This is a genomic window from Roseovarius azorensis (assembly GCF_900109455.1).
Taxonomy (GTDB): domain Bacteria; phylum Pseudomonadota; class Alphaproteobacteria; order Rhodobacterales; family Rhodobacteraceae; genus Roseovarius; species Roseovarius azorensis.
The window spans coordinates 218,214-273,317 of record NZ_FOAG01000002.1 but is presented as its reverse complement, the minus strand read 5'-3'; the positions used below and the strand labels follow the sequence as shown (position 1 = coordinate 273,317).

At 63.7% G+C, this 55,104-nt stretch carries 59 protein-coding genes and 1 pseudogene (2 of these 60 running past the window's edge); 25 read left to right on the top strand and 35 right to left on the bottom strand.

Annotated features, from left to right (window positions below):
- Positions 1–687 carry the 3' portion of a GntR family transcriptional regulator gene (locus BSG08_RS04630; RefSeq protein ID WP_093032780.1) on the top strand. Its footprint begins 9 nt before the window's first position, so the window shows 687 of its 696 coding nt (coding positions 10–696); its start codon lies beyond the left edge, outside the window; it ends in the stop codon at positions 685–687.
- Between the two features lie 85 nt (positions 688–772).
- Positions 773–2,170: an aspartate aminotransferase family protein gene (locus BSG08_RS04625; protein ID WP_093032777.1), complete on the top strand. Its 1,398-nt coding sequence runs from the start codon at positions 773–775 to the stop codon at positions 2,168–2,170.
- 81 nt (positions 2,171–2,251) lie between these two features.
- Here the strand turns inward: BSG08_RS04625 and doeA are convergent, their stop codons facing one another.
- Positions 2,252–3,436, bottom strand: coding sequence for an ectoine hydrolase DoeA (gene doeA, locus BSG08_RS04620; RefSeq protein ID WP_093032774.1), 1,185 nt, complete (start codon positions 3,434–3,436; stop codon positions 2,252–2,254).
- A gap of 165 nt (positions 3,437–3,601) precedes the next feature.
- Between doeA and eutB the strand changes: the two genes are divergently transcribed.
- The 11 genes from eutB to BSG08_RS04565 all read left to right on the top strand — a co-directional run bounded on the left by eutB (position 3,602) and on the right by BSG08_RS04565 (position 15,438).
- The gene (gene eutB, locus BSG08_RS04615; protein WP_093032771.1) at positions 3,602–4,603 is read left to right on the top strand and encodes a hydroxyectoine utilization dehydratase EutB; all 1,002 of its coding nucleotides are present in this window, start codon (positions 3,602–3,604) and stop codon (positions 4,601–4,603) included.
- Entirely contained in the window at positions 4,593–5,582 is a 990-nt protein-coding gene (locus BSG08_RS04610; RefSeq protein ID WP_093032768.1) for a cyclodeaminase, read from the top strand. Before eutB ends, BSG08_RS04610 begins: the two co-directional genes overlap by 11 nt.
- Positions 5,579–6,052, top strand: coding sequence for an Lrp/AsnC family transcriptional regulator (locus BSG08_RS04605; protein ID WP_093032765.1), 474 nt, complete (start codon positions 5,579–5,581; stop codon positions 6,050–6,052). Before BSG08_RS04610 ends, BSG08_RS04605 begins: the two co-directional genes overlap by 4 nt.
- A 109-nt stretch (positions 6,053–6,161) precedes the next feature.
- Complete coding sequence (locus BSG08_RS04600; protein WP_093032762.1) at positions 6,162–7,637, top strand: NAD-dependent succinate-semialdehyde dehydrogenase; 1,476 nt, start codon at positions 6,162–6,164, stop codon at positions 7,635–7,637.
- A gap of 83 nt (positions 7,638–7,720) precedes the next feature.
- Positions 7,721–9,091, top strand: a complete 1,371-nt coding sequence (locus tag BSG08_RS04595; protein ID WP_093032759.1) for an aspartate aminotransferase family protein — start codon at positions 7,721–7,723, stop codon at positions 9,089–9,091.
- A 225-nt stretch (positions 9,092–9,316) separates the two neighbouring features.
- Positions 9,317–10,420: an ABC transporter ATP-binding protein gene (locus tag BSG08_RS04590; protein WP_093032756.1), complete on the top strand. Its 1,104-nt coding sequence runs from the start codon at positions 9,317–9,319 to the stop codon at positions 10,418–10,420.
- Positions 10,421–10,537: 117 nt separating this feature from the next.
- On the top strand, positions 10,538–11,653 hold the full coding sequence (locus tag BSG08_RS04585) for an extracellular solute-binding protein (RefSeq protein WP_093032753.1): 1,116 nt from the start codon (positions 10,538–10,540) through the stop codon (positions 11,651–11,653).
- A gap of 101 nt (positions 11,654–11,754) precedes the next feature.
- Positions 11,755–13,422: an ABC transporter permease gene (locus BSG08_RS04580; protein ID WP_175544687.1), complete on the top strand. Its 1,668-nt coding sequence runs from the start codon at positions 11,755–11,757 to the stop codon at positions 13,420–13,422.
- Between the two features lie 6 nt (positions 13,423–13,428).
- Positions 13,429–14,619, top strand: coding sequence for an ABC transporter permease (locus BSG08_RS04575; RefSeq protein WP_093032747.1), 1,191 nt, complete (start codon positions 13,429–13,431; stop codon positions 14,617–14,619).
- An 89-nt stretch (positions 14,620–14,708) separates the two neighbouring features.
- Positions 14,709–14,975 carry a hypothetical protein gene (locus BSG08_RS04570; RefSeq protein WP_093032744.1) on the top strand — a complete coding sequence of 89 codons (267 nt, stop codon included), beginning with the start codon at positions 14,709–14,711 and terminating at the stop codon, positions 14,973–14,975.
- A complete protein-coding gene (locus tag BSG08_RS04565; RefSeq protein WP_093032741.1) occupies positions 14,950–15,438 on the top strand; it encodes a hypothetical protein in 489 nt (162 codons plus the stop codon). The genes BSG08_RS04570 and BSG08_RS04565 overlap by 26 nt, the downstream gene beginning before the upstream one ends.
- A gap of 19 nt (positions 15,439–15,457) precedes the next feature.
- Here BSG08_RS04565 and fdhF read toward each other — a convergent pair whose 3' ends face one another.
- On the bottom strand, positions 15,458–18,232 hold the full coding sequence (gene fdhF, locus BSG08_RS04560; RefSeq protein ID WP_093032738.1) for a formate dehydrogenase subunit alpha: 2,775 nt from the start codon (positions 18,230–18,232) through the stop codon (positions 15,458–15,460).
- A 323-nt stretch (positions 18,233–18,555) separates the two neighbouring features.
- Between fdhF and BSG08_RS04555 the strand changes: the two genes are divergently transcribed.
- Genes BSG08_RS04555 through BSG08_RS04535 form a run of 5 tightly spaced genes read left to right on the top strand, consistent with a single transcriptional unit; the run spans position 18,556 to position 22,307 of the window.
- Positions 18,556–19,206, top strand: coding sequence for a histidine phosphatase family protein (locus BSG08_RS04555; RefSeq protein WP_093032735.1), 651 nt, complete (start codon positions 18,556–18,558; stop codon positions 19,204–19,206).
- Positions 19,207–19,224: 18 nt separating this feature from the next.
- A complete protein-coding gene (locus BSG08_RS04550; protein WP_093032732.1) occupies positions 19,225–19,839 on the top strand; it encodes a glutathione S-transferase family protein in 615 nt (204 codons plus the stop codon).
- A gap of 9 nt (positions 19,840–19,848) precedes the next feature.
- Positions 19,849–20,904 carry a saccharopine dehydrogenase gene (locus BSG08_RS04545; protein ID WP_093032729.1) on the top strand — a complete coding sequence of 352 codons (1,056 nt, stop codon included), beginning with the start codon at positions 19,849–19,851 and terminating at the stop codon, positions 20,902–20,904.
- Positions 20,905–21,153 (top strand): SemiSWEET family sugar transporter, encoded by a 249-nt coding sequence (locus BSG08_RS04540; protein ID WP_093032725.1) that lies wholly within the window; start codon positions 20,905–20,907, stop codon positions 21,151–21,153.
- Between the two features lie 14 nt (positions 21,154–21,167).
- Positions 21,168–22,307, top strand: coding sequence for a saccharopine dehydrogenase family protein (locus BSG08_RS04535; protein ID WP_093033316.1), 1,140 nt, complete (start codon positions 21,168–21,170; stop codon positions 22,305–22,307).
- 22 nt (positions 22,308–22,329) lie between these two features.
- Here BSG08_RS04535 and BSG08_RS04530 read toward each other — a convergent pair whose 3' ends face one another.
- The 7 genes from BSG08_RS04530 to BSG08_RS04500 form a co-directional block, all read right to left on the bottom strand.
- Positions 22,330–22,776 carry a GlcG/HbpS family heme-binding protein gene (locus tag BSG08_RS04530; protein ID WP_175544686.1) on the bottom strand — a complete coding sequence of 149 codons (447 nt, stop codon included), beginning with the start codon at positions 22,774–22,776 and terminating at the stop codon, positions 22,330–22,332.
- The gene (locus BSG08_RS04525) at positions 22,769–23,095 is read right to left on the bottom strand and encodes a DUF3775 domain-containing protein (protein WP_093032719.1); all 327 of its coding nucleotides are present in this window, start codon (positions 23,093–23,095) and stop codon (positions 22,769–22,771) included. The genes BSG08_RS04530 and BSG08_RS04525 overlap by 8 nt, the downstream gene beginning before the upstream one ends.
- Before the next feature lie 66 nt (positions 23,096–23,161).
- A complete protein-coding gene (locus BSG08_RS04520) occupies positions 23,162–23,896 on the bottom strand; it encodes an SDR family NAD(P)-dependent oxidoreductase (protein WP_093032716.1) in 735 nt (244 codons plus the stop codon).
- A complete protein-coding gene (locus BSG08_RS04515; protein ID WP_093032713.1) occupies positions 23,893–24,453 on the bottom strand; it encodes a DUF3833 family protein in 561 nt (186 codons plus the stop codon). The genes BSG08_RS04520 and BSG08_RS04515 overlap by 4 nt, the downstream gene beginning before the upstream one ends.
- Before the next feature lie 4 nt (positions 24,454–24,457).
- A complete protein-coding gene (locus tag BSG08_RS04510; protein WP_245770592.1) occupies positions 24,458–25,699 on the bottom strand; it encodes an MFS transporter in 1,242 nt (413 codons plus the stop codon).
- Positions 25,696–26,451, bottom strand: a complete 756-nt coding sequence (locus BSG08_RS04505) for a DUF1365 domain-containing protein (protein ID WP_093032710.1) — start codon at positions 26,449–26,451, stop codon at positions 25,696–25,698. Before BSG08_RS04505 ends, BSG08_RS04510 begins: the two co-directional genes overlap by 4 nt.
- Entirely contained in the window at positions 26,448–27,746 is a 1,299-nt protein-coding gene (locus BSG08_RS04500; RefSeq protein ID WP_093032707.1) for an NAD(P)/FAD-dependent oxidoreductase, read from the bottom strand. Before BSG08_RS04500 ends, BSG08_RS04505 begins: the two co-directional genes overlap by 4 nt.
- A gap of 183 nt (positions 27,747–27,929) precedes the next feature.
- Here BSG08_RS04500 and BSG08_RS04495 point away from each other — a divergent pair, with 183 nt between their 5' ends.
- On the top strand, positions 27,930–28,523 hold the full coding sequence (locus BSG08_RS04495) for a sigma-70 family RNA polymerase sigma factor (RefSeq protein WP_217649876.1): 594 nt from the start codon (positions 27,930–27,932) through the stop codon (positions 28,521–28,523).
- 5 nt (positions 28,524–28,528) lie between these two features.
- Positions 28,529–29,176, top strand: a complete 648-nt coding sequence (locus BSG08_RS04490) for a ChrR family anti-sigma-E factor (protein ID WP_093032701.1) — start codon at positions 28,529–28,531, stop codon at positions 29,174–29,176.
- A 10-nt stretch (positions 29,177–29,186) separates the two neighbouring features.
- On the opposite strand, the gene BSG08_RS04485 is transcribed toward BSG08_RS04490, so the two are convergent.
- The gene (locus tag BSG08_RS04485; protein WP_093032698.1) at positions 29,187–29,567 is read right to left on the bottom strand and encodes a MerR family transcriptional regulator; all 381 of its coding nucleotides are present in this window, start codon (positions 29,565–29,567) and stop codon (positions 29,187–29,189) included.
- Between the two features lie 77 nt (positions 29,568–29,644).
- On the opposite strand from BSG08_RS04485, the gene merF reads away from it, so the two are divergent.
- On the top strand, positions 29,645–29,854 hold the full coding sequence (gene merF, locus BSG08_RS04480; protein ID WP_175544685.1) for a mercury resistance system transport protein MerF: 210 nt from the start codon (positions 29,645–29,647) through the stop codon (positions 29,852–29,854).
- On the top strand, positions 29,851–30,054 hold the full coding sequence (locus tag BSG08_RS04475) for a GDCCVxC domain-containing (seleno)protein (protein ID WP_483880125.1): 204 nt from the start codon (positions 29,851–29,853) through the stop codon (positions 30,052–30,054). Before merF ends, BSG08_RS04475 begins: the two co-directional genes overlap by 4 nt.
- Here the strand turns inward: BSG08_RS04475 and BSG08_RS04470 are convergent.
- The 12 genes and pseudogenes from BSG08_RS04470 to BSG08_RS04415 form a co-directional block, all read right to left on the bottom strand.
- Positions 30,051–30,344 (bottom strand): SCP2 sterol-binding domain-containing protein, encoded by a 294-nt coding sequence (locus BSG08_RS04470; RefSeq protein ID WP_093032689.1) that lies wholly within the window; start codon positions 30,342–30,344, stop codon positions 30,051–30,053. The two genes, BSG08_RS04475 and BSG08_RS04470, sit on opposite strands and share 4 nt — an antisense overlap.
- 127 nt (positions 30,345–30,471) lie before the next feature.
- Positions 30,472–30,915 carry a molybdenum cofactor biosynthesis protein MoaE gene (locus tag BSG08_RS04465; protein WP_093032687.1) on the bottom strand — a complete coding sequence of 148 codons (444 nt, stop codon included), beginning with the start codon at positions 30,913–30,915 and terminating at the stop codon, positions 30,472–30,474.
- Positions 30,916–30,918: 3 nt separating this feature from the next.
- Entirely contained in the window at positions 30,919–31,164 is a 246-nt protein-coding gene (gene moaD / locus BSG08_RS04460) for a molybdopterin converting factor subunit 1 (protein ID WP_093032684.1), read from the bottom strand.
- Positions 31,164–31,829, bottom strand: coding sequence for a CDP-diacylglycerol--glycerol-3-phosphate 3-phosphatidyltransferase (gene pgsA / locus BSG08_RS04455; RefSeq protein WP_093032681.1), 666 nt, complete (start codon positions 31,827–31,829; stop codon positions 31,164–31,166). The genes moaD and pgsA overlap by 1 nt, the downstream gene beginning before the upstream one ends.
- Positions 31,830–31,916: 87 nt before the next feature.
- On the bottom strand, positions 31,917–33,785 hold the full coding sequence (gene uvrC, locus BSG08_RS04450) for an excinuclease ABC subunit UvrC (protein ID WP_093032678.1): 1,869 nt from the start codon (positions 33,783–33,785) through the stop codon (positions 31,917–31,919).
- 291 nt (positions 33,786–34,076) lie between these two features.
- Positions 34,077–34,859 (bottom strand): annotated as a pseudogene (locus BSG08_RS04445) (SDR family oxidoreductase); the annotation flags it as partial.
- A gap of 13 nt (positions 34,860–34,872) precedes the next feature.
- Positions 34,873–35,838, bottom strand: coding sequence for a calcium/sodium antiporter (locus tag BSG08_RS04440; RefSeq protein ID WP_093032671.1), 966 nt, complete (start codon positions 35,836–35,838; stop codon positions 34,873–34,875).
- Complete coding sequence (locus tag BSG08_RS19635) at positions 35,835–36,026, bottom strand: hypothetical protein (RefSeq protein WP_093032668.1); 192 nt, start codon at positions 36,024–36,026, stop codon at positions 35,835–35,837. The genes BSG08_RS04440 and BSG08_RS19635 overlap by 4 nt, the downstream gene beginning before the upstream one ends.
- Complete coding sequence (locus tag BSG08_RS04430) at positions 36,007–36,804, bottom strand: S49 family peptidase (RefSeq protein ID WP_093032665.1); 798 nt, start codon at positions 36,802–36,804, stop codon at positions 36,007–36,009. The genes BSG08_RS19635 and BSG08_RS04430 overlap by 20 nt, the downstream gene beginning before the upstream one ends.
- 108 nt (positions 36,805–36,912) lie before the next feature.
- Entirely contained in the window at positions 36,913–37,674 is a 762-nt protein-coding gene (locus BSG08_RS04425) for an ABC transporter permease (RefSeq protein ID WP_093032662.1), read from the bottom strand.
- Positions 37,671–38,600, bottom strand: coding sequence for an ABC transporter ATP-binding protein (locus tag BSG08_RS04420; protein ID WP_093032658.1), 930 nt, complete (start codon positions 38,598–38,600; stop codon positions 37,671–37,673). The genes BSG08_RS04425 and BSG08_RS04420 overlap by 4 nt, the downstream gene beginning before the upstream one ends.
- A gap of 123 nt (positions 38,601–38,723) precedes the next feature.
- Entirely contained in the window at positions 38,724–39,233 is a 510-nt protein-coding gene (locus tag BSG08_RS04415) for an SRPBCC family protein (RefSeq protein WP_093032655.1), read from the bottom strand.
- A 149-nt stretch (positions 39,234–39,382) separates the two neighbouring features.
- On the opposite strand from BSG08_RS04415, the gene BSG08_RS04410 reads away from it, so the two are divergent.
- Entirely contained in the window at positions 39,383–40,486 is a 1,104-nt protein-coding gene (locus BSG08_RS04410) for a CaiB/BaiF CoA transferase family protein (RefSeq protein WP_093032652.1), read from the top strand.
- On the opposite strand, the gene BSG08_RS04405 is transcribed toward BSG08_RS04410, so the two are convergent.
- The 3 genes from BSG08_RS04405 to BSG08_RS04395 all read right to left on the bottom strand — a co-directional run bounded on the left by BSG08_RS04405 (position 40,459) and on the right by BSG08_RS04395 (position 43,343).
- Positions 40,459–41,178: an NYN domain-containing protein gene (locus BSG08_RS04405; RefSeq protein WP_093032644.1), complete on the bottom strand. Its 720-nt coding sequence runs from the start codon at positions 41,176–41,178 to the stop codon at positions 40,459–40,461. The two genes, BSG08_RS04410 and BSG08_RS04405, sit on opposite strands and share 28 nt — an antisense overlap.
- Positions 41,179–41,243: 65 nt before the next feature.
- Positions 41,244–42,116: a glutathione-dependent disulfide-bond oxidoreductase gene (gene yghU / locus BSG08_RS04400; RefSeq protein ID WP_093032642.1), complete on the bottom strand. Its 873-nt coding sequence runs from the start codon at positions 42,114–42,116 to the stop codon at positions 41,244–41,246.
- A gap of 114 nt (positions 42,117–42,230) precedes the next feature.
- Positions 42,231–43,343 carry an S-(hydroxymethyl)glutathione dehydrogenase/class III alcohol dehydrogenase gene (locus tag BSG08_RS04395; RefSeq protein WP_093032640.1) on the bottom strand — a complete coding sequence of 371 codons (1,113 nt, stop codon included), beginning with the start codon at positions 43,341–43,343 and terminating at the stop codon, positions 42,231–42,233.
- A 202-nt stretch (positions 43,344–43,545) separates the two neighbouring features.
- On the opposite strand from BSG08_RS04395, the gene BSG08_RS04390 reads away from it, so the two are divergent.
- A complete protein-coding gene (locus BSG08_RS04390; protein ID WP_093033310.1) occupies positions 43,546–43,893 on the top strand; it encodes a DUF2794 domain-containing protein in 348 nt (115 codons plus the stop codon).
- On the opposite strand, the gene speB is transcribed toward BSG08_RS04390, so the two are convergent.
- From speB to BSG08_RS04370, 4 genes are all read right to left on the bottom strand, one after another.
- Positions 43,874–44,845 (bottom strand): agmatinase, encoded by a 972-nt coding sequence (gene speB, locus BSG08_RS04385; protein ID WP_093032638.1) that lies wholly within the window; start codon positions 44,843–44,845, stop codon positions 43,874–43,876. The genes BSG08_RS04390 and speB overlap by 20 nt on opposite strands.
- On the bottom strand, positions 44,842–45,591 hold the full coding sequence (locus BSG08_RS04380) for a C40 family peptidase (protein ID WP_093032635.1): 750 nt from the start codon (positions 45,589–45,591) through the stop codon (positions 44,842–44,844). Before BSG08_RS04380 ends, speB begins: the two co-directional genes overlap by 4 nt.
- Complete coding sequence (locus BSG08_RS04375) at positions 45,588–46,967, bottom strand: leucyl aminopeptidase family protein (RefSeq protein WP_093033307.1); 1,380 nt, start codon at positions 46,965–46,967, stop codon at positions 45,588–45,590. Before BSG08_RS04375 ends, BSG08_RS04380 begins: the two co-directional genes overlap by 4 nt.
- A gap of 80 nt (positions 46,968–47,047) precedes the next feature.
- Positions 47,048–47,428: a hypothetical protein gene (locus tag BSG08_RS04370; RefSeq protein ID WP_093033304.1), complete on the bottom strand. Its 381-nt coding sequence runs from the start codon at positions 47,426–47,428 to the stop codon at positions 47,048–47,050.
- Positions 47,429–47,587: 159 nt separating this feature from the next.
- On the opposite strand from BSG08_RS04370, the gene BSG08_RS04365 reads away from it, so the two are divergent.
- The gene (locus BSG08_RS04365) at positions 47,588–48,238 is read left to right on the top strand and encodes a carbonic anhydrase (protein ID WP_093032632.1); all 651 of its coding nucleotides are present in this window, start codon (positions 47,588–47,590) and stop codon (positions 48,236–48,238) included.
- A 98-nt stretch (positions 48,239–48,336) separates the two neighbouring features.
- On the opposite strand, the gene BSG08_RS04360 is transcribed toward BSG08_RS04365, so the two are convergent.
- The 6 genes from BSG08_RS04360 to BSG08_RS04335 form a co-directional block, all read right to left on the bottom strand.
- Positions 48,337–50,535 carry a 3-hydroxyacyl-CoA dehydrogenase NAD-binding domain-containing protein gene (locus BSG08_RS04360; RefSeq protein WP_093032630.1) on the bottom strand — a complete coding sequence of 733 codons (2,199 nt, stop codon included), beginning with the start codon at positions 50,533–50,535 and terminating at the stop codon, positions 48,337–48,339.
- A gap of 15 nt (positions 50,536–50,550) precedes the next feature.
- Positions 50,551–51,762 (bottom strand): acetyl-CoA C-acetyltransferase, encoded by a 1,212-nt coding sequence (locus BSG08_RS04355; RefSeq protein ID WP_093032628.1) that lies wholly within the window; start codon positions 51,760–51,762, stop codon positions 50,551–50,553.
- Between the two features lie 15 nt (positions 51,763–51,777).
- Positions 51,778–52,413, bottom strand: a complete 636-nt coding sequence (locus tag BSG08_RS04350; protein WP_093032625.1) for a glutathione S-transferase family protein — start codon at positions 52,411–52,413, stop codon at positions 51,778–51,780.
- Between the two features lie 199 nt (positions 52,414–52,612).
- On the bottom strand, positions 52,613–53,749 hold the full coding sequence (locus BSG08_RS04345; RefSeq protein ID WP_093032623.1) for an acyl-CoA dehydrogenase family protein: 1,137 nt from the start codon (positions 53,747–53,749) through the stop codon (positions 52,613–52,615).
- Between the two features lie 11 nt (positions 53,750–53,760).
- Positions 53,761–53,973: a hypothetical protein gene (locus BSG08_RS04340; protein ID WP_093032621.1), complete on the bottom strand. Its 213-nt coding sequence runs from the start codon at positions 53,971–53,973 to the stop codon at positions 53,761–53,763.
- Positions 53,974–53,999: 26 nt separating this feature from the next.
- On the bottom strand, positions 54,000–55,104 hold the 3' portion of the coding sequence (locus BSG08_RS04335; protein ID WP_093032619.1) for an acyl-CoA dehydrogenase C-terminal domain-containing protein. 674 nt of this gene lie beyond the right edge of the window; 1,105 of the gene's 1,779 nt are visible here — the last part of the coding sequence; its start codon lies beyond the right edge, outside the window; its stop codon occupies positions 54,000–54,002.

Below are 55,104 nucleotides of genomic sequence, written 5' to 3'. Positions count from 1 at the left end.
GCCGCACAGAAATTGAGCACCCCAGGGGTGGATGCCGCCGGGTTGCCGGCGCATGAGGTGATCTATCGCCAGCTGCGGGATCAGGTGCTGTTCGGCGATCTGGCGCCGGGGCAGGCGGTGACCATCCAGGGCCTGTCAGAGCGGCTGGGTGCGGGCATGACCCCGGTGCGCGAGGCGATCCGGCGGCTGATCGCCGAGGGGGCGCTGGAATTCCAGGGCAACAGACGGGTTAGCGTGCCGCTGTTGACGGCGGATAACATAAGCGAATTAATATATGCACGCCAATGGCTTGACCCATACCTGACGCTGCGCGCGACAGAGCGTGCGAGCCTTGGGGATCTAGACTGCCTGGCGGCGCTGGATGACGATCTGGACCGGGCGATCACGCGCGGCGATCTGCGGGCCTATCTGGAACTCAACTATCGCTTTCACAAACGCCTCTACGAGATCGCCGATGCGCCGATTCTGGCGGATCTCGCCGATGGGCTGTGGTTGCGGTTCGGGCCATCGCTCCGGGTGGTCTGCGGACGGATGGGCACGCAGAGCCTGCCGGACAAGCACAAGGCGATGCTGGAGGCGATGCACGCCCGTGATGCAGAAGCCGCCGCGCGCGCCATTCGGGAGGATGTGATCCAGGGAATGGAGCAGGTGCGTCACTCTCTGGAACAATCGCGCGTCTTGCGCTGATTCGATTGACAGCATATGATTTGATCATATTCTGGGGGAAACACGGCGGCTGTGCCGCCCGGTCTGTCTGTCGAAAGGTATTCCCATGACCATGATCACCAACCACATGCCCACCGCGGAATTGCAGGCGCTCGATGCCGCGCATCACATGCACCCCTTTACCCACGGCAATCAGCTCGAGACCAAGGGCGCGCGGATCATCACCCGCGCGCAGGGCGTCACCCTGACCGACAGCGAGGGCAACGAGATCCTCGACGCCATGGGCGGGTTGTGGTGCGTGAATATCGGCTATGGCCGTGATGAGCTTGCCGAGGTCGCCGCGCGGCAGATGCGCGAACTGCCGTTCTACAACACGTTCTTCCAGACCAGCCATGTGCCCGCCATCGCGCTGGCCGCCAAACTGGCGGAACTGGCGCCGGGCGATCTGAACCATGTGTTCTATGCCGGGTCCGGGTCCGAGGCGAACGATACCAATATCCGAATGGTGCGCACCTACTGGGCGCAGATGGGTCAGCCCGAACGCAACATCATCATCAGCCGCAGGAATGCCTATCACGGGTCATCCGTGGGCAGCGGCAGCCTGGGCGGCATGTCGGGGATGCACGCGCAGGGCGGGATGCCTATTCCCGACATCCACCACATCGACCAGCCGCACTGGTATGCCGAGGGCGGCGACATGGACCCCGAGGCATTCGGTCTGGCGCGCGCCCGGCAGCTCGAGGAAAAGATCGAGGAACTGGGTCCGCACCGCGTGGCCGCCTTTATCGGCGAGCCGGTGCAGGGTGCGGGCGGCGTGATCATCCCGCCCGACAGCTACTGGCCGGAAATCCAGCGGATTTGTGACAAATACGGCATCCTGCTGATCGCCGACGAGGTGATCTGCGGCTTTGGCCGGACCGGCGAATGGTTCGGTTCCCAGACACTGAACATCCGCCCCGACATCATGACGGTGGCCAAGGGGCTGTCCTCGGGCTATGCGCCGATCGGCGGCTCTATCGTTTCGGATCGCGTGGCCGAGGTGATGAACGATTGCGAGTTCAACCACGGTTACACCTATTCGGGCCATCCGGTCAGTTGCGCCGTGGCGCTGGAAAACCTGCGCATCCTAGAAGAAGAGAAGATCGTCGAGCGCGTCGCGCAGGAAACCGCGCCCTATCTGAGGGAGAAATGGGAATCGCTGTTCGCGCATCCTCTGGTCGGCGAGACCCGGATCATCGGCATGATGGGATCGCTGGCGCTGACCCCGCACAAGGCCAGCCGCGCCAAATTCGCCGCCGATCCGGGCACGGCGGGCTATATCTGCCGCGAGCGGTGTTTTGCCAACAACCTGGTGATGCGGCATGTGGGCGATCGCATGATCATCTCGCCGCCGCTGGTCATCTCGAAATCCGAGATCGACACGCTGATCGAGCGGGCATGGCAATCGCTGGATCAGGCGGAAAAACAGATCCGCGACGAGGGGCTGATGAAGGCGGCGGCGTGAGGGGCGCTGCCCCTCACGCTCCACGGAGTATTTGCGGAACGATGAAGCAAGGTGTGGCGCCTGCCCTCTCGCGGGTCCGGTTCAGTCCTTGACGAACATCTTGCGTGGGCGGTTGCAGAAGGTTTCCGCCGGGCCGGTTTCCTTGATCAGGATCGATTCGGTGATTTCCAGCCCCCAGTCGGACATCCACAGGCCCGGCATGAAATGGAATGTCATGCCGGGTTCCAGCACGGTCTCATCCTCGGCGCGTAGTGAAATCGTGCGCTCGCCCCAGTCGGGCGGATAGCTGAGCCCGATGGGATAGCCGCAGCGCGCGCCGCGCTCGATCCCGGCGCGCTCCAGCGGGGCGGCCAGTGCGGCGGCGATATCGCAGGCGCGGTTGCCCGCCTGCGCGGCCTCCAGCCCCGCCTCCAACCCCTCGACCAGCGCCTTTTCGGCGTCGAGCAGGAATTGCGGCGGCTTGCCCAGGAACAGCGTCCGGCAGAACGGCGCGTGATAGCGGCGGTAGCAGCCGGAAATCTCGAAGAACGTGGCCTCGCCGGTGGCGAATTCGCGGCCGTTCCACGTCAGGTGCGGCGCGGCGGCGTCTGATCCTGACGGCAAGAGCGGCACGATGGCAGGGTAATCGCCCCAGGCGCCGTCAACGCCGCGGATCGCGTCGCGAAAGATCTCGGCCACGATCTCGTTCTTGGGGATGCCCGGCTCGACCCGTTCCATCAGCCCGTCGGTGATCTTTTCCGAGATCAGGGCGGCCTTGCGCATGAATCCGAGTTCCTCTTCGGATTTCACCGCGCGTTGCCAATTGACCAGTGCCGTGGCGTCGAGGAATGTCGCCTCGGGCAGTTCCTCTCGCAGCACCTGCATCGCCTTGGCGGAAAAGTAATAGTTGTCCATCTCCACGCCGATGCGCTTGTCGGCGAGGCCCATGCCGGTCAGGCGTTCGGCCAGATCCTGCATCGGGTGGCGTTCGGTGGATTGCACGTAGTTGTCGGCATAGCCGATCACCCGGTCATCGGTCATCCAGCAGGTGCGCACGCCGCCATTGGCGTCCTGATTGCGGCCCCACCAGATCGGATCGGCCTCTGGCAGCACGATCACGCCCTGGTGCACGTAGAACGACCAGCCGTCATAGCCGGTGATCCAGTGCTGGTTCGAGGGGTCGGTCACAAAGAGCGCGTCAAGGTCCAGTTTGGCCATCGCGGCGCGGGTCTTGTCCAGTCGGCGCTGGTATTCCTGTGCCGAAAAGGGCAGGTCTTTTTCGATCATGTCAGGGGTCCGTCGTTTGAAATTCCCGGCCATACTGGGGGTTTGTCGGGGGCCTGCCCCAAGAAATACGCCCCTTCATGTCGCTTTCAGACCATCCGGTGACGCGGAGTTGACGATAGGTTCACCGCGACGCAAGCTGCGCCCGACCTGAAAACGGAGAGAACGATGCGCCCTGTGCTGGCCGATGTCTACGCTGCTGCCAAGGTGATCGCGGGTGTGGCGGATCGCACGCCGCTGGTGCCCTCGCCCTATATGAGCGGGGTTTGCGGGCATGAATTCCTGCTCAAGCTGGAGAACATGCAACCCATCGGCGCGTTCAAGCTGAGGGGTGCGCTGAATGCGGTGGCAGGGGTGCAGGCGGCGGCGGGGGTGACCTGCTGTTCGACCGGCAATCACGGGCGCGGCGTGGCCTGGGCGGCGCGGGCGCGGGGTATCCGCGCCGTCATCTGCATGTCGGAACTGGTGCCGCAGGCCAAGGTCGATGGCATCCGCGCGCTGGGTGCCGAGGTGCGGATCGCGGGCCGCTCGCAAGACGCGGCACAGGCCGAGGCCGAGCGGTTGGTGGCCGAGGAGGGGCTGACCGAAATCTCGCCCTTCGACGATCCGCTGGTGATCGCCGGGCAGGGAACCATCGGGCTGGAGATCATGGCAAGTTGCCCCGAGTTAGAGACGATTCTGGTGCCCCTGTCGGGCGGCGGTCTGGCCGCTGGCGTGGCGATGGCCGCCAAGGCGATCAAGCCGTCGATCCGCGTCATCGGCATCAGCATGGACCGGGGGGCGGCGATGTATGAGAGCATTCGCGCCGGTCATCCCGTAGAAGTGGAAGAGGTGCCGAGCCTGGCCGATTCGCTGGGCGGCGGCATCGGCATGGCGAACCGGCTCAGCTATCCCATGTGCCGCGATCTGCTGGATGACGCGGTTCTGGTGAGTGAGGAAGAGATTTATCACGCGATGCAGGTGCTTTATTACGAGGATCGCATCGTGGCCGAGGGGGCCTGTGTCGTCGGCCTGGCGGCGGTGCTGAACGGCAAGGTGAACATAACCGGCCCGACCGCCACCATCGTCACCGGGCGCAACCTGGATATGGCGATGTTTACCCGTGTGGTGACCGGGCAGGATGTGGTTCTGGGCGACAAGGTGATCGAGGGCAAGCGATATGGCGCATGACATACGGATCGTGACAGAGGCGGAACTGCGCGCCGTGGTGGGGCTGGACCGCGACACGGTGGGTGTGATCGAACGGGCGTTCGGCGCGCTGTCGGATGGCGGCGTGGTGATGCCGCCGGTCCTGTCGATGGAACTGGCCGAGGCGCATGGCGAGGTGGATGTGAAAACCGCCTATATCCCCGGCTTTGACGGATTCGCGATCAAGGTCAGCCCCGGTTTCTTTGACAATCCCAAGCTGGGCCTGCCCAGTCTGAATGGCCTGATGATCCTGTTTTCGGCCAGAACCGGGCTGGTTCAGGCGGTGTTCCTCGACAATGGCTATCTGACCGATCTGCGGACCGCAGCCGCGGGGGCGGTCGCGGCGCAACATCTGGCGCCAGAAGTGATCCATACGGCGGGCATCATCGGCACCGGCGTGCAGGCGCGGTTGCAGGCGCGGGCGGCGCATCTGGTGCGGCCCTGTGAGCGGCTGCTGATCTGGGGCCGCGATGCCGACAAGGCGCAGGCCTGCGCACGCGACCTAGTGGATCTGGGCGGCGAGGTGCGGGTGACAGACGATGCCGCCGATCTGGTCCGCGACAGCCAGCTTGTCATCACCACGACGCCCGCGCGCCAGCCGGTGATCGAGGCCGCCTGGCTGCATCCCGGACTGCACATCACCGCCATGGGATCGGATCAGGCGGGCAAGAACGAAATTGATCCGCAGGCGCTGGTGCGTGCCGATCTTTATGTCGCCGACCGGGCGGCGCAGGTGGAAACGCTGGGCGAGTTGCGCAGCGCGATCGCGGCGGGGATCTGGGACAAGGGCACGCCAACCGAGTTGGGCGACGTGATCCGGGGCCGGGCGCAGGGGCGGCGTGACGATGCACAGATCACGATCTGCGACCTCACCGGGACGGGTTTGCAGGATACGGCGATTGCCACCCATGTGATGCAGCGTCTGGCGGGCGGCGACGTGGGCACGGTGATCACCGCATGAAACTCGACGCACGCGATCTGGATATCCTGCGGGTACTGGCCGATGAGGGGCGCATCACCAAGGCCGATCTGGCGGCGCGCGTCGGTCTGTCGGCCAGCCCCTGCTGGGAGCGGCTGCGGCGGCTGGAAGAGGCGGGGCTGATCGAGGGTTATCATGCGCGCATCAGCCTCAGGAAACTGGGGCCGCATGTGACGGTCTTTGTCGCCGTCGAACTGGCCGATCATACGCCCGCGAGTTTCCGCGCCTTCGAGGACAGCGTGCAGCGCTATGGTGAGGTCACGGCCTGTTGGGCGCTGGGCGGCGGGTTCGATTACCTGATGCAGATCGTGACCCGCGACATCGACGCCTATCAGCGGCTGATCGACGAGATGCTGGAGGCGCGGATCGGGTTGGCGCGCTATTTCACCTATATCGTCACCAAGCCTGTGAAATCCCCACGCCTGCCGCCGCTGGAGATGTTTTTCGGGTGAATCGTCTTTTGTATGATGCTTTTCAGACGAATAATCTGCAATCGATGACATCTTCAGCCTCGCTTTCTGGTCTGTGCAGTGCATTCTTCGGCGCGAAGGGAGCGCCACCATGTCTGACTCTGCAATCTGGACCCGCAACGGGATCACCGATGCGCGCCTCGTGCGCAGCTTTGCCTATGTGAACGGAAAATGGGTGGGCGGCGATGACAATGCGACGCTTGCCGTCACCGATCCGGCGGATGGCAGCGCGCTGGGCGATGTGGCAAGCCTCAGCGCCGGGCAGGCGCGCGCGGCGGTCGATGCGGCGCAGGCGGCGTTTGACGGCTGGTCGATGACCCTGCCGCAGGATCGCTCTGCCATCCTGCGCCGGTGGTTCGACCTGATGTTGGAGCACCGCGAGGATCTGGCGCGGATCATGGTGCTGGAACAGGGCAAGCCGCTGTCAGAGGCGCGCGGCGAGATCGACTATGCCGCGAGTTTCGTGGAATATTACGCCGAAGAGGCCAAGCGCCCCAATATCGAGGGCGTGACCAGTCATCTGCCCGATGCCGAGGTGGAATTATGGCTGGAACCGGTGGGCGTGGCCGCCCTCATCACACCGTGGAATTTCCCCTCGGCCATGCTCACGCGCAAGGCGGCGGCGGCGATGGCGGCGGGCTGCACCGTGGTCGCGCACCCCTCGGGCGAGACGCCTTATTCGGCGCTGGCGCTGGCGGAACTGGCCGAGCGCGCGGGCATTCCGGCGGGCGTGTTCAACGTGGTCACGGGCCGCGCGGCAACTGTGGTCGAACCCTGGACCGAGGATGCCCGCGTGCGTGTGCTGAGCTTTACCGGGTCCACGAAAATCGGGCAGCTTCTGTATCGTCAATGCGCCGGGACGGTCAAGAAACTGGTGATGGAACTGGGCGGGCACGCGCCGGTGATCGTGTTCCGCAATGCCGACATGGACACGGCGGTCGAAGAGTCTATCAAGGCCAAATTCGCCACCTCGGGGCAGGATTGCCTGGGTGCGAACCGGATTTACGTGGAGCGGCCGGTTTATGACGAATTCTGCCGCCGCTTTACCGAGGCGACGCAGAAGCTGAGCCTTGGACGTGGCATGGACGATCCCGACATCGGCCCGCTGATGAACGAGAGTGCGGTGCGCAAGCAGGAGGAACATGTGGCCGATGCGCTCAGACACGGCGCGAAACTTGCCTGCGGCGGCAAGCGCGACGCGCTCGGGCCGCTGTTCTATCAGCCCACGGTGCTGACCGATGTGCCGGATCAGGCGGCGATCATGTGCGACGAGACCTTTGGCCCGGTCGCCGCGATCACGCCGTTCGACACCGAGGAAGAGGTGGTGCGCCGCGCCAATGCCACCGAATATGGCCTTATCGCCTATCTGCACAGCCACGATCCGCGCCGCATCTACCGCATGACGCGGGCGCTGCAATTCGGCATGGTGGCCGTGAACCGCACCAAGGTCACGGGCGCGCCGATCCCCTTTGGCGGGGTCAAACAGTCGGGGCTGGGCCGCGAGGGGGCGCGCCGGGGCATGGAGGAATTCATGGAAATCAAATACGTCTGCCGCGACTGGGCGTGAACGTGGTGGGCGCGGATGCCTGCGGCGCGAGTATTTCAGGAACGATGAAACAGGGGGACGCACCCCGATGAGAGGATCAGACGATGCTGCGCAACGACCAACTTGATCAATGGGATCGCGAAAACTTTTTCCACCCTTCGACGCATCTGGCGCAGTTCGCGCGCGGCGAGGCGCCGAACCGGGTGATCACCGGCGGCAGCGGCAGCCATATCGAGGACCGCGACGGCAATCGCCTGCTCGACGCCTTCGCCGGGCTGTATTGCGTCAACGTGGGCTATGGCCGTCAGGACATCGCCGAGGCGATTGCCACGCAGGCGCGTGAACTGGCCTATTACCACGCCTATGTGGGGCATGGGACAGAGGCGTCCATCACCCTTGCCAAGATGATCATGGACCGCGCGCCCAAGGGCATGAGCAAGGTCTATTTCGGCCTGTCGGGTTCGGATGCCAACGAGACCAACATCAAGCTGATCTGGTATTACAACAACATCCTCGGGCGGCCCGAGAAGAAAAAGATCATCAGCCGGTGGCGCGGCTATCACGGATCGGGGCTGATGACCGGCTCGCTGACCGGGCTGGAGTTGTTTCACAAGAAATTCGACCTGCCGCTGGCGCAGGTGATCCATACCGAGGCGCCCTATTATTTCCGCCGCGCCAATCCGGACCAGACCGAGGCGCAGTTCGTCGCGCATTGCGTGGCAGAGCTTGAGGCGCTGATCGAACGCGAGGGCGCGGATACCATCGCCGCCTTCATCGGCGAGCCGGTGCTGGGCACAGGCGGCATCGTGCCGCCGCCTGCCGGATACTGGCCGGCGATCCAGGAAGTGCTGCAAAAGCATGACATCCTGCTCATTGCCGATGAGGTGGTCACCGGCTTTGGCCGTCTGGGCACGATGTTCGGCTCGGATCACTACGGGATGACGCCGGATCTGATCACCATCGCCAAGGGGCTGACCAGCGCCTATGCGCCGCTGTCGGGCAGCATCGTGAGCGACCGGATGTGGAAGGTGCTGGAGCAGGGGACGGACGAGAACGGCCCCATCGGCCACGGCTGGACCTATTCCGCGCATCCCATCGGGGCGGCGGCGGGCGTGGCCAATCTCAAGCTTCTGGACGAGCTGGATCTGATCGCCAACAACCGCAATGTCGGCGGCTATCTCAACCGGGGCATGGCCGAGGCGCTGGGCGATCATCCGCATGTCGGCGAGGTGCGCGGCGAGGGGATGCTTTGCGCCGTGGAATTCGTCAGGGATCGCGACAGCCGCACGTTCTTTGATGCCGCCGACAAGGTGGGGCCGCAGGTGGCGACCGCGCTGGGTGGGCTGGGTGTGATCGCGCGCGCCATGCCGCAGGGCGATATTCTGGGCTTTGCACCCCCGTTCTGTCTGACACAGGACGAGGCGGACGAGGTGATTCACAAGACTGCAAAGGCTGTGAAATCGGTGCTGGGATAGGATGGCGGACCGCAAGAATGCTGCCGATGCACACGTCATGAGTGCGCGTGCCCCGAGTTTTGGCAGGAAAATCGTCTTAAATCGCTTGACATGCAGGCGATTTGACCTGCGCGGGTCGGTTTCGGGAAAAAACTGCCGCAATCCGCTTGCATGATCGGGGGTTTGACGTTTTAGTTTTTACCGAACGCGGGGGACGCCGCGACAGAAATAAACAGGGAGCCGAACTTGGCCGATACCGGGAACAACGATGCGTTCGTTGCATTTGAGCGCGTGCAAAAGAGCTATGACGGCGAGACTCTGGTCGTCAAGGATCTGAACCTGACCATGCCCAAGGGCGAATTTCTGACCATGCTGGGGCCGTCCGGTTCGGGCAAGACAACCTGCCTGATGATGCTGGCCGGGTTCGAGACCGCGACACATGGCGAGATCAAGCTGGACGGTGTGAGCATCAACAACATTCCGCCGCACAAGCGCGGCATCGGCATGGTGTTCCAGAACTACGCGCTGTTTCCGCATATGACGATTGCCGAGAATCTCAGCTTTCCGCTGGAGGTGCGCAAGATCGGCAGATCGGACCGCGAGGCCAAGGTCAGGCGGGCGCTGGAGATGGTCGAGATGGGCGGCTTTGGCGGGCGGCGTCCGGCGCAGCTGTCGGGTGGCCAGCAGCAGCGCGTGGCGCTGGCCCGCGCGCTGGTGTTCGAGCCGGAGCTGGTTCTGATGGACGAGCCGCTGGGCGCGCTGGACAAGCAACTGCGCGAGAAGATGCAGTTCGAGATCACCCATCTGGCGCATGAGCTGGGCATCACCACGGTCTATGTGACCCATGACCAGACCGAGGCGCTGACCATGTCGGACCGCGTGGCGGTGTTCAATGATGGCAAGATCCAGCAGATCGCGCCGCCGGACGAGCTATACGAGAGCCCGCAGAACAGTTTTGTCGCGCAGTTCATCGGTGAGAACAACACGATGGAGGGCACGGTCAAGGAGATCAAGGACGGTCTCGCGGTGGTGCAGCTTGACGATGGCGGATTGATCGACGCCAAGCCGGTGAACGTGGAAAAGGCAGGCGACCGCACGCTGATCTCGATCCGTCCCGAGCGGGTGGAGTTCAACTGCGACCGGCTGAGACCGGGCGCGCATACGCTCAAGGCCGAGGTGGCCGAGTTCATCTACATGGGCGATATTTTCCGCACCCGGCTCAAGGTGGCGGGGCGCGACGATTTCATCATCAAGACCCGCAACGCGCCCGATCAGCGCCGCCTGCAACCGGGCGAACAGATCGAGATCGGCTGGCTGCCCGAAGATTGCCGTGCGCTGGACGCGCCATAGGTATAAGGTATTCGTGCGGCCCGGTGACGGGCAGCACGGGTTGAGCAAGGCCCCGGACGTTCTTCCCGTAGCGCGGGGCCCATCCACCCAAAACGGGACTAAACTGGGAGTACGCATATGAAACTCACGAAAACACTGTTCGCAACAACGGCGCTGACCGTGGTGGCGGGCACGGCTCTGACCGCTCAGGATATGGCCAACAGCATGACGCTGGTCAGCTGGGGTGGTGCCTATCAGGACAGTCAGGACAAGGCCTATGTCAAACCCTACCTGGCCGCGAATCCCGGCGTGACCGCGACATGGGACGAAAGCTCGGCCGAGGCTGTGGCCAAGCTGCGCGCCATGAACGAGGCAGGCAACGTGACCTGGGATCTGGTCGATGTGGTGGCGTCCGACGCGATGCGTCTGTGTGACGAAGGCCTGGCGATGGAGCTGGATCATGACGAGGTTCTGGCAGCGGCACCTGATGGCACCCCTGCCAGCGAAGACTTTGGCGATCTGATCGTCAGCGACTGCTTTGTGCCGCAGATCGTTTATTCCACCACCTTCGGCTATCGCACGGACATGGTGCCTGCCGGGGTCGAGCCGCCGACCAGTGTCTGCGACGTTTTCGACCTGGCCAAGTATCCCGGCAAGCGCTCGTTGCAGAAGCGCCCGATCGACAACATGGAATGGGCGCTCTATTGCGATGGCGTCGCCAAGGACGAGATCTATGACGTTCTGGGCACCGACGAGGGCGTCAATCGTGCGCTGGCCAAGCTGGACACGATCAAGGATCAGGTCGTCTGGTGGTCGGCTGGTGCGGAAACCCCGCAGCTTCTGGCGGATGGCGAGGTCTTTATGGGCTCGACCTACAACGGGCGTCTTTTCTCGGCGATCGCAGAGCAGAATCAGCCGATCGGCATGATGTGGGACATGCAGTCGTTCGATCTTGACGGCTGGATCGTTCCCGCCGGGCTTCCGGCGGACCGTCTGGCGCGGGTGATGGACTTCCTCAAGTTCGCCACCGATACGCAGCGTCTGGCCGATCAGGCGGCCTATATCTCCTACGGTCCGGCGCGCGCATCCTCGGCGCCGCTGGTGGGCAAACATGCCGATCTTGGCATCGAGATGGCGCCGCACATGCCGACCGATCCCGCCAACGCGTCCAACACGCATATCTATGACTATGAGTGGTGGGCCGACAACCGTGACGATCTGGACGCAAAATTCCAGGCATGGCTGGCGCAATAAGCGCGGCTGACGGAACCGGAGGGGGCCCGCATGGGCCCCCTCTGACCCAGACCGGGCGCAAGACCCGGCCATGATGAACAAAACTGTCCGACGGGGATGACATGAGCGATACCACCCAGACCGGCCCGGTTCTTGCGGCGGATGGCACGCCGCTGAAACGCAGCCTGCGCCGCGCGCTCAGGGCGCAGAAGATGCGCGCGCTGGCGCTGATCGCGCCGCTGCTGATTTTCGTCCTCGTGGCCTTTATCGCGCCGATCGCGGACATGCTGTTCAGGTCGGTCGAGAACCAGATCGTTGGCAACACCCTGCCGATGACGGTCGAGGAACTGCGCGACTGGGACGGGACCGAGGTGCCGGACGAACAGGTGTTCCGGGCGCTCTTTTTCGATCTCTTTCTGGCGGCGGAGGCCAAGGAACATACCAAGCTGGGCAGCCGCCTGAACTATGAGCAAAGCGGTATTTCCTCGTTGTTCCGCACCTCGGGGCGGGATGTGGGCGATATCGGCGAGGTGTTTCAGGACGCGCTGACAGAGATCGACCCGGCCTTCGACGAGGCGCGGTTCTGGTATGACATGATGTCGGGCGGCGCCGAAGCCGAAGGCAACGAGCGTCTGCTGTCCAATCAGATCGGCCGGCTGGAGGTGCTGGAAGCCACCAATTTCAGCGGCGACGTGGATTTTGTGCCCGGCGCCGCGATTTCCGACATCCTGCCCAACACCGCCCGCGCCTATGCCGTCTTTGCCGCTTTCACGCATTTCGTGGACGAGGATGTCGTTGCCGAGGAAGAGCCGTGGGAAGCGGTCTACGCGGCCCTTGCCATTGATCTGGAGGATCCAGCCACCAGGGCCGCGCTGGCCGGGTATGACGGTCCGGGCGCGGATGTTCTGCGCCGCGCCGCCGACGCGCCGCTGCCGCCGGTGGACATGAAGGCCGCTTTTATAGATTCGAACAAGGACTGGCAGCGCGTGGGCTTCTGGAAGGTGATCAAGACCTATTCGCCCCCCTACACCACCGGCTATTTCCTCAATGCCGTGGACATGGAGAAAACGGCCGAGGGCATCGCCCTGCGCAGCGCGGATCAGCGGATCTACGGTATTCTGTTTCAACGCACCATGTTCATGTCGCTGATGATCACGTTCAGCTGCATCCTGCTGGGCTATCCGGTGGCGTGGATCATGGCCAACCTGCCCGCACGCAAGGCGAACCTGTTGATGATCCTGGTGCTGCTGCCGTTCTGGACATCGCTGCTGGTGCGCACCAGCGCGTGGAAGGTGATGTTGCAGCAACAGGGCGTGATCAACGACACGCTGGTGTGGCTGGGCCTTGTGGCCAACGAGAGTCGTCTGGTGATGATCAACAACCAGTTCGGCACCATCGTGGCGATGACGCATATCCTGCTGCCCTTCATGATCCTGCCGATGTATTCGGTGATGCAGACCATTCCGCCCTCTTACCTGCGCGCCGCCAAGAGCCTTGGCGCGACCAACTGGACGGCATTCTGGCGGGTCTATTTCCCGCAATCGGTACCGGGTATCGGGGCGGGCTCGATCCTCGTCTTCATCCTCGCCATCGGCTATTACATCACGCCCGAGATCGTGGGTGGCACCACCGGCACGTTCATCTCGAACCGGATCGCCTATCACATCTCGACCTCGCTCAACTGGGGCCTGGCGGCGGCGCTTGGCTCGATCCTGCTGGCGGTGGTTCTGATCCTCTACTGGGCCTATGACAAGATCGTCGGCATCGACAATGTGAAGCTGGGGGGCTGACGTCTGATGAATGGATTCACTCTGACACCGGTTGAGAAAAAACCGCTCTCCTTCGCGCTTCCGGTGATCGGCGCGGCAGGGGGCGTGGCCGGGCTTTTCGTGGGCACGGCGCATGGTTCGGGCCTGATGGGCGTGATCGCCGGGGCGGTGCTGCTGATGGCGCTGGGATTTGTCGCGCTCAGGGTGCTGGGCCTCGGGATGGAAAAGGCCACCCGCTGGGGCATCATCGCACTGTTCGTGGCGGCGGGCGTTCTGCTTGCCGGTCTGCCCGGTTTCATTCTGGGCGGGCTTTTCGGCTGGTTCTTCTCGTGGTTCATCTTCTGGATCGGCGAGGGGCGCTATCGCGCCAGCCTGCCGCCCTATCTGACCGGCGGTCAGGTGCTGTGGCATTATGCGTTCTGGATCCTTTGTGGCGCGATCTTTGTCTTTCTGATCACGCCGATTCTGGTGGTGATACCGCTCAGCTTCAACGCGCAAAACTTCTTTACCTTCACGCCGGAAATGCTGCGGTTTGATCCCGCGGGCTACAGTCTCAAGCATTACCGGGATTTCTTCACCTCAAGCGGCTGGCAGCAGGCGCTGCGCAATTCGCTGGCCATCGCGCCGCTGGCGACGCTCTTGTCGGTCAGCTTTGGCACGCTGGCGGCGATCGGCCTGAGTTCGGAACATGTGCCGTTTCGCCGGGCGATCATGGCGATTCTGATTTCGCCGATGATCGTGCCGCTGATCATCTCGGCGGCGGGCATGTATTTCTTTTACAGCCGCATCGGCCTGCAGGGCACCTATTTCGGCGTCGTGCTCGCGCATGCGGCGCTGGGCATTCCGTTCGTCATCATCACGGTGACGGCGACGCTGGTGGGGTTCGACCGCTCGCTGACGCGCGCGGCGGCGAACATGGGGGCCGACCCGGTGACCACCTTCTTCCGCGTGCAGATGCCGCTCATCCTGCCGGGCGTGATCTCGGGCGGGCTTTTTGCCTTCATCACCTCGTTCGACGAGGTGGTCGTTGTGCTCTTTGTCGGCTCTGCCAATCAGCAGACCCTGCCCTGGCGGATGTTCACCGGCCTGCGCGAACAGATCAGCCCGACGATCCTGGCGGTGGCGACGATCCTGGTGGTGATCTCGATCGCCCTGCTGACAACGCTGGAACTGCTGCGGCGACGGTCCGAGCGGCTGCGGGGGATGAGTCCGGGTTGACATAAAATAAATCGCCATAAGTCCAATTGGGGATTCACGTGAGTCCAAAAATATGATTCACTGATGACCACCGGATTTGGAGAAGAGCCATGGAACGCGCAAAGACGTTGATCAGAACGCTTTTGGGCGAACATTTCGTGCGAGATGTCAAGATTGACGCCGATACAAACTTTGATGGCGAGCGAATTTTTCGTATTACCGTTGTTTATGACGAAGCGATGGGTTCACTGAGACCTCAGGACATCTCCGCGGTTACGGAGAAGCTCTGGGAACTGATGTCATCGGAGGAGGACAAGGCTTTTCCTGTCACGAGTTTCGTTTCTTCCGCAGATGCCGAGGAATACCGCGCTGCTTAGCACCGAGTTTCTTGAAACCGCAAAGAAACGTGTTTCCGCGATTCCGGGGCGGACGGAGTCGGATCTGCGACGCGCGACAAGTGATTTGTATTACGCGCTTTTCCACCGCGTCTGCGAGGCCCTGATCGAACCGATCGGCGTTGTATTTGATAGCAATCCTTTCAAGGAAATGTACAGGACCCTGTATCGTATCCCTGATCATGGGTTTCTGGAAAAGCGATGCAAAGAAGTTAAAGGTCACAGCTTTTCGGACGCGATAAGCGCCTTCGCAAACCAAATCGCCGTGATGAAGAACAAGCGGGAACTGGCGGATTATGATCCGCTGGCAACATTTGTGATCTCGGGGATTGAAAACGATGTTCAGGTTGTCACATCGGTTCTGGAGAACTTCAATCTTGCCGACCCGATTGAGCGTGTACGCTTCGCATACTTCGTTTCTCTGAAAGGAAGAAAGGCGGAATAGGTGCCCTGAACGGGCAAACCTACTCCGCCGCCATGTCCGCCGCCTCGACCCGCACCGCCGAGAACTTGAATTCGGGGATCTTGCCGTAGGGATCCAGCGCCGGGTTGGTCAGGATATTCGCCGCCGCCTCGACATAGGCGAAGGGCAGGAACACCATGTCAGGCGCAATCGCGCGATCCGCCCGCGCCATCACCCGGATCGAGCCGCGTTTGGTCGTCAATCGCACCATCCCGCCCGGTTCAACCCCCATCTTGCGCAGCGTCGAGGGATGCATGGAACAATTCGCCTCGGGTTCCACCGCGTCGAGCACGCGGCTGCGCCGTGTCATCGAGCCGGTATGCCAGTGCTCAAGCTGCCGACCCGTGGTCAGGATCATCGGATAATCGGCATCGGGCACATCGTCGGGCGGGACGATCGACGCAGGTGTGAACCGCGCGCGCCCCTCGGGGCGTGGGAATCCGTCGCCGAACACCACCGCCTCGCCCGGACCATCGGGCGTCTTGCAGGGATAGGTGACCGCATTCTCGCGCTCCAGCCGCTCCCAGGTGATATTGTCGAGCGAGCGCATGTTGATCTTCATCTCGGCAAAGACATCCGCCGGGCTGTCATAGCGCCATTGCAGGCCCATCCGGTTGGCCAGATCGACGGTGATGCGCCAGTCCTCGCGCGCCTCGCCCGGCGGGTTGACGGCGGGGCGGCCGATCTGCACCTGCCGGTTGGTGTTGGTGACGGTGCCGGACTTTTCATAGAACGCCGAGGCAGGCAGGATCACATCGGCATAGTTCGCCGTCTCGGTGATAAAGATGTCCTGCACCACCAGGTGCTCCAGCCTGGCCAGCGCGTCGCGCGCGTGTTCCACATCCGGGTCCGACATCGCCGGGTTCTCACCCAGGATATACATGCCCTTGATCTTGTCCTCATGCACCGCATCCATGATCTCGGTCACGGTCAGGCCCTTCTCGGCGGAGAAATCCCCCGACTGCCAGACCTCGGTAAAGGCGCGGCGCACGCCGTCGTCCGTCACCGTCTGGTAATCCGGCAGGAACATCGGGATGAGACCCGCATCGGACGCGCCTTGCACGTTGTTCTGCCCTCTGAGCGGATGCAGGCCCGTGCCCGGTCGCCCGACATGGCCGCACATCAGCGCAAGGGAAATCAGGCAGCGCGAGTTATCCGTGCCGTGGATATGCTGGGAAATCCCCATCCCCCAAAAGATCATGGCGGCCTTGGCGGTGGCAAACTCGCGTGCGACGGCGCGCAGCGTGTCGGCGGGGATGCCGCAGATTGCTTCCATCTTCTCGGGCGGGAATTGCGCCAGATGCTCCTTTTCCGCCTCCCAGTTTTCGGTGAAGGCCTCGATATACTGCCGGTCGTACAGCCCTTCCTCGACGATCACGTTCATGATCGCGTTCAGCATCGAGACATCCGCGCCGGGGCGGAACTGAAGCATGTGGGTGGCGAACCGCCGCATGCCCACGCCGCGCGGGTCCATGACGATCAGCTTGCCGCCGCGCTTGGTGAACTGCTTGAAATAGGTGGCCGCGACCGGGTGATTCTCGATCGGGTTGGCGCCGATAATGATCGCCACATCGGCATTCTCGATCTCGTTGAACGTGGCGGTCACCGCGCCAGAGCCGACATTCTCGATCAGCGCCGCCACGGACGAGGCATGGCAAAGCCGCGTGCAGTGATCGACATTGTTGTGGCCAAATCCCTGCCGGATGAATTTCTGAAACAGATAGGCCTCTTCATTGGTGCATTTGGCGCTGCCGAAACCCGCAACCGACGCGCCCCCATGCGTATCCTTGAGCCGCTTTAGCCCCCCGGCGGCGATATCCAGCGCCTCGTCCCAATCCGCCTCGCGGAAGAATTCGCGCCAGTTGCCGGGATCGACGTTCAGCCCCTTCTCTGGCGCATCCTCGCGCCGGACCAGCGGCTTGGTCAGGCGGTGCGGGTGGTGGATATAGTCAAAGCCAAAGCGCCCCTTGACGCATAGCCGCCCCTCATTGGCGGGGCCATTGATGCCCTCGACATACTTGACGCGGCCATCCTTGACCTTGAGGCTGACCTGACAGCCCACGCCGCAGAACGGGCAGATGCTCTTGACCTCATCGTCGTAATCGGCGCTGTCGCCGTGCTGCGCATCGTCCAGAACCGTGGCGGGCATCAGCGCGCCGGTGGGGCAGGCCTGCACGCATTCGCCGCAGGCGACGCAGGTGCTTGCCCCCATCGGATCATCGAAATCGAAAACCGGATAGGCATCATGCCCGCGTCCGGCCATGCCGATCACGTCATTGACCTGCACCTCACGGCAGGCGCGCACGCAAAGGCCGCAGGATATGCAGGCATCGAGATTGACCCGCATCGCCACATGGCTGTCATCCAGGAGCGGGATGCGCCCCTCTTCCAGCCCGGGAAAGCGGCTGCCGGTGACGCCCTGCATCTCGGCCATGTCCCACAGGTGGCTCGACTTGTCATGCGCGGCCTCGCGCTCGGGCTGATCGGCCAGCAGCATCTCGACCACCATCCTGCGCGCGGTTTCCGCACGGCTGGAATTGGTGGTGACGACCATGCCGTCCCTGGCCTCGCGGATGCAGGATGCCACCAGCGTGCGCTCGCCCTCGACCTCGACCATGCAGGCGCGGCAGTTGCCATCGGGGCGATATCCGGGCGCGGGCTTGTGGCACAGATGCGGGATCACCAGACCCCGGCCATTGGCCACCTCCCAGATGGTCTGCCCGGCCTCTGCCTCGACCTCGCGGCCATCGAGCGTGAACTTGATCGTATCAGACATGCGCGCGTCTCCTTGTCTCAGGCGATCTTAGACCATGCCCGCCAGAAGTGCAGTCCATCAATCCCGACACCTCACCGCATTTTTACGCCACGCAGACCCGCGCGTGTTTCGCATAGGCGTCGCGCAGCCGATCCGCAGAGTCACGCCCGCGGCTTCTTCTTGGCGGAAATACCCCCCGGGGGAGTCCCGGATTTCATCCGGGACGGGGGCAGCGCACCCTGTCGCGGCCCGCTGCCGGGCGTTGTCGCCAATATTTCTCGCGCGCCATCTTTAACCCCGTCGCAACCGGCGCTAACGTCGCGCCGCAAAGGGGGACACGCGATTTGGCAGAGCTCATTCTGGTGCGGCACGGGCAGGCCAACAGCCATGCCACGGACGAGGCGGGCTATGACCGCCTGTCGCCCCTTGGCGTGCAGCAGGCGCAATGGCTGGGCGCGCATCTGGCGCAGACCAATCCGCATTTCGACCATGTCATCACCGGCACGCTCAACCGTCAGACCGGCACCGCGCGGGCGATGGGATACGAAATAACCGAACAGGATGCGCGTCTGGACGAACTCAGCTATTTCGCCCTCGCCCAGGCGATCGAGGCGCAGCACGGCATCCCCGCACCCGCCGACGCCACCGAATTCGCCCGTTACCTGCCGCAGGTGATCGAACATTGGGCGCGCGGCGACCTCGCGGACGTGCCCGAGACGTTCGAGCATTTCACCACCCGGATCACCGGCCTGATCGACGACATCTGCCAGCAGCGCGGGCGCATCCTGATCGTCACCTCGGGCGGGGTGATCGGCATGGTGATGCGCCACGCGCTCGGGCTGGACATTCCGGGCATGTCGAGGGTCATGTTGCAGGTGATGAACTCTTCGCTGCACCGGCTTGAGCATGTCCATGACATGCTGATGGTGGGCACATTCAACGCCACGCCGCATCTCGACACACCCGACCGGGCGCATGCCCGCACCTTCATCTGACTGAAAGAGGACGCAGGAATGAAACTCTATTACGCCAAGGGCACGATCTCTATCGCGGTGGCCATCGCGCTGCACGAGGCAGGATTACAGTTCGAGCCGGTGCGCCTCGATTTCAGCGCGGGTGATCAGAACAGCCCCGACTATCAGGCGATCAACCCCAAGGGGCGGGTGCCCGCTCTGATCACCGATCAGGGCATCCTGACCGAGACCGGCGCATTGCTGGATTACATCGCCGATATCGCGCCGCAGGCCGGGCTGCGCCCATCCGATCCCTTTCAGGCGGCAAAGATGCGCGAGGCGATGTATTACCTCGCCTCCACCATGCATGTGAACCACGCCCACAAGATGCGCGGCCATCGCTGGGCGGATCAGGAAAGCTCTTTCGCCGACATGAAGGCCAAATCGGTGCAGACCATGACCGACAGCGCCGCCCATGTGGAAAACCATGTCCTGACAGGCCCCTACGTTCTGGGAGAGGCGTTTTCCCTGGCTGACGCCTATCTCTTTGTCGCCTGCAACTGGCTCAGGGGCGACGGGGTGCGGGTGAGCGAGTTTCCAAGGATCGCCGCCTTCCTCGAAACCATGCGCAACCGCGCCTCGGTGGCGCAGGTCATCGCCGACGACATGATCTGAAGGTAGAGCATGACACATCTCTGGGTCCGGGCCGAACAGCGGCCGAACGAGGAACGCACGGGGCTGACGCCCGAGGGGGCGGCGGCATTGATCGCCAGGGGTATTCGCGTCACGGTCGAGAAAAGCCGCAATCGCGCCATTCCGATTGACGGATACCGCGATGCGGGCTGCGCCATAGCGGCGGAAAATTCATGGCCCCAGGCCCCCGCCGATGCCATCATCTTTGGCCTCAAGGAACTGCCCGAGGACGGCACGCCGCTGCCGCATCGCCACATCATGTTCGGCCATGCCTTCAAGGGGCAGCACGCCGGGCGGCGGCTGCTCGCGCGGTTCGCGTCCGGGGGCGGCACGCTTTATGATCTCGAATATCTGGTGGACGAGGGCGGCCGCCGCGTCGCCGCCTTTGGCTATTGGGCGGGCTATGCGGGGGCGGCGGTGTCGCTGATGGCCTGGGCGGCGCAGCAACAGGGCAGGATCTGCCCGCCGGTGGGCACCTTCTCTGGCCGCGATGCGCTGCTGGCCGATCTGGGCGCACGCCTTGACGCCACCGGCGCGAACCGCCCCGACGCCATCGTCATCGGCGCGCTCGGGCGCGTGGGCACCGGCGCGGCGGATCTGTGCGAGGCGATGGGCGTGACCGTTACCCGCTGGGACATGGCCGAGACCGCATCGGGCGGGCCGTTCCCCGAAATCCTCGGGCATGACATTTTCCTCAACTGCATTTTCGCGCGTCCTGGCACGCCGGTTTTCGTGCCGCGCGCGGCGCTCGGCCAACCCCGCCGCCTGAGCGTGATCGGCGACGTGGCCTGCGACCCGGACAGCGATTACAACCCGGTCCCGGTCTATGACGCGGCAACGACATGGGCCGCGCCGGTCGTGCGGGTGCATGATGCGCCGCCACTCGATGTCATGGCCATCGACAACCTGCCCTCGCTGTTGCCGGTCGAATCCTCGCAGGATTACGCGGCGCAGCTCTTGCCGTCGCTGCTGACGCTGGGCGATCCGGACGCAGGCGTATGGGCGCGGGCGGCGGATACCTTTCGCAGCCATATGAAAGACATCTGAATGGCGCTCTACGTGGGGTATCTGGCGGCCTTTATCGGCACCGTCTGCTGGATTCCGCAGGCGTGGAAGGCCTGGGCCACGCGCGACACATCCGGCCTGTCACTGTCGTCGAACCTGATGTTCCTGACCACCGTTTCGCTGTGGCTGGCCTATGGGTTGATGATCGGCGACTGGCCTCTGATACTGGCCAATATCTGCGCCGTCGCCGCCATGCTCTGCATCGTCGCGGCAAAACTGCGCTATAAATGAAGGGAGACGACGACATGACAATCCACTGGTGCGGCACCGGCCTGTCGGCCATTCCGGGCCTGCGGCGGCTGATCGGGGCGGGGCATGACGTGACCGTCTGGAACCGCTCGACAGAGAAGGCGCAGGCGGCGGTCGGTGATTTGACCGACAAGATCAACGCCTTTGACAAGGACGCGCTTGGCGCGGTGCTCGCGCCCGGCGAAGTGGTGGTTTCCATGCTGCCCGGCGACTGGCATGTGCCGCTGGCGACGCTCTGCCTGGAGCGGGGCGCGCATTTCGTCTCTTCCTCCTATATCGCGCCCGAGATGCGTGCGCTGGACGGGGCGGCGCGCGACAAGGGCCTCTGTTTCGTCAACGAGATCGGCCTTGATCCCGGCATCGATCACCTGATGGCGCATCATCTGGTGGCGGATTACCGCGCCTCGGGGGCCTGCGACGCGGCCAATGACCTGTCGTTCCTGTCCTATTGCGGCGGCATCCCCAAACATCCCAACCCGTTCCGCTACAAGTTCAGCTGGTCGCCGCTGGGCGTGCTCAAGGCGCTGCGCTCGCCCTCGCGCTCGATCCGCGAATATTCGGAACTGAACGTCGCCCGGCCATGGGACGCGATTTCCAGCTACGCGGCCCCCCTGCCCACGCCCGAAACCTTCGAGGTCTATCCGAACCGAGACTCGATCCCCTTCATCGCCGATTACCGGTTCGACCCCGACTGGCGGGTGCGCGACTTCGTGCGCGGCACGCTGCGCCTCAATGGCTGGTCCGAGGCGTGGAAGGACGTGTTCGCCGAGATCGAGACGCTGACCGGACCTGCGGGCGAGGCACGACTCAAGGAAATGTCGGATCGGTTCTGGCAAGAGAACGCCTATGCCGAGGACGACCCGGACCGCGTCGTGCTCTGTGTCGATCTCAAGGCAGAGCGCGACGGCAAACCCGTCTGGCACAAGACCTGGGTGATGGACGCCTGGGGCGATGCGCGCGGCACGGCCATGGCGCGCCTCGTGTCGGTGCCGGTGTCACTGGCGGTTGAATCGGTGCTGAACCGCGAAATTCCCGCCGGCGTCACCGCAGCGCCCCACGACCCGAAACTGGTCGCGCGCTACCTGTCCGAGGTGGACCGGCTGGCGCAGCACATGCAGGTGGTGGATCGTTTGTGAGGGGGCGGCGGCAGGTGAATCCTCACCCCGCCTCCGCCACCAGCCTCGCCGCCTCGATGCCCTGCACGCCCAGCGCCTCGTCGTATTCCCCCGCCTCACCGGCAATGCCGCAGGCGCCCAGCAGCGCGCCGCCCGGCGCGCGGATGATCACGCCGCCAAGGCTGGCAATCAGCGGCAGGCCGGTGCGTGCGCTCGCCACGTCGCGCACGCCGTGAAACCAGTTGGGCGTGGCGTCGGCCCAGTCGCGCAGAACCCGTGTCGGTTTGCCATAGATCACGCAGGTCCGGGCCTTGGCCTCGGCGATATGGGCCAGAAGCGGCGCCGCCCCTTCCTCGCGCAGCATCGCCAGCGGATGCCCGCCCGCATCCACCACGCAGACCGCGATGAACCGTCCCGGTTCCGAGCGCGCCCCGGCCAGTGCCGCCGTGACGATCGCCTGCGCCTGCGCCAGTGTCAGCGCATCAGCCACCACGGATCAGTTCGTCCTCGTCATCCGCCGCCGAGAGGCCGAGCGCCTCAAGCCCGTTTTCCAGATGGTCCGACAGATGCGGCGTGCCCAGCAGGTAATCGGCGCAGGGCGTCGTCGCCTCTTCAAAGGCGGTGCGCGTCGCCTCTTCCAGCTCTTCGGGTTCGAAACTGCCGCGCCCGATCCACATCACGGCCACAAGGCTCGCCTGTTCATCCTCGCTCAGCCGGTCGATGAAGGCGCGCAGTTCGGCCTCGGCCCGATCCAGTTCGCGCGCCATCAGGACGACCTGCGCGATCTTGTGAACCGTGATGTCCAGCATGTTTTGCCCTCCTGCCAAACAAGTCTAGCATAGCAATGGGGGGCGCGTCCTCATAGGTCTTTGATCTTACGCAAACAACCGGTAATAGGCCCAGTCCGGCAAAAATCGGCTGAGCCGGAAGACATAGCTGAACAATCGCGGAAAATGCCGGGCGAATCTGCGCTCGTCGCACATCAGTTCGAACATCTCCTGCGCCGCCTGTTCCGGCGTCATGATGAACGGCATGTGAAAGCTGTTCTTGTCCGTGAGCCGCGTCCTGATGAAACCGGGATTGGCCAGTTGCACCCGCACCCCGGTGCGCCACAGATCGGCGCGCATCGATTCGGCAAGGCTCATCACCCCTGCCTTGGACGCGGCATAGCCGATGGCCCCCGGCAGCCCCCGAAACCCCGAGAGCGAGCCGGTCAGCACCACATGCCCCGCATCGCGCGCCACCATCTGCGGCAGCACCGCGCCGATGACCCGTACCGCGCCGGTGAAATTGATATCCGCCATGGCGGTGGCCTGCCCTGCATTCCATTCGGTTGCGGGCATCGGCCAGTAGACGCCCGCCAGCCAGATCATGCCGTCGATTTCGCCCACCGCCTCGGCCGCCTTGGTCACGCTGGCATCATTGCTCACATCCACCGGCACCGCGCGGGCGCGTCCCGGCAGGCCCGCTGCCACCTCGGCCAGCCGCGCCTCGTTGCGCGCCGATACGATCACCTCGGCCCCCGCCGCGCTGATCTTGTGCGCCAGCGCCGCGCCCAGCCCCTCGCTCGCGCCCACCAGCCAATAGCGTTTGCCGCGCCAGTCCATCATGCCCCCACCCGGTGCATGGTGGCGACCAACTCGGCCACCTTGATGCCGAACTTGCGGAACTGGCTGCGATTGACGATCACGCCGCCCGGGGTCAGATACATCCAGTCGGTCACGCTCAGGACATGCCCGCCCGCCTCTTTCGGCAGGCGGATGCGATAGCACAGCCGTGCCGCCGAGCCCATCTGCCGGCCATGACCCGGCCCAACCAGATCCGCCGCCTCGGCGCGGATGGACCCGTCATTGCCCAGCTCCAGCCGCCATTCGCGATCCTGGCTGTTGCCGCTGTCATAGTCGAAATGCTCGCTCATGACGCCCCGATTGCCGTGCCAGTGGGCCTCGAAATCGCCGGTAAAGCGCGAGACGACGCGCCCGAGCGGGCCGTAGATCACGCCCTCGCATCGAATCGGACCGTCGAGATGCTCGCGCAGGTCGAACTGCGGCGCGCCTGCGGCATAATCCTGCGGCCTCTGCGCGTCAAAGCCCGCCAGCCGTTGCCAGAGCCACGCCAGCGCCAGCATCGCCAGAGCGCCAGTCAGCATATATCCCAAGGCGTCCATCGGGTCAGATCCTTTCCTTGATCGGTGTCCGGGCCAGGAGCGCGATGGCGATGAGTTTCAGCGCGCAGGGCAGCCCGCCATAAAGCAGGCTCAGCAGGCGCAGCGCCTCTGCGTCATTGTCCTGCCCCGCCCTGAAACCACCCGCCTCAAGCAGCGGCAGGAGCGCCACCGCCGCCAGCGCCAGTGTCAGTTTCGACACAAAGGACCAGAGACCAAACCCCTCTGCCGCCCCCGGCGAGACCTGCGCCATGCGCCGCGCGAAAAGTGCGGGCAGCAGCGTCATGTCCGCCCCCAGCGCCGCGCCCGAGGCGACACAGATCACGCCAAAGGCCCAGAGATCGCCCGCGCCCAGCGTCACCGCCCCGGCAAAGGCCGCAATCGACAGCACCATGCCCGCCAGCAGCACCCGTTTGGCGCCATGGGTTTCGGCCAACTGCCCCCAGACCGGTGCCGCGACCGCCGCCGACAGGAAGAAGAGCAGCAGATAGGCCCCCTCCCATCCCGGCGCCTGCAGGCGGCTTTCGACAAAGAACAGGAACAGGGTCGAACTCACCGCAACCGGGGTCGCATTGAACAGCGCCACGATCAGCAGCCGTCGCGCCACCGCATCGCGCAGCACCGGGCCAAACCCGGTGCCCTCGGGCACATCCGCCGCCTGCCATTGCCCGGTCATGGCCAGCATCGCCGCCCCGGCCAGCAGAACGAAGGCCACCGCGAACCCGCCATGCCCGCCCAGAACGATAGGCGCCACCGCCGCCGCGCAGATCCCGATGAGCGCCCCGGTCTCGCGCCAGCGCGCCAGCCGCAGGTGGCCCTGTCCCGGCAGGCGACCGGCGCTTGCAACGCCCTGGGCATAGAAACAGATTGTCAGGTAGCTGAATGCCGAAAACACCAGCACCAGCATCACGGCGAACCACAGGAGCGGCGCAACCGGGGGCGTCACCGCAAAGAGGCCCAGCATCGCTGCCGCCATCACCGCCACGGCGACGCCGACGCTCGCCGCCCGATGCGCCTTTAGCCGCGCGCTCAGCCGCCCCAGCAGCGGATCCTGCACCACGTCGATCAGCCGCAGCGCAAAGAGCGCGCTGCCCAGCGCCGCCAGCGACACGCCGTATTCGTCCACGTAAAACTTGGGTGCGTGGATATAGAGCGGCAGCCCCGCCGCCGCCAGCAGCGCCGCAAAGAGCGCAAAGCCCGGCAGCCGCGGCGCGCTGTCCGCGCGCCCTATGGCCGGGGCCTCGCTCACCGGCTTACCTCCTCGGCGGGTGGCGCAGGGGGGCTGCGGAACTGCGCGCCCTTCCACCACAGTTTCAGCGCCTGCCAATGGATCAGCGCCAGCACCCGGCGCGATCCCAGCGGGCGGCGCAGCATGGCGGCGATCAGCCCCCCGGTGCGGAGCGGCCTGCGTGTGCCCACCAGCGTGGCGATCACGCCGCCATTGCCGCCGGTGAAATCAATCCATATCCCGATCCTGTCAGGGCGCAGGTCAAAGCGGAATTCATAGCCGCCCTCGATGCGCTGGAACGGTGAGACGTAGAATATCTTGGTCGCCCTGATCCGGTCTTCGGCCGTGATCGGCGCCAGGTCGTCGCGATGGCACAGATAGGAATGGCGTTCGCCATAGGTGTTGCTGACCTCGGCGATGATCACCCGCACCTCGCCGCCGTCGTCCCGGCAGATCCAGAACGCCACCGGGTTGAACACATGGCCCAACATGCGCGGCTGCGCCAGCAGTTCGATACGCGCCGGTGCGGGCAGGGCATTTGCCGCCAGCACCTCGCGCACCCATGCCGCGCCGCGCCCCTGACCCGGCGGTCCGCCGTGATCTCGGTCGCGGACCGAGGCGAGCCCCATCCGGTTACGACCAAAGATCCACGGGGCTTCGACCGCCGCCTCCGCGTCCAGCAGAACATAGTCGATGCCGTAGCGAAAGGCGTTCTCGACCGCGCCCTTGCGCCCGTGCCAGGTATGGCCCGCGATATGATCGACCGTTCTCATTCCGCCGCCACCGGCACCGCGTCGCGGGCAAGGATCGCCTCGGCCACCTCCAGCCCGCTGGCCAGCCCGTCCTCGTGAAACCCGTGCCGCATCCACGCCCCGCAAAACCATGTGTTGCGGCTGCCGTTCATCGCCCGCACCCTGTCCTGCGCCGCCAGCGCCGCCAGATCATAGACCGGATGGCGCAGGGTCACCTGATCATAGATCAATTCCTCGCGGATCGGGCGCGTGGTGTTGAGCGTGACGAAATGCGGGTCATCCTGCGGGATCGGTTGCAGGCTGTTCATCCAGTAGGTCAGGTCGATCTGCCCCGCCCGCCTGACCCGCGCCTCGGTATAGTTCCACGACGACCAGACCGCCCGCCGTTTGGGCATCAGGCTGGTATCGGCATGGAGCGTGATGTCGTTCGGCTGATAGCCTATCGCGCCCAGATTGCGGCGCTCGCCCGCATCCGCATCGCAGAGCAGCCGCAACGCATCGTCGGAATGGGTGGCGAATACCACCTCGTCAAAGAACTCCCATTCACCGCCAACGGCGCGAATCTCGACCCCGGCGGTCAGACGCCGCACCCCGGCCACCGGCGCGCCGGTCCTGACATCCACGCCCCGCGCCCGCATCGCGCGCTCAAGCCGGCTGACATAGGTGACCGAGCCGCCCTGAACCGTGAACCACTGATGCTGTTCGTCATAGGCCAGCAGGCCATGGTTCCTGAAGAACGTGACCAGCGCATGTGCCGGGAAATCGAGGATCCTTTCCACCGGCGTTGACCAGATCGCGCCGCAAAAGGGACGCAGGTAGTAATCGCGGAAATAGCGCCCCAGCCGCATCTTTTCCACCAGCCCGCCAATCGTCAGCCCCGGTTCGCCTGATGCCTCGACCGCGCCTGCGTTGAACCGGAAGATATCGCGCAGCATCCCCCAGAAGAACGGATTGACCACGTTGCGCCGCTGACCAAAGAATGCGCCCGCCCCCTGCAACCCGTATTCCAGCGCCCCGCCCCGGATCGACGCGCCGAAACTCATGGTGCTTCTGACCACCGGCACATCAAGCCGCGCGAACATCTCTGTGAGATGCGGATAGGTCGCATAATTGAACACGATGAACCCGGTATCGACCGGCTGATCGCCGCGCTTGCCCGCCATGACGGTGCGCGCATGTCCGCCCAGTCGCGGCTCTGCCTCGAACAGAACCACATCATGTGTGCCGGACAAACGCTCTGCCGCGCCCATGCCGGAAATTCCCGCGCCGATCACGGCTGTTCTCTTGCGCGCCGCGGCGCTTGTCTCGAAGGGCATGAATGTCCGGTCCCGCTTTCTTGTTGCCTTCAGGGCTTACGCACAGCGGGCATGAACGGATTACATTCACATCCTGCGACGCGAGGTGATCCAACCGCCTCCGGGATGCGTAACAGGTTCATGTATGACGATGCCACCCTGATTGACGCCCCCGCCCCCTCGCCGGTGCAGCGCACTCGTGGTATGAGGACGCAGATCGCGGGGAAATGGTCAGGACCGGCACAGGTGACGACGACGAAGGACAGGGAAAACAACGATTGGGTGGCCTGTATCGCGGCCATCCGCGACAGACAGGACGAGGCCGCCTTTGCCCGGTTGTTCGGGCATTTCGCCCCGCGGGTAAAGGCATTCCTGATACGCTCCGGCGCGGATGCCACGCTGGCCGAGGAATGTGCGCAGGAGGTGATGGCGACGCTCTGGCAAAAGGCGCATCTTTTTGACCCCTCCCGCGCCTCCGCCGCCACCTGGATATTTACCATCGCGCGCAACCGCCGGATCGACGCGCTGCGCAAACAGAAACGGCCCGAACCCGAGGACCTGACCTGGGGTATCGAGCCAGAGCCGGACCAGGCCGATGTGCTGGCCCTGCAACAGGAAAGTGACCAACTGGGCGCGGCCATCGCCGCCCTGCCCGAGAAACAGAGGGAACTGATCGAAAAGGCCTATTTCAGCGATCTCAGCCATTCCGAGATTGCAGAACAGACCGGCCTGCCGCTCGGCACGATCAAATCCCGCATCAGACTGGCGCTCGACCGCCTGCGCCACGCAATGAAGTGAATGCCATGACCCATACGATCAAACACCACCTGACCGATGCCCTGCTGATGGCCTATTCCGCAGGCTCTCTGCCCGAGGCGTTCAGCCTGACCGTGGCCGCCCATGTCTCGATGTGCGACGAGTGCCGGGCGCGGCTTGACGCCTTCGATACGGTCGGCGGCGCGCTGATCGAGCAATGCGAGGCCAGCCGGATGAGTGCCGGCAGTCTCGACGCTACCATGGCGCTGATCCGCGCGGCCCGTCCCGAGGTTAAAACGGTGCCGCGCCGGGGCGGCATCCTGCCCGCGCCCTTGCAGGATTACATTGGCGGCGATCTCGATGCCGTGCGCTGGCGGCCCGTGGGCATGGGCGTGAAACAGGCGATCCTGCCCACGTCGAAAGAGGCGACAGCCCGCCTGCTCTATATTCCCGCGGGCGCGGCGGTGCCCGATCACGGGCACCGGGGCACCGAGCTGACGCTTGTGCTGCAAGGCGCGTTTGTCGATGAGGTCGACCGTTTCGGACCCGGCGACATCGAGGTGGCGAACGAGGATCTCAACCATACGCCGGTGGCCGATATCGGGGCCGATTGCATCTGCCTTGCCGCCACCGACGCGCCGCTGCGGTTTCGTGCGCTCATGCCGCGCCTGGCCCAGCCGTTCCTGCGGATCTGAGGCGCGGGGATCACCCGGCGTTCAGTTCATCGAGCATGGGACACCGGGTGGACCCGCGTGCGCAATTCTCTGACAGTTCCGCCAGTTCCGCCTCCAGTGTTTGCAGTGCGGCAATCTTTTTGCGCACCTTGTCAAGATGCTCTTCGGTCAGGACGCGCACGCTGTCGCAGTTCCCCTCGTCCAGCCGCATCAGCGCCCGCGCTTCTGCCATGCTGAACCCCAGATCGCGGCACCGCCGCACGAACCGCAGCCGCGCGACATCCTCGGCGGCATAGGCTCGCCGACCGTTGGCGCCGCGCCGGGGCTTTGGCACGATGCCTGCGCGTTCGTAATAGCGGATCGTTTCGATCGACACCCCGCTTTGCCGCGCCGCCTCGCCAATCGCAATCATGTGATCGCCTTTCCGCTTGCTCCTGTAGTGGCTACAGGATGCATATTCCTGAGCAAAGCACCAGAGGGAGGCGCGAGATGAAGGACAGATTGCTGGGTCTGGGTGTGGGCGGCAGCGCCTTTGTCGCGCTCTGCTGTGTTACCCCGCTATTGCCCTGGCTGCTTGCGGGCGTGGGTCTCTCGGGCCTTATCGGTTATGTCTATACCGATGCGGTGCTCTTTCCGGTGCTGGCCGGATTTCTCTTGTTGACAGGATTTGCACTATGGCGACGCCGGACCCCAAAGTGACCCTGACCTCTGTGCTGACCTGCCCGGAATGCGGTCATGCCGAGGCGCTGAACATGCCCACCGACAGTTGCCAGTGGTTCCACACATGCAGCGGCTGCGCGGCGGTGCTCAAACCCGCACCCGGCGATTGCTGCGTGTTCTGCTCTTATGGCTCGGTCGCCTGTCCGCCGATACAGGCGGGACAGGGCTGCTGCGGTTAGCCGTCCGTCAGGATGCTGCTCACCTTGAGCGCGCGCTGCACATTGCCCTCGACCTTCAGCTTGCCGGACATATAGGCCATGATCGGGTTCTGCTCGCCCGACAGGATGGCGCGGAACACCGCATCGCTGGCGCTGAGCACCACATCGGCAGGCCCGTCCCCGGTCGCGGCACCCGCTTCGGTCAGCAGAACGCTGCCGTGCCCGGTGATATCGAGCCGGGCAACGCCCCTGATCTGCCCGCGCGCCCTGGGGCTGAGGGTGGTGACATATTCTGTGATGATCGCGCTCATGGGGATGTCTTCTGTCGCCTGTGATCGACCGTGATCATCGCCGCAACCGCGCCCGGTGCAAGCGAAACCCCGCGTCACTCCGTGGTGTGTACATAACCCGCGTGCATGCCGCACAGCCTGTGCACCTTTACCAGCGCGTCAGCGCGTCCTCGTCCTCGTCCCGCGCGGCAACCCAGCCGTCGCCCTTGCCGGTCAGTTCCTTTTTCCAGAAAGGGGCGCGGGATTTCAGGAAATCCATAAGGAATTCAGCGGCTTGAAATGCATCGGCGCGATGCCGCGCGGCGGTGGCCACCATCATGATCATCTCGTCGGGATGCAGGCGGCCAAACCGATGAATGATCAGAATATCACCAAGATTCCAACGGCTTGACGCTTCCTCAGCGATTTTGGAGAGGGCCTTTTCGGTCATTCCCGGATAATGTTCGATCTGCATCGCGGTCATGCGGGTATCGTCGAGATCGCGCACGATCCCGGTAAAGGTGACGACCGCCCCCATACCAGTTTGTCTACCGGCAAAGGCATTGGTCTCTGCCCCCAGATCGAACGGGGCCTCCTGGACCCGGATATCCACCGCTTAACCCCCTGTCATCGGGGGGAAAAATGCCACTTCGCGCGCATTTTTCAGGGGCGCGTCGAAATCGCTCAGTTCCTGATCCACGGCCACGCGCAGCGCGCCCAGATCGGCAAAGGCGGCCTCATATCGCGGTTCCCTTGCGCGCAATTGGTTAACAAGGTCCATCACGGTGGCGGGGTTGGATTCGATCCGCTCTTTCGGTTGTCCGATCCTTTCTCGCACCCAGGCGAAATACAGCACATCCATCAGCGTTCATCCTTCAGATATGGGATTGATTTATATAGATAATCAAACCCGGTGACCAGTGTCAGCGCCGCCGCGATCCACAACAGCCAGATACCGACATGCCCGGCCCAGACCATGCCGTTATATTTCCACCTGAGCCCGAGAACATCATCCTCGCGCCCCTCGAGAATGGCAATCCACAACTGGGTATCCATGCCAAAGATCGACATTCCGAAATAATGCTCGAACACGCCCTGGGCAAAAAGAACAGCTATTGCAATCATTTGCGTGGTGGTTTTCCACTTGGCCAGCCGGGTCACCTTCAGCGTGCCCGCCGTGTCGCCCAGAAATTCCCGCAGACCGGAAACAAAGACCTCGCGAAAGAGAATCATCGTCGCGGGCAGCACCAGCCAGGGCGACATGCTCGAATAACCCACGATCACCATCAACGCGATCACCACCATCGCCTTGTCGGCGATGGGATCGAGCATCGTGCCGATCTTGGTCACCTGCTTCCAGTTGCGGGCGATATAGCCGTCGAACCAGTCGGTGACGGCAGCGCCGACGAACAGGAGCAGAGCAAACCAGTCGGCATAAGGTCTTGTGAAATAAAGAAACATCACCGCAACAGCCGGGGCTGCCAGCAGGCGGAGCGTGGTCAGGATATTCGGCAGCGTCCACGTCATGCGAATGGTTCTACCCTGTCACGAAGCCGAGGGAAAGCGCCGTTCAAGCCGGAATTCACTCGGCCTGCCCGCGGAGCGCGGCGGCGGTCAGCCCCTTTCGTGAAAGAAATCGTAGAGTTTCTGTGCAAGCGCATCCGACACCCCCTCGACCGCCCTCAGATCGGCCAGATTGGCACGGCTCACCGCCTTGGCGCTGCCGAAATGCGCGAGCAGCGCCCGCTTGCGCGCTGCCCCCACGCCGGGCACTTCGTCCAGAGGCGTGGCCCCCACCGCCCGTGCGCGTTTTGTCCGGTGCGTCCCGATGGCGAAACGATGCGCCTCGTCACGCAGGCGCTGGATGAAATAGAGCACTGGATCGTTGTGGCGCAGCGCCATGGGGTGTTTTCCGACCCGGTGAAATTCCTCCTTGCCGGCGTCGCGGTCCACGCCCTTGGCGACACCCACCATCGGGATGTCCTCGATCCCCATCTCGCGCAGGATGCCTGCCACGGCGCTGACCTGCCCGGCCCCGCCGTCGATCAGCAGGAGATCGGGCCAATGTCCCTGTTCGCGGTCAGGATCCTCTTTCAGCAGTCGTTTGAATCGTCGCGTCAGCACCTCTTTCATCATGCCGAAATCGTCACCGGGGGTCAGGTCATCGCCCCTGATGTTGAACTTGCGGTAGCTGTTCTTCATCAGCCCTTCGGGGCCCGCCACGATCATCGCGCCGACAGCATCGGTGCCCTGGATATGGCTGTTGTCATAGACCTCGATCCGTTGCGGGGGCGCGGGCAGGCCGAAGGCCTCGGCCAGACCGCGCAGCAGCTTGGCCTGAGTTGCGGTCTCGGCCATCCTGCGCGCGAGGCCCTCGCGGGCGTTGCGCAGCGCGGCGTCGATCAGCTCTGCCTTTTCGCCGCGCATGGGCACCGTCAGGGTGACCTTGCGCCCCAGCTTGTCGGTCAACGCTTGCTGCATCAGGTCGGGATTTTCGATCGGGTGTGACAGAAGCAGGCTCCGAGGTGGCTCCTTGCCATCATAGAACTGGCCGACAAAGGCCTCGAGCACCTCGGCCTCTTCGACATCCGGCCCGACGCGGGGATAGAAATCCTGATTGCCCCAGTTCTGCCCGCCCCGGATAAAGAACACCTGCACGCAGGCCTGGCCCTGTTCCAGATGCAATGCGATCACATCCGCCTCGGGCACCGTGCGCGGATTGATCCCCTGTGCCGTCTGCACCTGCGTCAGCGCCTTGATCCGGTCGCGGAGCGCGGCGGCACGCTCGAACTCCATCGCCTCGGACGCCTCTGCCATCTGCGCCGCCAGTTTTTCCTGTATCTCGGTGGAGCGACCCGAGAGATACCGCTCGGCGTCGCCGACCTGCGCGGCATAATCCGACTTGCTGATCCTGCCCACGCAGGGCGCGGTGCAGCGCTTGATCTGATACTGCAGACAGGGGCGCGTGCGGCTCTCGAACATTGCGTCCGAACAGTTGCGCAACTGAAATACCCGTTGCAACTGCGCCAGCGTCCGGTTGACCGCCCCGGCACTGGCGAAGGGGCCGTAATAGGCCCCCTTTTCACGCTTGGCCCCGCGATGTTTCTTGATCATCGGAAAGTCATGCGCGGTGACGAGGATGTTGGGAAAGCTCTTGTCGTCGCGCAGGAGCACGTTGTAGCGCGGCTTGAGCTGCTTGATGAGGTTCTGTTCCAGCAGCAGCGCCTCGGTTTCCGTGGCGGTGGTCAGGAACATCATCGACGCGGTTTCCGAGATCATCCGCGCGATGCGACTCGTGTGGCCGGTGGGGCGGGTATAGCTTGACACTCTCGCCCGCAGGTTGCGCGCCTTGCCGACGTAGAGCACCCGCGCCTGTGCATCGAGCATGCGGTAGACACCCGGCGACGCATCCAGCATTCGCAGATAATTCCGTATCACCTTATGGCCGGTTTCCGGCGGCGGGGTCCGATCGGTGCCTGACATGGGTTCTCAGATATGATTCTTGCCGAGTGCTGCAACGATATCTGGCGAAGAGCAAGAGGGAAGGCTTCCACGATTCCTGTGGATAACTCTGAAGATAAGTTTCCGTGAACAGCAATTTCTTATTGAATCCTGCGGGCTTCATCGGGTTGCCTAAAATTTAGGCGCATTCTCAAGCATATGAAAAACAACAGAAAAATATATGGCTGTGGCAAAATATTGAAAACATTGGTGTTTTTGTAACGCTTGCGTGAAGAAAACATAAACGGTGCAAAACTCTTGTCGGCGCGCGCGCTATTCGGGCCCGAGCACGTCGGGGGTTTGCCATGCCAGATGCTGACCGCCATCCACGCAGAGCAATTGCCCGGTCACGGCAGGGGCGTCGAGAAAGTAGCGCAGCGCGCCCGTGATGTCGCCGGCATTGGCTCCGCGCCGCAGGATCGTCGCCTTGCGTTGTCTGTCGAAATGGGCGTCGCTCTGCCGGTGGCCCTGCAGGGTGGGACCGGGTCCGATGGCATTGACACGCACGCGCGGGGCGAGCGCCCGCGCTGCCGTCTGGGTAAAGGCCCATAGCCCCATCTTGGCAATCGTGTAGGTCATGAATTCCGGCGTCAGTTTGCGCACGCGCTGGTCGATCATGTTGATGACCAGCCCCTGCGCCAAGGGTTCGCCATTTTCATCTGTCAGCGGCGGCGGAACGTCGCGGGCCATCGCCTGTGTCAGCACGAAAGGCGCACGCAGATTGCTTTCGATGTGTCGGTCCCAGCTCTGTCGGGTGGCGCTGTCGATGGTGTCGTAGTCAAAGACCGAGGCGTTGTTGACCAGCGTTGTCACGGGGCCAAGCAGCCCCTCTGCCGCCCGTGTCACAAGCGATGTGACCTGTGTCTCGTCCAGCAGATCGGCGTGCAGGGTGATCGCCCGCCTGCCCATGGCACGGATTTCCTGCGCCACCTCTTCGGCGGCGTCGGCGGAGGTTGCGTAATGCACGGCCACGTCGTGACCCTGCCGCGCCAGTTCAAGCGCCATGGCGCGGCCCAGCCGTTTGCCCGCGCCCGTTATCAATGCCCGTTTCATCTGTCGGCTCTCCCGTTCAGCTCAGCACGAACCAGACATAGACCAGATAGGCGGCGGTCAAGGCAATTCCCCAGAGCCGCCCGATATCGAGCTTGAAGAACACGAAGGGAATCAGAAGCAACGAGGTGCCCAGCATGACCCAAAGATCGAAACGCAGGAATTGCGGATCGACAGGAAGCGGTCCGACAAAAGCCGCCACCCCGATGATGGCCAGCAGGTTGAACATGTTTGACCCGATGACATTGCCAAGCGCCACATCCGCCTGTTTGCGCAATGCAGCCATGACGGTTGTCGCCAGTTCCGGCAGGGAGGTGCCGACCGCCACAAGTGTCAGGCCGATCACCGCCTCGCTGACGCCATAGCGCATGGCGATAATCGACGCATTGTCGACAAGGATATCGGCACCCAGCGGCAGTCCCACGAGGCCCAGAACCAGAAAGGTGATGATCTGCCACCAGGGCATGTCGGGATCGGCGCCTTCGACATCCTCGATGAAATCCGTCTCTGACAGGGCCTTGATTGCGGTCGCGCGGCGATGCACCAGCGAGTCGTTGAAGGCATCGGCCAGCATCAGGCCAAGGGCACACAGCAGAATCGCGCCGGATATCCAGTCGAACGTGCCGCGAAAGGCGAGGGCGATGAACAGGACGCTGGCCGCGAGCATCTGGATGTAGGATTTGGAGCAGCGGCAGCCGCTGGTATGCATGACCGCCAGGATTGCCGGGATCCCCAGCACCAGAAGAACATTGGCGGTGTTGGACCCCACCACATTCCCGAGCGCGAGCCCCGGCTTGTTCACCAGCACGGCATTGACGGAGATCAGCAATTCCGGCGCCGACGTGCCAAAGGCCACGATCGTCAGGCTGACGATCAGCGCGGGTATGCCCACGCGCAGGCTGAGGTTCACGGCGCCTTTGACCAGTGCGTCGCCCGCCAGCAGCAGGATGACGAGTCCCAGGCCGGTCAGAATCCAAGGCATCATTTATGCTTGTCCTTTTCGCAGGAGCATGGCCCCTTGCCGATCCGGTAACGCCCGCAGCGCCTGCATTTGGAATCGCTCAGACGTTTTTGGCCCGGAAAACGGAGCCGCCCGAACATCGCCAGTACGCCCATCGCGACCAGAAACAGTATGACGATCTTTACAACCACGTCAGAGTCCGAACCGGGCATAGCCTGCCCGTTCCTCGATGGCCGTGATCGCATCCTGCGCCAGCGTCGCGCCGAACCGCTGGAAAAGGGTGCGCCGACGCCCGTAGCGGGCAAAGCGCACCTTTTCGCCATAGATTTCCTTCATCTTCGGGATCAGATGGCCGATTCCGTCGGCAAGGCCCAGTTCCGTTGCCCGCCCGCCCAACCAGAATTCGCCGGTGAAGAGGTCGGGATCATCCGCCAGCTTTGTGCCTCTCCTGGATTTTACATGGGCGATGAAAGCCTCGTGAATCTGCTCCAGTATACCCTTGAGCCGGGCCACATCCTCGGGCTTTTCCGGCAGGAACGGGTCAAGCGTGCTCTTGGATTTGCCGGCGGTGTAGACGCGCCGCTCGATCCCCTGTCGCGACAGCAGCACCTGTGCGCCAAAGCCCGCTGAAATCACCCCGATGGAGCCCAGGATCGAGGAGTTGTCCACCCAGATGTCATCCGCCGCCACCGCCAGCCAATAGCCGCCCGAGGCCGCCACATCCTCGACAAAGGCATGCACGGGGATTTCCTTCTCTTCCGCCAGCCGGCGGATACGGGCGGCGATCAGCGAGGATTGCACCGGCGAGCCGCCGGGCGAATTTACCACCAGCGCGACTGCCACGGGTTTGCCGCGGGCGAACGCCTTGTCGATCACCGGGCCGAGCGCCTCGTCATTCAGTTGCGCGCGACCGCCCGAACCGATCATTCCCGCAAGGCGAATGACCGCGACGGTCGGCCTGCGGTTGAGGAAGGGGATCAGGTGTTTCATGGTGCCCGATGTAGAGTGGCCGGGCGCGACAAACAAGGCGGGCCGTGCAACAGTTATCCGCGCTTTTGCAATTCGGGGGCGGGCGCGTGAAAAAGATCACGCCGCGCGTCAGGATTTGATCCGGTACCCGGTTCTGAATATCAGCCAGACCGCCGCCATGCAGAGGCCCAAAAACACCGTGACCGCCAGCAGGCTGTAGCCCACCGCCACATCCGCCGTGCCAAAGAACGACCAGCGAAAGCCCGAGATGAGATAGACCACCGGATTGAACAGCGTCACCACCTGCCAGGTCGGCGGCAGCATCGAGATCGAGTAGAACGACCCGCCCAGGAACACCAGAGGCGTGATGACCAGCAGCGGGATCAGTTGCAGTTGCTGGAAATTCTCGGCCCATATCCCGATGATGAACCCGAAGAGCGCGAAAGAGACGCAGATCATCACCAGAAACGTCACCATCGCCAGCGGGTGCTGAATGTCCAGATCGACAAAGAACATCGCCGTGATCAGGATCACCCCCCCGATCAGCAACGCCTTGGTCGCCGCCGCACCGACATAGCCCAGAACGATCTCGAAAAAGTTGACCGGAGCCGAGAGCAGCTCGAAGATCGTGCCGATGAATTTCGGGAAATAGATGCCGAACGAGGCGTTGCTGATCGCCTGCGTCATCACGCTGAGCATGATCAGTCCCGGCACGATGAACGCGCCATAGCTCACGCCCTCGACCTCTTCTATCCGGCCGCCGATGGCCGCGCCGAAGACCACGAAGTAGAGCGTGGTCGAGATCACCGGCGACAGCAGGCTTTCCATGATGGTTCGGAAAAACCGTTTCATTTCGTAGATATAGATGGCCCAGATCGCGTGCAGGTTCATGCCGTGTCCTCCCGCACCAGACCCACGAAAATCTCTTCGAGACTGCTTTGCCGGGTCTCGATATCGCGCAAGCCCAGCCCCTCTGCCGCGAGCGCCTGCAACAGGCGGGTGATGCCGGTGCCCTCGCCGCGCGTGTCATAGTGATAGATCAGCGCATGACCGTCCTCGATCCGTTCGAGGTTATAGTCAGACAGGGCGGCGGGCACCGCATCGACCGGCGCGGCCAGGTCGATGCGCAGTGTCTTGCGTCCCATCCGGCGCATCAGGTCGGCCTTGTTCTCGACCAGCAGGATCTCGCCCTTGTTGATCACGGCGATCCGGTCGGCGATCGCCTCGGCCTCTTCGATGTAATGCGTGGTCAGGATGATGGTGACGCCGCTTTGCTTGAGGTTTTCGACCACCTGCCACATGTCGCGGCGCAGTTCCACATCGACGCCTGCTGTCGGTTCGTCGAGAAACAGCACGCGCGGTTCGTGGCAGAGCGCCTTGGCGATCAGCACGCGGCGCTTCATCCCGCCCGAGAGTTCGCGGATACGGCTGTGGCGTTTGTCCCAGAGCGAGAGTTGCCGCAGGATGCGTTCGATCAGCGCGTCATCGCGTCCTTTGCCGAACAGACCGCGCGAGAAGCGCACCGTATTGATCACCTTCTCAAAGGGTTCCAGCGCGATTTCCTGCGGCACCAGCCCGATCATCTGCCGCGCCGGTCGGTAATCCCTGACGATGTCATGCCCGCCGACCGATGCGCGCCCCGCCGTGGGTGTGGTGATCCCGCAGAGCGCCGAGATCAGCGTCGTCTTGCCCGCGCCATTGGGGCCGAGCAGGGCCAGTATCTCGCCCTCCTCGATGGTCAGCGAGACACCCCGCAGGGCCTCGAACCCGTCCTTGTAGACCTTGCGCAGCCCCTCGACCGCTACGATCACCGCCATGTCGGCCCCCTTTGTTCTGCGCTGAACCTAAGGGTTTGGGGGGCGAGCGCAACTCTTGCCTGCGCAAGGGTATCTGTGCGCCCATGCGCATTGTCCCGGCAAGACAGGAACCGATGCCGCGCGCTAGCTGATCAGCCGCTTGAGCCAGCCTTTCTTGACCGCCTCGGGTTCCGGCTCGGGGTCATCCTCGGCCGGGGCGCCGACAACCTCTTCGAACCGGGTAAAGAACTGATCGGCCATCTTCTTGGCGAAGCCGTCCACGATCCGGCTGCCCAGTTGCGCCAGCTTGCCGCCGACATTGGCCTCGACGTCATAGATCAGCCGCGTGCCTGCCTCGCAATCCTCCAGTCGCACATCGGCACCGCCCTTGGCATAGCCTGCGGCACCCCCCTTGCCCTCGCCGGTCAGGGTCAGGCTCTGCATTTCGACGATGTTCGAGACTGTCACCATGCCCTTGAACGTGGCCTTTACCGGTCCGACCTTCTGCACCACGGTCGCCTCGAAGCCTTCTTCGGGGGTGCCGGTCACCTCTTGCGCGCCCGGCACGCATTCCTTCAGCACCTCGGGGCTGAGCAGGGCCGCCCAGACCGTCGCCCGATCCGCCCTTATCTCGCGCGCGTCGCTCATCTGCATCGGTGTGCTCCCTTTTCCCTCGCGTTACGCCAGAGCCTAGCGCAGCGCCGGGGTGCCGCCAAGAGCCCAGAGTGCGGGGGGCGATCAACAGTCTGGTATCGCGGCGCGGGGCCTCATAGTCTGGCGCCGACATCTTCGGGGGGGCGGCAATGCTGTCAGGATTGATCGTGGTCGAGATCGAGGGGCTGGGGCCTGCGCCCTTTGCCGGGATGATGCTGGCCGAACTGGGGGCCGAGGTGATCGTGATCCACCGTCCGGGCCGGGGCAATTCCGTGGCCGCGGAACGCAACCTGCTGGACCGGGGCAAGCGCTCGATCATCCTTGATCTGAAGGATGCCGGGGATCTGGCGGTGGCGCAGGCGCTCGTCGCCCGCGCCGATGCGCTGATCGAGGGGTTTCGCCCCGGCGTGATGGAGCGGCTGGGGCTGGGGCCGGAAGAGATGCGGCAGGCCAATCCGCGCCTTGTCTATGGCCGGATGACCGGCTGGGGCCAGGATGGCCCGCGCGCAATGACCGCCGGGCATGACCTGAATTACATCGCCACCTCTGGCGCGCTCTGGTATGCCGGTGCGCCGGGCACGCCGCCGGTGGCGCCGCCCACGCTGGTGGGCGACGTGGGGGGTGGGGCGCTCTATCTGGTGGCAGGGGTTCTTGCGGGCCTGATCCGGGCCGCGCGCGAGGGACGGGGCTGTGTCGTGGATGCCGCAATCGTCGATGGCTCGGCGCATATGATGGCGTTGCTGACGTCGATGATGCCCTCGGGCCACCTGTCGATGCAGCGCGGTCAGAGCCTGCTGGACGGGCCGCACTGGAGCCGGGTCTATCGCTGCCAATGCGGCGGCTATCTGAGCGTGCAATGCCTGGAGTCGCAATTTTACGCGGAATTCCTGCGCCGGATGGAACTGGCTGACGATCCACGCTTCGCGGACCAGCATGACCGCGAAGCGTGGGCGCAGCAATCTGCGGCGCTGGATGAGATTTTCGCACAGCATCCTGTCGTGCATTGGGCTGGGATATTTGCCGGTTCCGACGCCTGCGTCGCGCCTGTCTTGCGCCCCGATGAGGCCGCTGATGACCCGCATATGCAGGCGCGCGGGGTCTGGCGGACGAGTGACGGGCATCTGAACCCCGCTCCCGCCCCGCGCTTTGACGGGCGGGTCAGCGACATCGCCCTGCCGCCGGAGCGCGGAGCGCACTCTGCCCAGATCCGGGCCTGGCTACGGGATCAGTCCAGTCGCCGCACCAGAAGCTGATTGCCGGGGCCGGTCTTGGTCTCGAACACCTTCAACTCCTTGACCAGATCGCTGAGTTTCTTCTTGCCATAGCTGCGGGTGTCGAAATCGGGCTTGTCGGCCTGTATCTGCTGGCCCAGCCGCCCCAGAGGGAACCATTCATCGTCCTGGTCGATCTTTTCCATCGCGTCAAAGAACAGTCGCTGCGCGGCGGTGATGGTCTTGGTGTCCAGCTTGGCGGCGGGCGCATCGCGCGGCGCGTCATCCGAACCCTGATAGATGTTCTCGATCGCGACAAAGCGGTTGCAGGCGTTCTTCAGCGCCTCCGGCGCCTTGGCCTCGCCGATGCCGATCACCGTCAGGCCCTGTTCCCGGATGCGGCTGGCCAACCGGGTGAAATCGCTGTCCGAGGAGACCAGCACGAACCCGTTGAAATGCCCGGCATGCAGGATGTCCATTGCGTCGATCACCAGCCCGATGTCGCTGGCGTTCTTGCCCTTGGTGTTGGCGGTTTGCTGGTGCTGCACGAGGCCCAGTTCCTGCGCGGTTCTGGTCCAGCCCGAGAGTTGCTGGTTGGACCAGTCGCCATAGACCCGGCGCAGCCCAGGCTCGCCATAGCTGGTCACCTCGTTCAGGATCGCGCGGGCATATTTGGCCGGAACGTTGTCGGCGTCGATCAGGACGGCCAGTAGCGATGTGCGGGGATCGGGCATGGGATGGCTCCTTTTCGCCTTTCATGCCCGATCCCGATGCCGGGTGAAACCCTTTTGCGCGAATGTCAGACGGTCTCGCCGATCTTGTCCTGGGTTCGGGCCTCGAAATCCGAGGCGTCGTGCCGTTCGTGCAACTGCAACTCGGGTTCGCCCCAGGTCCGGTTGACCATCCGGCCACGCTGCACCGCCGGACGGGCGTCGATTTTCTTGGCCCATGCGACGAGATGCTTGTAGCTGTCCACGCTCAGGAAACGGCCCGCATCGCCATATTGCCGGTGCAGCACCAGATTGCCATACCACGGCCAGATCGCCATATCGGCAATCGAATAATCCGCGCCCGCGATATAGGGCCGTGTCGCGAGCTGACGATCAAGCACATCGAGCTGACGTTTGGTTTCCATCGCGAAACGGTCGATGGGGTATTGCCATTTCTCGGGCGCATAGGCGTAGAAATGGCCGAAACCACCGCCCAGATAGGGCGCGCTGCCCATCTGCCAGAACAGCCAGTTGAGGGTTTCGGTACGCGCCGGACCGGATGCGGGCAGGAAGGCCCCGAATTTCTCTGCCAGATGCAGCAGGATCGAGCCGCTCTCAAAGACCCGCACCGGCGTGGCGCCAGAGCGGTCCATCAGCGCGGGGATCTTGGAATTGGGGTTGATGTCGACAAAGCCAGAGCCGAACTGATCGCCCTCGCCGATATTGATCAGCCAGGCGTCATATTCCGCCGCATGGCCCGCCGCGAGCAGTTCCTCGAACATCACCGTGACCTTGACGCCATTGGGCGTGGCCAGCGAATAAAGCTGGAACGGGTGCTTGCCCACCGGCAGGTCGCGCTCGTGCGTGGCCCCCGCAACGGGCCGGTTGATCGAGGCGAACTGCCCGCCTGACGGTTGTTGCCATGTCCAGATCTCGGGCGGGGTATAGGTGCTGTCGCTCATCCAATTGATCCTCCTTGCGGTTTGACCTGCAATCTATGCGATGCCCGGCCCCCCGCAATGCGTAACGCCGCACAGGGGGCTGTGCGGCGCTGCAAGTTTCGTGTCAGGGATGTGTCAGTAGACGACGACGCTGCGGATGCTCTCGCCCGCGTGCATCATGTCGAAGCCCTTGTTGATCTCGTCGAGCGTGAGAGTGTGGGTGATCATCGGGTCGATCTCGATCTTGCCGTCCATGTACCAGTCGACGATTTTCGGCACATCCGTGCGTCCTCGCGCCCCGCCGAAAGCTGTGCCGCGCCAGCTGCGCCCGGTGACGAGCTGGAAGGGCCGCGTCGATATTTCCGCACCCGCCGGGGCCACGCCGATGATGATGCTCTCGCCCCAGCCCTTGTGCGCGGCCTCGAGTGCCGTGCGCATGACCTGCACATTGCCGGTGGCGTCAAAGGTGTAATCCGCGCCGCCGCCCGTCAACGCCACCAGATGCGCGACCAGATCGCCGCTGACCTCCTTGGGATTGACGAAATCGGTCATGCCGAAGCGGGTCGCCATCTCGACCTTGGCCGGGTTGAGATCGACGCCGACGATCTGATCCGCGCCCGCCAGACGCAGGCCCTGAATGACGTTCAATCCGATGCCGCCCAGACCAAAGACAATGGCGCGGCTGCCGATCTCGACCTTGGCGGTGTTGATCACCGCACCGATGCCGGTGGTCACGCCGCAGCCGATATAGCAGATCTTGTCGAACGGCGCATCCTTGCGCACCTTGGCCAGCGCGATCTCCGGCAGGACGGTGTGATTGCTGAAGGTGGAGCAGCCCATGTAATGCAGGATCGGCGTGCCGTCGAGCATCGAGAACCGGCTGGTGCCGTCGGGCATGACACCCTGTCCCTGGGTCGAGCGGATTGCCTGACAGAGATTGGTTTTCGGGTTGAGGCAGTATTCGCATTCGCGGCATTCCGGCGTGTAGAGCGGAATGACATGATCGCCGGGCTTTAGGCTGGTGACGCCAGGACCCACTTCGAGCACGACGCCGGCACCCTCATGGCCCAGAATGGCCGGAAACGCGCCTTCGGGATCGGCCCCCGACAGGGTAAAATCATCGGTGTGGCAGAGGCCTGTCGCCTTGATTTCTACCAGAACCTCGCCCGCCTTCGGGCCGTCCAGGTTCACCTCCATGATCTCCATCGGTTTGCCTGCCTCGACGGCGACTGCGGCTCTTGTGCGCATTGATCTGTCCTCTCGGTTGATTTGCGACAACTCTGCGTCAAAGCGGGCGGTGATTCAACATGGGGTGCGACATCTGCGTGATATCGGGCGACGCGCCGGATGGGTGATCCGGGCGCGACATTTTCCCGCAAAACGGCGCGCGTCCGGTCGACCATGAATGAAAGCGCTTGATTTGCGAAGGGTTTGGCGCGAGTCTCTGCGCATGACCTTCATGTCTTTGGGCCCATTGCCGGGCGCGCATCCCACTGAAACGCAGGTGGCCTTCCAGCGCCCCGAACTGGCAGTGATCCTGTCGCTGTACGGGCGCATGGTGGCTGCTGGCGAATGGCGCGATTACGGCATTTCCTGCCTGCGCGAGGTGGCGATCTTTTCGATTTTCCGCCGGACGGCAGAGCATCCGCTCTACCGGATCGAGAAACGGCCCAAACTGCATGGCAGGCAGGGGCAGTATGCGGTGATCGGCATGGATGGCCGCATACTGAAACGTGGTCATGACCTGCGCGCTGTGCTGCGGGTGCTGGAACGCAGGCTTATCCGGGCGGTGGAATAGCCCCCGCCATCACGCACAGAAGTTCGAACATGATCGAGGCCCCCAGAAACGCGGTGCCGCCCGAGGTGTCGAAGGGCGGCGAGATCTCGACCAGATCGGCGCCGACGATGTTCACGCCCTCCAGCCCTCGCACCACCTGCAACGCCTGATAGCTGTTTGGCCCGCCCACCTCTGGCGTGCCGGTGCCGGGCGCGAATGTGGGATCGACAAAGTCGATGTCGTAGCTGACATAGGTTTCGCCCTTGCCCGCGATCTCGCGCGCCTCGGCCATCACGTCCTCGGGCCCGCGGGCGTGAAATTCCTCGATCAGGATCAGTCGGATGCCGTTCGCGGCGGCAAAATCACGATCCTCAGTGTCATACATCGTGCCGCGCAGGCCGATCATCACGACACGTTTCGGATCAAGCAACCCCTCTTCGACCGCGCGGCGGAAGGGGGTGCCGTGGGTATACATCGTGCCCCCGAAATAGGAGTGGTAGAGATCCGTGTGGCTGTCGAAATGGATCATGCCCAGAGGCGCGCGGCGCGCCAGCGCGCGCAGCACCGGCAGCGTCGTCAGGTGATCGCCGCCAGCCGTCAGCGGGGTGATCCCCGCCCCCGTCACCCGGTCATAGAATTCCGTGATCCGCGTCATGCTGTCGACGATATCTGCCGGGTTGGGACCGACATCGCCAAGATCGGCGCAGTTCACCGTCTCGAACGGGCGCATGCCGCTGGTCGGGTGCTGTGCGCGGATCATGGTCGAGGCGTCGCGCAACTGCCGTGGCCCGTGCCGGGGACCGGGACGGTTGGTGGTGCCTGAATCCCACGGCACGCCGATGAGGCCGATCTGCACATCGTCATGGCGGGTGTGTCCGTGTGGCACATGGGGCAGGCGCATGAAGGTCGGTATCCCGGCAAAGCGTGGCAGATCGAACCCCGAGACGGGGTGAAAGAACGGATCGGAGGTCATGGCGTTCCTTTCAGGCGTCTGCGTGAGGTGACGGGGCCGTCGCCCTGTGCCGCGATGCGGGCGATGGCAGTGTCGATGGGTTCATAGGCCACGGCCATATGACAGGCGTTGGCGTGCAAGAGCCGGTCGGTATCCGCGACCCAGGCCACGTGGCCACGCCAGAACACAAGATCACCGCGCCGTAACGGCGCGCTCTCCGGCAGGGGATCGCCAAGGGCGGCCTCCTGTGGGCCGCTGTCGCCGGGGGAGGGGATGCCGCAGGCCAGGCACGCCACCTGCACCAGCCCTGAACAGTCGATGCCAAAGACCGAATTGCCGCCCCAGAGATAGGGCGTGCCAAGGTAGAGTTCCGCGACCGCGACAGGATCCTCTTCGAGGATATCGAGGGGATGGATATGGGCGCGCGGCACGAAACCCTGCGGTGTTTGGGCAAAGCGGGCGCTCTCGGACAGCACGTTCAGCCGCGCGCCATGGCTGAGACTGAGGCGTTCGGGCGTCTTGATGTCCGGTTGGGAATAAAGATGGGTGGCCCGCGCGCTGACCCGGTGGGTGACGTTGCCCCCGGTCAGCGCGGTTTCGGGAATGAAGCCGGGATAGCCGTCGCGCGTGGCCGTGACCCTGGCCCAGCCGTCGGTGACACTGTGAACCCGAACGCCCTCACCCATCAGAAGCTGCCGGTCGCGCGGACCATCCGGGCTGCGCAGCAGGTCGACGATGGGCAGGGCGATGAGGCGGGGCTCGCTCACAGGTTCAGCACCTCCGGCAATGCCGCCAGCAGCGCGCGTGCGCCCATGCCGACGCCCCCCTTGGGACGGGCGGGCGCCGCCATGGGGATCCATCCGTAGATGTCGAAATGCGCATAGGGCAATCCGGCGGTGAACCGGCGCAGAAAGAGCGCCGCGGTGATCGAGCCTGCCATGCCGCCGGAGGGCGCGTTATCGAGATCGGCGATGCCCGGCTCGATCATCGTCTCGTAGGGCGTGTGGAACGGCATCCTCCAGACCGGATCGGCCACGCGTGCGGCGGCGGCGTCGAGTGCTGTGGCAAATTGGGCATCCCCGGTGTAATACGGGGCGAGGTCCGGCCCAAGCGCCACCCGCGCCGCGCCGGTCAGCGTCGCCATGGAAATCATCAGGTCGGGCGCATCCTCTGCCGCGCAGGCCAGCGCATCGGCCAGCACCAGCCGCCCCTCGGCATCTGTATTGTTGATCTCGACCGTCAGCCCGTTGCGCGCGGTCAGGATGTCGCCGGGGCGAAAGGCATCGCTGCCGACGCTGTTTTCCACCGCCGGGATCAGCATGCGCAATTGCACCGGAAGCCCGAGCGCCATGATCATATGGGCAAGACCCAGAACTGTGGCCGCGCCGCCCATGTCCTTTTTCATCAGCCCCATACCGGATGCAGGTTTGAGGTTGAGACCGCCAGTGTCAAAGCATACGCCCTTGCCGACAAGGGTCAGTTTCGGCCCGTTGTCGCCCCAGCGCATGTCGATCAGGCGCGGTTCTTCGCTTGCGGCGCGCCCGACGGTGTGGATCAGCGGGAAATTCCTGTGCAACAGATCCGCACCCCTGATGAAGGAGATACCCGCGCCGTGTTGACTGGCAACGGCGGTGCAGGCGGCTTCGAGCGCGTCCGGTCCCAGATCGTTGGCAGGCGTATTGATCAGATCGCGGGTCAGCGCCTCGGCCGCCGCGATGATTTCCAGTCGGGGCGTATCCACGCCCTCGGGGGCGATCAGGCGCGCCTTGGCTGGGGATTGCGCACGATAGCGTTCATAGGCGTAATGCGACAGGAGCCAGCCAAGCGCCTCTGTCTCGGCATGCTCATGCGGCAGGCCATGCAGGCGATAGGTGCCCTCGGGCAATGTCGCGGCGCAGGCAGCCAGATGAAACCGCCCCCGGGCGCGGGTTGCTGGCGTGCCATAGCCTGCAAGCGCCAAGGCGACCACACCAGATGCGTCGGGCACAACCAGCGCGCGCGCCAGCGTGCCGGTAAACCCGGTGGCGCGCACCCATGCGGCGACACCGGCGGATTGCCCGGCGAGCCAATCGTCCAGCCCGTCCTCGGGCACCACATGCAGAGGGATGGCAGGGGAATCCGGGTCGGCAAATCTGAGGCTCATGGGCATAGACCTGTTGAGGGTAATTCGCGCCCAGCCTAGCCGCGATTGCGCCGTCTGCAACCCACCAAACGCCACCAGTCTCAGAATGGCAGGTCCTGCAAATCCCAGATCTCGCAGAGCGAACGTTCGCCGATCCGCAGGAGGCGGGCAAAGGTTGCGGCCAGCGCACCGTGGTCGCCACTGTCGATGCAGCCGGTCACATCGCCCGCCACCTGCGCCAGAAGTCGCATGCCGATCTGGTCCGCAATCGCGATCAGGCTGCGGCTGCTCTTGCGCATGTCCGCAAGCCGCCCCTCGCGATAGCAGCGTTCCGCATGGCTGAGCCGTGCCGCCAGTTCCTCTAGCGCACGGCACACGATATCCTCGGCGTCGGCTTCGCCCAACTGATGATAGAGCGCCGTCAGTTGGCTGGCGTCGAGCCGCACGTATTCATTCTGTTTCAGCAATGTCACCTGTTCCACATTCTCACCCGCAGCCCATGCATCGTCCGCCCCCACGGCCGCGCGCAGAATGGCAGCAACGCGGTTCCCAAAAGGTTTCCGGCGGAGGAATTAATCACTCGAATTCGAGGACAATTCAGACTATTGAGCATCCGATTGCCCGTCAGTCCCGGAGACACCATGGAACACGCCCGCCCCTTGCCGACCCATCTGGCGCGCCGCTACCTTGGCTGGAAAGCAACCAGCTTTGCCGAGAATGAATCCTGGTACCGTCACCTTGCGCAACAGGGGCAGCATCCGCGCGCCATGATGATTTCATGCTGCGACAGCCGGGTGCATACGGCCGCTCTGTTCAACGCCGAGGCGGGAGAGTTCTTTACCCATCGGAACATCGCCAATCTGATCCCGCCATATGAGCCTGACGGGGGCAAGCACGGTACATCTGCGGCAATTGAATTCGCGGTGACTTCGCTCAAGGTGGCACATCTGATCGTGACAGGGCATTCGGCCTGCGGCGGGGCGAGGGGGTGTCTTGACATGTGCACGGGCCACGCACCCGAACTGGAAGCGCCGCACAGCTTTCTCGGGCGCTGGCTCGACATTCTGCGGCCAGGCTATGAGCGCATCAAGGACATACCTGACGAGACCGCGAAGTTGCGCGCGATCGAGCGGCAGACGGTTATCGTCTCTCTGGACAACCTGATGACATTCCCGTTCATCGAGGCGGCCGTCAAGGATGGCAGGCTGACACTGCACGGGCTCTGGATCGACATCGGCTCTGGTCGGTTGGAACAGTTCGAGTCGGCGCGGAACGGGTTTGTGCCTATCTGACGACGCACCGGGTCAAGTCAGGTTCAGATGGATACTTTTGCCAGGAAGAAACAGGGCACCCCTGCGCTGACCCTTGTCGGCGCAGGGGTGATTTCCTGTCAGGCAGCGAGAGATTTCTGGCCGAAGTGGTCATAAAAACCCTGGGTCTTGTCGGCCATCTCGCGAAGCAGTTTGGGTGTGGTGAACCGCGGCCCGAACTTTTGGGTCAGCTGATCGCAGCGCTCGGCGGCATAGGGTGTGCCGATGATGTCGAGCCAGGTGAACGGTCCACCCGACCAGGGCGCAAAACCCCAGGCGAGAATGGCGCCCACATCGCCTTCGCGGATATCTTCCAGAACACCCTCTTCCAGCGCGCGCACGGCCTCGAGCACCTGCGCGAACATCAGGCGATGCTGCACCTCGTAGAGGTCGGGTTGTGCCTTGGCGCGCGGATATTTCTCTGCGAGGCCCGGCCAGTAGCCCTGACGCTTGCCCTTGTCGTCATAGTCGTAGAAACCGGCGTTTGACTTGCGGCCCAGACGCCCCTCGCCCTCCATCCAGAAGATCACCTCATCGACCGCCGCGTCGGGATAGTCATCGCCCATCGCGGCCCTGGTGGCGCGGGCGATTTTCGCGCCCAGATCAATCGAGGTCTCATCCACCAGTTGCAGCGGTCCGACCGGAAAGCCCAGCTGCCGTGCGGCGTTGTCGATCAGCGCAGGCGCGACACCCTCGGCCACCATGCGGATGCCTTCGTTGATATAGGGAATGATGCAGCGGTTGCAGTAGAAGAAGCGCGCGTCATTCACCACGATGGGCGTCTTGCGGATCTGGCGAACATAATCCAGCGCCTTGGCTACCGCGCGCGGGCCGGTCTGTCGGCCCTTGATGATCTCGACCAGCATCATCTTTTCGACGGGCGAAAAGAAATGGATGCCGATGAAATCCTCGGGACGGTCACTTGCCTGCGCCAGATCGGTGATCGGCAGGGTCGAGGTGTTGGTGGCAAAGATGCAATCCTTGTCCACCACCTTGAGGACGTTTCGGGTGACCTCGGCCTTGACCTTGGGGTCCTCGAAAACCGCCTCGATGATCAGATCACAGCCCTTGAGCGCGGCATAGTCGGTGGTGGCGGTAATGAGATCGAGCGTCGCCGCCTTCTTTTCCGGTGTGGCCTTGCCGCGCTTGATGCCCTGATCCATGAAATCCGCGGTGTAGGATTTGCCCTTGTCCGCCGCCTCCTGTTTCTGGTCGATCAGGACAACCTGTATCCCCGCCATCGCCGAGACGAGGGCGATGCCCGCGCCCATCATGCCGGCGCCTATGACACCCACCTTCTTCACCTTCTGATCCGGGATGTCGGGGCGGTTGGCCCCCTTTTCCAAAGCCTCCTTGTTGATGAAAAGCGAGCGGATCATGGCGCTGGAGCTTGGGTTCATCAGCACGTTGACGAACCAGCGCGCCTCGATTTTCAGCGCGGTATCAAACGGCACGAGCGCACCTTCGTAGACCGCGCTGAGCAACGCCTTTGCCGCCGGGAACGCGCCCTGCGTCTTGCCGTTGACCATCGCCGAGGCGCCGACAAAGGTCATGAATCCCGCCGGGTGATAGGGCGCGCCGCCGGGCATCTTGTAGCCCTTGTCATCCCAGGGCTTGACGATCTCGGGATTGCTCAGCACCCATTCGCGCGCCTTTTCGATCAGCTGATCGGCGGGCACCACCTCATCAACCACACCGGCGGCTTTGGCCTTTTTCGGGTCGTTCAGCTTGCCCTCGAGCAGGAGCGGTGAGGCCGCCATCGCGCCCAGCTTGCGCACCAGGCGCGTCGTGCCGCCCGCGCCGGGGAAGATGCCGACCATGATCTCGGGCAGGCCGATCTTGGCCGAGGGGTTGTCAGCGGCAAAGATGCGGTGACAGGCGAGCGGAATCTCGAGCCCGATGCCAAGCGCCGTGCCTGGCAGGGCCGCGGCAATCGGCTTGCCGCCCTTGTTGGTCTTGGGGTCCATGCCCGCGCGCTCGATCTTGCGCAGGATGGCGTGCATGCCCATCACGCCGTCAAAAAGCCCCTTGGCGGGATTGTCGCCCGCGTCATCGCGCATCTTGGCGATGATGTTGAGATCCATGCCTCCGGCAAACGACCCCTCCTTGCCCGAGGTCAGGATCACGCCCTTGACCGCATCATCGGCGAGCGCGTCGTCGATCAGTGCCTCGAGATCGTGAAAGCCCTGCTGGTTCATCACGTTCATCGACTTGCCCTGCGTGTCCCAGGTGATGATCGCGACGCCATCGGCCTGTTTTTCCATCGTGAAATCAGTCATTGCAGTCATCTCCTCTTACACGCGCTCGATGATGGTGGCGGCACCCATGCCGGAGGCGATGCAGAGCGTCGCAAGGCCCGTGCCCTTGCCGGTGCGCTCCATCTCGTCCAGAAGCGTGCCGATGATCATCGCGCCGGTGGCACCCAGCGGGTGTCCCATGGCAATCGCGCCGCCATTGACGTTGACCCGGTCGGCATCGACATCGAACGCCTGCATGAAGCGCAGCACGACCGAGGCAAAGGCCTCGTTTACCTCGAAGAGGTCGATGTCGGAAATCGCCATGCCGCTGTCGGCAAGGATCTTTTCGGTGGCGGGCACGGGACCGGTCAGCATGATCGTCGGGTCGGTGCCGATCTTGCAGGTCTTGCGGATACGCGCGCGGGGCCTGAGGCCCCATTTCTCGCCAAACTCCCGGCTGCCGACCAGCACGCCCGCCGCGCCATCGACGATGCCGGAGGAATTGCCTGCATGGTGGATATGGTTGATCCGCTCCAGATGGGGATATTTCAGCTTTGCCACGGCATCAAAGCCGGGCATCACCTCGCCCATCGCCTGAAAGGCCGGACTCAGCGCGCCAAGCGTCTGCATGTCGCTGCCGGGGCGCATGTATTCGTCATGATCAAGAATGGTCAGGCCGTTCTGATCCCTGACTTCGATGATGGATCCGGCAAAGCGGTTCTCTTCCCATGCCTTCGCGGCGCGGCGCTGGGATTCCATCGCCAGGGCATCGGCCTCGTCGCGCGAGAATCCGTATTCGGTGGCGATGATATCCGCCGAGATGCCTTGCGGCACGAAATAGGTCTCCATCGCGATCGAGGGATCCACGGCGATCGCCGCTCCGTCGCTGCCCATGGCGACGCGGCCCATCATCTCGACCCCGCCGGCGATATAGGCCTCGCCGGCACCGCCGTTGACCTGGTTGGCGGCAAGGTTCACCGCCTCCATGCCGCTTGCGCAAAATCGGTTGATCGCAAGGCCGGGGATCGATTCATCCAGATCCGAGGCCAGCACGGCTGTGCGCGCAAGGCAGCCACCCTGCTCCATCACCTGCGTGACATTGCCCCAGATCACATCCTCGACCGCATGGCCGTCCAGCCCGTTTCGTTCTTTCAGTGCGTTGAGCACCTGCGCAGAAAGCCGTGCGGCGGTCACCTCGTGCAGCGCGCCATCCTTGCGGCCCTTGCCGCGCGGCGTGCGCACCGTGTCGTAGATATAGGCGTTGGTCATGTCGGTCTCCTTCGTTCAGGCGCGGTCGGCGGGACTGCCGGGCATCAGGTCATAGGGATGTTTCCAGCCGGGGGTCTGGCTGACATTGGTCAGCCACCGGTCGATATTGGGCCAGTCGGCGCGGTCAAAGCCGAAGGGCTCGGGGTAGAACAGATAGCCGCAGCAGGAGAGATCGGCATTGGTGAGGCCATCGCCCACGATCCAGTCGCGCCCCGCAAGATGCGTATCGAGCGCGGTATAGGCAGCCCTGAGACGGCCCTGGGTAAAGGCGATGACCTCTGCCGGGCGCTTCTCGGCGGGCAGAAAGTTCATCAGGAACCGGGTCATGCCCGCCGGGCTGCTGAGCTTGTGATTGTCCCAGAACATCCAGCGCATCACCTCGCGCGCCTCCTGCGGTGTTTCGCCGCCGAATTTTCCCGTCTTTTCCGTAATATACATCTGCATGACGCCGGATTGCGTCAAGGTCACGCCGTCATCCACCAGCACGGGCGCCTCACCCATGACGTTGACCTGACGAAAGGCATCGCCCCGCGTCTCGCCGCCAAAGAAATCGACAAAGACCGGCTCCCATCCGAGGCCCGACAGTTCCAGCGCCAGGGCTGCCTTGTAGGAATTGCCCGATTCGCCGAAGCAGTGAAGTCTGATCGTCATGTGCGTCCTTTCTGCGTGCCGCCTGTGGCGGGCGTCGGATCTGGGTATTTGGACCAAGAAGAAGCAGCCGGATCCGCGCCATGCCGCCGCGCGTCCTTTACCGATCCGGCGTTTTCTTCTTGGGGAAAATACCTCACGGGGGTCCGGGGGTGTGAAACCCCCGGTCCGGCGGCAAGGGGCGGATGCGACGTTGCGGGCATCACAGCGCCCTCGCGATCAGTTCCTTCATGATCTCGTTGGTGCCGCCGTAGATGCGCTGCACGCGGGCATCGGCCCACATTTCGGCGATGTCATATTCGGCCATGTAGCCATAGCCGCCATGCAGTTGCAGGCATTCGTCCAGCACCTCGCCCTGTGCATCCGTCAGCCAGTATTTGACCATCGCCGCCTTTTCGACGCTGAGCTCGCCGCGCATATGTTCCATGATGCATGCATCCAGAAAGGCGCGGCAGACAGCGGTTTTGGTCTGGCATTCGGCCAGTTTGAACCGGGTGTTCTGGAATTGCAGGATCGGGCCGCCAAAGGCCTGCCGTTCCTTTGTGTAAGCGATGGTGCGTTCGACCGCGCCCTCCATCGCGCCCTGCGCGCCGCAGGCGATGATCAGGCGTTCCTGCGGCAGTTGCTGCATCATCTGGTAGAAACCGCGCCCCTCCTCGCCGCCCAGGATGTTCTCGGGCGGGATCTCGACATTGTCGAAGAAAAGCTCCGAGGTGTCGCCCGCGTGCAGCCCGACCTTTTCCAGGTTGCGCCCGCGCGCAAAGCCCTGCGCGCCGTCGGTTTCGACCACGACCAGAGAGATGCCCTTTGCCCCTTCCTTGGGGTCGGTCTTGGCCGCGACGATGATGAGGCCGGCGTGCTGCCCATTGGTGATGAATGTCTTTTGCCCCGAGAGCCGGTAGGCATTGCCGTCGCGTATCGCGCGCGTCCTGATGCCCTGCACGTCCGATCCGGCGGCGGGCTCAGACATGGCGAGCGCGCCGACCATCTCGCCCGAGACCATCCTGGGCAGCCAGCGGTGTTTCTGCTCTTCGGACCCGTAGGCGAGGATGTAATGCGCGACAATGCCGGAATGGATCGGGTTGCCCCAGCTTGCCAGATTGGCGCGGCTCTGTTCGATGCAGATCACCGCCTCGTGCCCGAAATCGCCGCCTGCGCCGCCATATTCCTCGGGGATCGAGGGGCACAGCAGGCCCAGTTCACCGGCCTGTTGCCAGATCTCGCGATCCATGATCCCGGCCTTGCGCCAGCGCTCGAAATGCGGGCGCCATTCATCGGCGATGAACTTGGCGGTCATTTCGGAGAGCATCTGATGCTCGTCTGTCATCCAGGCTGACATGAAACCCTCCCTCAGCGTTTGCGCGTCTCAAGCTCTGAATTGAAAATTCGCAGCCGGTGCGTGAACGTGTCCTCATTGATCACGCTGTCGAAGTTCTCGAAGAGAAAGGACAGCGCCTCGCCTTCATCAAGCCCTGCCTCGGCTGCGAATTTTCGCAGCCGGCGATAGCCGTCCTCGGTCATCGCGGCGTTGAAGCGGCGGGTCAGGCGAAATCGTTTCGGCATCTTGTCCTCCCTCCTGCGTGTCTTGCTCAGAACGCCTCGGCCTCCAGCGCCATTACCGGCTCTGCCCCGCTCTGGATGCGGGCGAGGTGCAGCGCGGTCGCGGGCAGGCGGCGTTTCATGTAGAAGCGTCCCGTCGCCAGCTTGGTCTTGTAGAAGGCCTCGTCAGACGTGCCGGCCGCCAGCGCCGCATGCGCCGCCCTGGCCATCCGGGCCCACATCAGCCCCAGACAGACATGGCCGAAAAGGTGCATGAAGTCATAAGAGCCCGCAAGCGCGGCGTTTGGGTTCTTCATGCCGTTCTGCATGAAGAACATGCCCGCAGCCTGAAGGTCTTTTGAAGCGGCCTTGAGCGGGTCCAGGAAATCGACCTTGAGCGCTTCGTTGCCCTCGTTCTCCTTGAGGAAGGTCTTGACCAGATCGAAGAAGGCCATGACATGCTTGCCGCCATCCTGCGCCAGCTTGCGGCCCACCAGATCGAGCGCCTGAACGCCGTTGGCACCTTCGTAGATCATCGCGATGCGGGCGTCGCGGGTGAATTGCGACATGCCCCATTCCTCGATATAGCCATGCCCGCCATAGACCTGCTGCGCGCGCACGGTCATGTCGTAACCCTCATCGGTGAGAAAGCCCTTGATGACGGGTGTCATCAGAGAAATCAGCCCCTCGGCGGCCTCGTCGCCGCCGCGGTGCGAACGGTCGATCAGTTCCGCGCCCCAGAGCATGAAGGCGCGCGCGCCCTCGATGAAGCTCTTTTGATCCATCAGCGAGCGGCGGATGTCGGGATGCACGATCAGCGGATCTGCGGGGCCATTGGGGTTTTTAGCGCCGGTCACGTCGCGGCCCTGAAGCCGGTCCTTGGCATAGGCGAGCGCGTTCTGATAGGCGACCTCGGCCTGTGCCAGACCCTGCATGCCGACGCCGATGCGCGCTTCGTTCATCATTGTGAACATGGCGCGCATGCCCTTGTGTTCCTCGCCCAAGAGCCAGCCGGTGGCGCCGTCATAGTTCATCACACAGGTCGAGTTGCCGTGAATCCCCATCTTTTCCTCGATCTTGCCGCAGGTCACGCCGTTTCGGTCGCCCAGACTGCCGTCGTCGTTGACAAGAAACTTCGGCACAATGAAGAGCGAG

What these genes read in the sequence shown, in the direction of transcription:
- BSG08_RS04515 (WP_093032713.1), bottom strand. Translation starts at nt 24,453, where the DNA reads ATGGACGCCTTGGGATATATGCTGACTGGCGCTCTGGCGATGCTGGCG.
- BSG08_RS04440 (WP_093032671.1), bottom strand. Translation starts at nt 35,838, where the DNA reads ATGATGCCTTGGATTCTGACCGGCCTGGGACTCGTCATCCTGCTGCTG.
- BSG08_RS04575 (WP_093032747.1), top strand. Translation starts at nt 13,429, where the DNA reads ATGAATGGATTCACTCTGACACCGGTTGAGAAAAAACCGCTCTCCTTC.
- BSG08_RS04485 (WP_093032698.1), bottom strand. Translation starts at nt 29,567, where the DNA reads ATGATTGCGATTGGCGAGGCGGCGCGGCAAAGCGGGGTGTCGATCGAA.
- BSG08_RS04545 (WP_093032729.1), top strand. Translation starts at nt 19,849, where the DNA reads ATGACACATCTCTGGGTCCGGGCCGAACAGCGGCCGAACGAGGAACGC.
- BSG08_RS04340 (WP_093032621.1), bottom strand. Translation starts at nt 53,973, where the DNA reads ATGCCGAAACGATTTCGCCTGACCCGCCGCTTCAACGCCGCGATGACC.
- merF (WP_175544685.1), top strand. Translation starts at nt 29,645, where the DNA reads ATGAAGGACAGATTGCTGGGTCTGGGTGTGGGCGGCAGCGCCTTTGTC.
- eutB (WP_093032771.1), top strand. Translation starts at nt 3,602, where the DNA reads ATGCGCCCTGTGCTGGCCGATGTCTACGCTGCTGCCAAGGTGATCGCG.
- speB (WP_093032638.1), bottom strand. Translation starts at nt 44,845, where the DNA reads ATGACCTCCGATCCGTTCTTTCACCCCGTCTCGGGGTTCGATCTGCCA.
- BSG08_RS19635 (WP_093032668.1), bottom strand. Translation starts at nt 36,026, where the DNA reads ATGCCCGGTTCGGACTCTGACGTGGTTGTAAAGATCGTCATACTGTTT.
- BSG08_RS04500 (WP_093032707.1), bottom strand. Translation starts at nt 27,746, where the DNA reads ATGCCCTTCGAGACAAGCGCCGCGGCGCGCAAGAGAACAGCCGTGATC.
- BSG08_RS04525 (WP_093032719.1), bottom strand. Translation starts at nt 23,095, where the DNA reads ATGCTGGACATCACGGTTCACAAGATCGCGCAGGTCGTCCTGATGGCG.
- BSG08_RS04405 (WP_093032644.1), bottom strand. Translation starts at nt 41,178, where the DNA reads ATGCCCGATCCCCGCACATCGCTACTGGCCGTCCTGATCGACGCCGAC.
- BSG08_RS04625 (WP_093032777.1), top strand. Translation starts at nt 773, where the DNA reads ATGACCATGATCACCAACCACATGCCCACCGCGGAATTGCAGGCGCTC.
- yghU (WP_093032642.1), bottom strand. Translation starts at nt 42,116, where the DNA reads ATGAGCGACAGCACCTATACCCCGCCCGAGATCTGGACATGGCAACAA.
- BSG08_RS04605 (WP_093032765.1), top strand. Translation starts at nt 5,579, where the DNA reads ATGAAACTCGACGCACGCGATCTGGATATCCTGCGGGTACTGGCCGAT.
- BSG08_RS04490 (WP_093032701.1), top strand. Translation starts at nt 28,529, where the DNA reads ATGACCCATACGATCAAACACCACCTGACCGATGCCCTGCTGATGGCC.
- BSG08_RS04535 (WP_093033316.1), top strand. Translation starts at nt 21,168, where the DNA reads ATGACAATCCACTGGTGCGGCACCGGCCTGTCGGCCATTCCGGGCCTG.
- uvrC (WP_093032678.1), bottom strand. Translation starts at nt 33,785, where the DNA reads ATGTCAGGCACCGATCGGACCCCGCCGCCGGAAACCGGCCATAAGGTG.
- fdhF (WP_093032738.1), bottom strand. Translation starts at nt 18,232, where the DNA reads ATGTCTGATACGATCAAGTTCACGCTCGATGGCCGCGAGGTCGAGGCA.
- BSG08_RS04600 (WP_093032762.1), top strand. Translation starts at nt 6,162, where the DNA reads ATGTCTGACTCTGCAATCTGGACCCGCAACGGGATCACCGATGCGCGC.
- BSG08_RS04350 (WP_093032625.1), bottom strand. Translation starts at nt 52,413, where the DNA reads ATGACGATCAGACTTCACTGCTTCGGCGAATCGGGCAATTCCTACAAG.
- BSG08_RS04360 (WP_093032630.1), bottom strand. Translation starts at nt 50,535, where the DNA reads ATGACTGATTTCACGATGGAAAAACAGGCCGATGGCGTCGCGATCATC.
- BSG08_RS04470 (WP_093032689.1), bottom strand. Translation starts at nt 30,344, where the DNA reads ATGAGCGCGATCATCACAGAATATGTCACCACCCTCAGCCCCAGGGCG.
- BSG08_RS04520 (WP_093032716.1), bottom strand. Translation starts at nt 23,896, where the DNA reads ATGATGGACTGGCGCGGCAAACGCTATTGGCTGGTGGGCGCGAGCGAG.
- BSG08_RS04595 (WP_093032759.1), top strand. Translation starts at nt 7,721, where the DNA reads ATGCTGCGCAACGACCAACTTGATCAATGGGATCGCGAAAACTTTTTC.
- moaD (WP_093032684.1), bottom strand. Translation starts at nt 31,164, where the DNA reads ATGGATGTGCTGTATTTCGCCTGGGTGCGAGAAAGGATCGGACAACCG.
- BSG08_RS04415 (WP_093032655.1), bottom strand. Translation starts at nt 39,233, where the DNA reads ATGCAGATGAGCGACGCGCGCGAGATAAGGGCGGATCGGGCGACGGTC.
- BSG08_RS04550 (WP_093032732.1), top strand. Translation starts at nt 19,225, where the DNA reads ATGAAACTCTATTACGCCAAGGGCACGATCTCTATCGCGGTGGCCATC.
- BSG08_RS04425 (WP_093032662.1), bottom strand. Translation starts at nt 37,674, where the DNA reads ATGAACCTGCACGCGATCTGGGCCATCTATATCTACGAAATGAAACGG.
- BSG08_RS04495 (WP_217649876.1), top strand. Translation starts at nt 27,930, where the DNA reads ATGAGGACGCAGATCGCGGGGAAATGGTCAGGACCGGCACAGGTGACG.
- BSG08_RS04580 (WP_175544687.1), top strand. Translation starts at nt 11,755, where the DNA reads ATGAGCGATACCACCCAGACCGGCCCGGTTCTTGCGGCGGATGGCACG.
- BSG08_RS04410 (WP_093032652.1), top strand. Translation starts at nt 39,383, where the DNA reads ATGCTGTCAGGATTGATCGTGGTCGAGATCGAGGGGCTGGGGCCTGCG.
- BSG08_RS04610 (WP_093032768.1), top strand. Translation starts at nt 4,593, where the DNA reads ATGGCGCATGACATACGGATCGTGACAGAGGCGGAACTGCGCGCCGTG.
- BSG08_RS04345 (WP_093032623.1), bottom strand. Translation starts at nt 53,749, where the DNA reads ATGTCAGCCTGGATGACAGACGAGCATCAGATGCTCTCCGAAATGACC.
- doeA (WP_093032774.1), bottom strand. Translation starts at nt 3,436, where the DNA reads ATGATCGAAAAAGACCTGCCCTTTTCGGCACAGGAATACCAGCGCCGA.
- BSG08_RS04540 (WP_093032725.1), top strand. Translation starts at nt 20,905, where the DNA reads ATGGCGCTCTACGTGGGGTATCTGGCGGCCTTTATCGGCACCGTCTGC.
- BSG08_RS04390 (WP_093033310.1), top strand. Translation starts at nt 43,546, where the DNA reads ATGACCTTCATGTCTTTGGGCCCATTGCCGGGCGCGCATCCCACTGAA.
- BSG08_RS04365 (WP_093032632.1), top strand. Translation starts at nt 47,588, where the DNA reads ATGGAACACGCCCGCCCCTTGCCGACCCATCTGGCGCGCCGCTACCTT.
- BSG08_RS04355 (WP_093032628.1), bottom strand. Translation starts at nt 51,762, where the DNA reads ATGACCAACGCCTATATCTACGACACGGTGCGCACGCCGCGCGGCAAG.
- BSG08_RS04585 (WP_093032753.1), top strand. Translation starts at nt 10,538, where the DNA reads ATGAAACTCACGAAAACACTGTTCGCAACAACGGCGCTGACCGTGGTG.
- pgsA (WP_093032681.1), bottom strand. Translation starts at nt 31,829, where the DNA reads ATGACGTGGACGCTGCCGAATATCCTGACCACGCTCCGCCTGCTGGCA.
- BSG08_RS04420 (WP_093032658.1), bottom strand. Translation starts at nt 38,600, where the DNA reads ATGGCGGTGATCGTAGCGGTCGAGGGGCTGCGCAAGGTCTACAAGGAC.
- BSG08_RS04505 (WP_093032710.1), bottom strand. Translation starts at nt 26,451, where the DNA reads ATGAGAACGGTCGATCATATCGCGGGCCATACCTGGCACGGGCGCAAG.
- BSG08_RS04375 (WP_093033307.1), bottom strand. Translation starts at nt 46,967, where the DNA reads ATGAGCCTCAGATTTGCCGACCCGGATTCCCCTGCCATCCCTCTGCAT.
- BSG08_RS04430 (WP_093032665.1), bottom strand. Translation starts at nt 36,804, where the DNA reads ATGAAACACCTGATCCCCTTCCTCAACCGCAGGCCGACCGTCGCGGTC.
- BSG08_RS04395 (WP_093032640.1), bottom strand. Translation starts at nt 43,343, where the DNA reads ATGCGCACAAGAGCCGCAGTCGCCGTCGAGGCAGGCAAACCGATGGAG.
- BSG08_RS04565 (WP_093032741.1), top strand. Translation starts at nt 14,950, where the DNA reads ATGCCGAGGAATACCGCGCTGCTTAGCACCGAGTTTCTTGAAACCGCA.
- BSG08_RS04570 (WP_093032744.1), top strand. Translation starts at nt 14,709, where the DNA reads ATGGAACGCGCAAAGACGTTGATCAGAACGCTTTTGGGCGAACATTTC.